This window comes from Gillisella vitis, from assembly GCF_001541345.2.
GTDB lineage: Bacteria > Pseudomonadota > Alphaproteobacteria > Rhizobiales > Rhizobiaceae > Allorhizobium > Allorhizobium vitis.
Genome location: NZ_LMVL02000001.1, coordinates 1,037,966 through 1,095,636, shown reverse-complemented (window position 1 = coordinate 1,095,636; position 57,671 = coordinate 1,037,966). Strand labels below are relative to the sequence as shown.

Annotated in this window: 52 protein-coding genes (2 of these 52 running past the window's edge); 16 read left to right on the top strand and 36 right to left on the bottom strand. The window is 58.3% G+C overall.

From position 1 onward, the window contains the following. From ASB66_RS04610 to ASB66_RS04580, 7 genes are all read right to left on the bottom strand, one after another. On the bottom strand, positions 1-526 hold the 5' portion of the coding sequence (locus tag ASB66_RS04610) for an ABC transporter ATP-binding protein (protein WP_060717129.1). Its footprint begins 584 nt before the window's first position; only the first 526 of its 1,110 coding nucleotides appear in the window; the start codon lies at positions 524-526; its stop codon lies beyond the left edge, outside the window. A gap of 62 nt (positions 527-588) precedes the next feature. Further along, positions 589-1,821 carry an ABC transporter substrate-binding protein gene (locus tag ASB66_RS04605; RefSeq protein ID WP_060717128.1) on the bottom strand — a complete coding sequence of 411 codons (1,233 nt, stop codon included), beginning with the start codon at positions 1,819-1,821 and terminating at the stop codon, positions 589-591. A gap of 64 nt (positions 1,822-1,885) precedes the next feature. Then, a complete protein-coding gene (locus ASB66_RS04600) occupies positions 1,886-2,653 on the bottom strand; it encodes an SDR family NAD(P)-dependent oxidoreductase (RefSeq protein ID WP_060717127.1) in 768 nt (255 codons plus the stop codon). 19 nt (positions 2,654-2,672) lie between these two features. Continuing rightward, positions 2,673-3,422, bottom strand: coding sequence for an SDR family NAD(P)-dependent oxidoreductase (locus tag ASB66_RS04595; RefSeq protein WP_060717126.1), 750 nt, complete (start codon positions 3,420-3,422; stop codon positions 2,673-2,675). After that, complete coding sequence (locus tag ASB66_RS04590) at positions 3,419-4,264, bottom strand: ABC transporter permease (protein WP_060717125.1); 846 nt, start codon at positions 4,262-4,264, stop codon at positions 3,419-3,421. The genes ASB66_RS04595 and ASB66_RS04590 overlap by 4 nt, the downstream gene beginning before the upstream one ends. A gap of 1 nt (position 4,265) precedes the next feature. Continuing rightward, a complete protein-coding gene (locus ASB66_RS04585; protein WP_060717124.1) occupies positions 4,266-5,171 on the bottom strand; it encodes an ABC transporter permease in 906 nt (301 codons plus the stop codon). Beyond that, the gene (locus ASB66_RS04580; protein WP_060717123.1) at positions 5,158-6,231 is read right to left on the bottom strand and encodes an ABC transporter ATP-binding protein; all 1,074 of its coding nucleotides are present in this window, start codon (positions 6,229-6,231) and stop codon (positions 5,158-5,160) included. The genes ASB66_RS04585 and ASB66_RS04580 overlap by 14 nt, the downstream gene beginning before the upstream one ends. A 531-nt stretch (positions 6,232-6,762) precedes the next feature. On the opposite strand from ASB66_RS04580, the gene ASB66_RS04575 reads away from it, so the two are divergent. Further along, positions 6,763-7,761, top strand: a complete 999-nt coding sequence (locus tag ASB66_RS04575) for a GntR family transcriptional regulator (protein ID WP_060717122.1) — start codon at positions 6,763-6,765, stop codon at positions 7,759-7,761. 32 nt (positions 7,762-7,793) lie between these two features. Here the strand turns inward: ASB66_RS04575 and ASB66_RS04570 are convergent, their stop codons facing one another. From ASB66_RS04570 to ASB66_RS04550, 5 genes are read right to left on the bottom strand one after another with little or no spacing between them, the layout of a single operon-like run. Further along, entirely contained in the window at positions 7,794-8,771 is a 978-nt protein-coding gene (locus ASB66_RS04570) for a 5-oxoprolinase subunit C family protein (RefSeq protein ID WP_060717121.1), read from the bottom strand. Further along, a complete protein-coding gene (locus ASB66_RS04565; RefSeq protein ID WP_060717120.1) occupies positions 8,761-9,636 on the bottom strand; it encodes a 5-oxoprolinase subunit B family protein in 876 nt (291 codons plus the stop codon). The genes ASB66_RS04570 and ASB66_RS04565 overlap by 11 nt, the downstream gene beginning before the upstream one ends. Further along, positions 9,636-11,027 (bottom strand): acetyl-CoA carboxylase biotin carboxylase subunit, encoded by a 1,392-nt coding sequence (locus tag ASB66_RS04560; RefSeq protein WP_114386259.1) that lies wholly within the window; start codon positions 11,025-11,027, stop codon positions 9,636-9,638. Before ASB66_RS04560 ends, ASB66_RS04565 begins: the two co-directional genes overlap by 1 nt. After that, the gene (locus ASB66_RS04555) at positions 11,024-11,266 is read right to left on the bottom strand and encodes an acetyl-CoA carboxylase (RefSeq protein ID WP_060717118.1); all 243 of its coding nucleotides are present in this window, start codon (positions 11,264-11,266) and stop codon (positions 11,024-11,026) included. Before ASB66_RS04555 ends, ASB66_RS04560 begins: the two co-directional genes overlap by 4 nt. A 12-nt stretch (positions 11,267-11,278) precedes the next feature. Further along, positions 11,279-12,055, bottom strand: a complete 777-nt coding sequence (locus ASB66_RS04550) for a 5-oxoprolinase subunit PxpA (RefSeq protein WP_060717117.1) — start codon at positions 12,053-12,055, stop codon at positions 11,279-11,281. 280 nt (positions 12,056-12,335) lie between these two features. Between ASB66_RS04550 and ASB66_RS04545 the strand changes: the two genes are divergently transcribed. Further along, the gene (locus ASB66_RS04545; protein WP_060717116.1) at positions 12,336-13,235 is read left to right on the top strand and encodes a LysR family transcriptional regulator; all 900 of its coding nucleotides are present in this window, start codon (positions 12,336-12,338) and stop codon (positions 13,233-13,235) included. Between the two features lie 30 nt (positions 13,236-13,265). On the opposite strand, the gene ASB66_RS04540 is transcribed toward ASB66_RS04545, so the two are convergent. Then, positions 13,266-14,723, bottom strand: a complete 1,458-nt coding sequence (locus ASB66_RS04540; protein WP_060717115.1) for an NAD-dependent succinate-semialdehyde dehydrogenase — start codon at positions 14,721-14,723, stop codon at positions 13,266-13,268. A 93-nt stretch (positions 14,724-14,816) separates the two neighbouring features. Further along, the gene (locus tag ASB66_RS04535) at positions 14,817-15,743 is read right to left on the bottom strand and encodes a 2-hydroxyacid dehydrogenase (protein ID WP_060717114.1); all 927 of its coding nucleotides are present in this window, start codon (positions 15,741-15,743) and stop codon (positions 14,817-14,819) included. Between the two features lie 236 nt (positions 15,744-15,979). Between ASB66_RS04535 and ASB66_RS04530 the strand changes: the two genes are divergently transcribed. Then, a complete protein-coding gene (locus ASB66_RS04530) occupies positions 15,980-16,903 on the top strand; it encodes a GNAT family N-acetyltransferase (RefSeq protein WP_060717113.1) in 924 nt (307 codons plus the stop codon). 272 nt (positions 16,904-17,175) lie between these two features. After that, positions 17,176-17,658 carry a hypothetical protein gene (locus ASB66_RS04525; protein ID WP_060717112.1) on the top strand — a complete coding sequence of 161 codons (483 nt, stop codon included), beginning with the start codon at positions 17,176-17,178 and terminating at the stop codon, positions 17,656-17,658. A 49-nt stretch (positions 17,659-17,707) separates the two neighbouring features. Here the strand turns inward: ASB66_RS04525 and ASB66_RS04520 are convergent, their stop codons facing one another. Then, entirely contained in the window at positions 17,708-18,721 is a 1,014-nt protein-coding gene (locus ASB66_RS04520) for a 1-aminocyclopropane-1-carboxylate deaminase (protein ID WP_060717111.1), read from the bottom strand. Between the two features lie 162 nt (positions 18,722-18,883). On the opposite strand from ASB66_RS04520, the gene ASB66_RS04515 reads away from it, so the two are divergent. Further along, entirely contained in the window at positions 18,884-19,348 is a 465-nt protein-coding gene (locus ASB66_RS04515; RefSeq protein WP_060717110.1) for an Lrp/AsnC family transcriptional regulator, read from the top strand. Here ASB66_RS04515 and ASB66_RS04510 read toward each other — a convergent pair whose 3' ends face one another. Next, positions 19,349-20,014, bottom strand: coding sequence for a GntR family transcriptional regulator (locus ASB66_RS04510; RefSeq protein ID WP_060717109.1), 666 nt, complete (start codon positions 20,012-20,014; stop codon positions 19,349-19,351). A gap of 400 nt (positions 20,015-20,414) precedes the next feature. Here ASB66_RS04510 and ASB66_RS04505 point away from each other — a divergent pair, with 400 nt between their 5' ends. The 5 genes from ASB66_RS04505 to ASB66_RS04485 are packed head-to-tail and all read left to right on the top strand — an operon-like array spanning position 20,415 to position 26,584. Further along, the gene (locus ASB66_RS04505) at positions 20,415-21,578 is read left to right on the top strand and encodes an NRAMP family divalent metal transporter (protein WP_234612916.1); all 1,164 of its coding nucleotides are present in this window, start codon (positions 20,415-20,417) and stop codon (positions 21,576-21,578) included. Positions 21,579-21,612: 34 nt separating this feature from the next. Next, entirely contained in the window at positions 21,613-22,377 is a 765-nt protein-coding gene (locus tag ASB66_RS04500) for a LamB/YcsF family protein (protein WP_060717108.1), read from the top strand. A gap of 10 nt (positions 22,378-22,387) precedes the next feature. After that, positions 22,388-23,194 (top strand): putative hydro-lyase, encoded by an 807-nt coding sequence (locus ASB66_RS04495; protein WP_060717107.1) that lies wholly within the window; start codon positions 22,388-22,390, stop codon positions 23,192-23,194. Between the two features lie 7 nt (positions 23,195-23,201). Then, positions 23,202-24,827, top strand: coding sequence for a 5-oxoprolinase subunit B/C family protein (locus ASB66_RS04490; protein ID WP_114386257.1), 1,626 nt, complete (start codon positions 23,202-23,204; stop codon positions 24,825-24,827). 20 nt (positions 24,828-24,847) lie between these two features. Further along, positions 24,848-26,584: an acetyl/propionyl/methylcrotonyl-CoA carboxylase subunit alpha gene (locus ASB66_RS04485; RefSeq protein ID WP_060717105.1), complete on the top strand. Its 1,737-nt coding sequence runs from the start codon at positions 24,848-24,850 to the stop codon at positions 26,582-26,584. 72 nt (positions 26,585-26,656) lie between these two features. Here the strand turns inward: ASB66_RS04485 and ASB66_RS04480 are convergent, their stop codons facing one another. Both ASB66_RS04480 and nspC read right to left on the bottom strand, forming a co-directional pair. Beyond that, complete coding sequence (locus tag ASB66_RS04480) at positions 26,657-27,898, bottom strand: saccharopine dehydrogenase family protein (protein WP_060717104.1); 1,242 nt, start codon at positions 27,896-27,898, stop codon at positions 26,657-26,659. Positions 27,899-27,936: 38 nt separating this feature from the next. After that, the gene (nspC, locus tag ASB66_RS04475; RefSeq protein WP_060717163.1) at positions 27,937-29,034 is read right to left on the bottom strand and encodes a carboxynorspermidine decarboxylase; all 1,098 of its coding nucleotides are present in this window, start codon (positions 29,032-29,034) and stop codon (positions 27,937-27,939) included. Positions 29,035-29,297: 263 nt separating this feature from the next. Here nspC and ASB66_RS04470 point away from each other — a divergent pair, with 263 nt between their 5' ends. Beyond that, on the top strand, positions 29,298-30,188 hold the full coding sequence (locus tag ASB66_RS04470) for a methylenetetrahydrofolate reductase (RefSeq protein WP_060717103.1): 891 nt from the start codon (positions 29,298-29,300) through the stop codon (positions 30,186-30,188). Positions 30,189-30,194: 6 nt separating this feature from the next. Here ASB66_RS04470 and ASB66_RS04465 read toward each other — a convergent pair whose 3' ends face one another. The 9 genes from ASB66_RS04465 to recX form a co-directional block, all read right to left on the bottom strand. Next, positions 30,195-30,992, bottom strand: coding sequence for an ABC transporter permease (locus ASB66_RS04465; protein ID WP_060717102.1), 798 nt, complete (start codon positions 30,990-30,992; stop codon positions 30,195-30,197). Next, positions 30,989-31,855, bottom strand: a complete 867-nt coding sequence (locus tag ASB66_RS04460; RefSeq protein WP_060717101.1) for an ABC transporter permease — start codon at positions 31,853-31,855, stop codon at positions 30,989-30,991. The genes ASB66_RS04465 and ASB66_RS04460 overlap by 4 nt, the downstream gene beginning before the upstream one ends. 309 nt (positions 31,856-32,164) lie before the next feature. After that, a complete protein-coding gene (locus ASB66_RS04455) occupies positions 32,165-33,343 on the bottom strand; it encodes an ABC transporter substrate-binding protein (protein WP_060717100.1) in 1,179 nt (392 codons plus the stop codon). Positions 33,344-33,409: 66 nt separating this feature from the next. Further along, positions 33,410-34,504 (bottom strand): ABC transporter ATP-binding protein, encoded by a 1,095-nt coding sequence (locus tag ASB66_RS04450; RefSeq protein WP_060717099.1) that lies wholly within the window; start codon positions 34,502-34,504, stop codon positions 33,410-33,412. A gap of 1 nt (position 34,505) precedes the next feature. Beyond that, positions 34,506-36,569, bottom strand: coding sequence for a hydantoinase/oxoprolinase family protein (locus ASB66_RS04445; protein WP_060717098.1), 2,064 nt, complete (start codon positions 36,567-36,569; stop codon positions 34,506-34,508). Beyond that, entirely contained in the window at positions 36,566-38,257 is a 1,692-nt protein-coding gene (locus ASB66_RS04440) for a hydantoinase B/oxoprolinase family protein (RefSeq protein ID WP_114386255.1), read from the bottom strand. The genes ASB66_RS04445 and ASB66_RS04440 overlap by 4 nt, the downstream gene beginning before the upstream one ends. A 424-nt stretch (positions 38,258-38,681) precedes the next feature. Then, positions 38,682-41,366, bottom strand: coding sequence for a winged helix-turn-helix domain-containing protein (locus tag ASB66_RS04435; RefSeq protein ID WP_114386253.1), 2,685 nt, complete (start codon positions 41,364-41,366; stop codon positions 38,682-38,684). Between the two features lie 141 nt (positions 41,367-41,507). After that, positions 41,508-42,116 carry a 4'-phosphopantetheinyl transferase family protein gene (locus ASB66_RS04430; RefSeq protein WP_158544203.1) on the bottom strand — a complete coding sequence of 203 codons (609 nt, stop codon included), beginning with the start codon at positions 42,114-42,116 and terminating at the stop codon, positions 41,508-41,510. Positions 42,117-42,305: 189 nt separating this feature from the next. Continuing rightward, positions 42,306-42,884: a recombination regulator RecX gene (gene recX, locus ASB66_RS04425; protein WP_060717162.1), complete on the bottom strand. Its 579-nt coding sequence runs from the start codon at positions 42,882-42,884 to the stop codon at positions 42,306-42,308. A gap of 137 nt (positions 42,885-43,021) precedes the next feature. Here recX and ASB66_RS04420 point away from each other — a divergent pair, with 137 nt between their 5' ends. Further along, on the top strand, positions 43,022-44,047 hold the full coding sequence (locus tag ASB66_RS04420; RefSeq protein ID WP_060717095.1) for an NADP-dependent oxidoreductase: 1,026 nt from the start codon (positions 43,022-43,024) through the stop codon (positions 44,045-44,047). Positions 44,048-44,059: 12 nt separating this feature from the next. Here ASB66_RS04420 and ASB66_RS04415 read toward each other — a convergent pair whose 3' ends face one another. The 8 genes from ASB66_RS04415 to chrA all read right to left on the bottom strand — a co-directional run bounded on the left by ASB66_RS04415 (position 44,060) and on the right by chrA (position 53,925). Further along, on the bottom strand, positions 44,060-44,542 hold the full coding sequence (locus tag ASB66_RS04415; RefSeq protein ID WP_060717094.1) for a GNAT family N-acetyltransferase: 483 nt from the start codon (positions 44,540-44,542) through the stop codon (positions 44,060-44,062). Between the two features lie 83 nt (positions 44,543-44,625). Continuing rightward, positions 44,626-45,234, bottom strand: coding sequence for a hypothetical protein (locus ASB66_RS04410; protein ID WP_060717161.1), 609 nt, complete (start codon positions 45,232-45,234; stop codon positions 44,626-44,628). A 304-nt stretch (positions 45,235-45,538) separates the two neighbouring features. Continuing rightward, a complete protein-coding gene (gene ileS / locus ASB66_RS04405; protein ID WP_060717093.1) occupies positions 45,539-48,523 on the bottom strand; it encodes an isoleucine--tRNA ligase in 2,985 nt (994 codons plus the stop codon). Between the two features lie 284 nt (positions 48,524-48,807). Next, a complete protein-coding gene (gene mctP, locus ASB66_RS04400; protein WP_060717092.1) occupies positions 48,808-50,283 on the bottom strand; it encodes a monocarboxylate uptake permease MctP in 1,476 nt (491 codons plus the stop codon). Continuing rightward, on the bottom strand, positions 50,273-50,470 hold the full coding sequence (locus ASB66_RS04395; RefSeq protein WP_060717091.1) for a DUF3311 domain-containing protein: 198 nt from the start codon (positions 50,468-50,470) through the stop codon (positions 50,273-50,275). Before ASB66_RS04395 ends, mctP begins: the two co-directional genes overlap by 11 nt. A gap of 154 nt (positions 50,471-50,624) precedes the next feature. Continuing rightward, the gene (locus ASB66_RS04390) at positions 50,625-51,605 is read right to left on the bottom strand and encodes a bifunctional riboflavin kinase/FAD synthetase (RefSeq protein ID WP_060717090.1); all 981 of its coding nucleotides are present in this window, start codon (positions 51,603-51,605) and stop codon (positions 50,625-50,627) included. A gap of 12 nt (positions 51,606-51,617) precedes the next feature. Next, positions 51,618-52,469 (bottom strand): TIGR01459 family HAD-type hydrolase, encoded by an 852-nt coding sequence (locus ASB66_RS04385; RefSeq protein WP_060717160.1) that lies wholly within the window; start codon positions 52,467-52,469, stop codon positions 51,618-51,620. Positions 52,470-52,575: 106 nt separating this feature from the next. Continuing rightward, positions 52,576-53,925, bottom strand: a complete 1,350-nt coding sequence (gene chrA, locus ASB66_RS04380; protein ID WP_060717089.1) for a chromate efflux transporter — start codon at positions 53,923-53,925, stop codon at positions 52,576-52,578. A 165-nt stretch (positions 53,926-54,090) separates the two neighbouring features. Here chrA and groES point away from each other — a divergent pair, with 165 nt between their 5' ends. The 4 genes from groES to ASB66_RS04360 all read left to right on the top strand — a co-directional run bounded on the left by groES (position 54,091) and on the right by ASB66_RS04360 (position 57,316). Beyond that, positions 54,091-54,387, top strand: a complete 297-nt coding sequence (groES, locus tag ASB66_RS04375) for a co-chaperone GroES (protein WP_060717088.1) — start codon at positions 54,091-54,093, stop codon at positions 54,385-54,387. A 69-nt stretch (positions 54,388-54,456) separates the two neighbouring features. Continuing rightward, complete coding sequence (groL, locus tag ASB66_RS04370) at positions 54,457-56,100, top strand: chaperonin GroEL (protein ID WP_060717087.1); 1,644 nt, start codon at positions 54,457-54,459, stop codon at positions 56,098-56,100. 556 nt (positions 56,101-56,656) lie between these two features. Further along, positions 56,657-56,845: a hypothetical protein gene (locus ASB66_RS04365; RefSeq protein WP_060717086.1), complete on the top strand. Its 189-nt coding sequence runs from the start codon at positions 56,657-56,659 to the stop codon at positions 56,843-56,845. Positions 56,846-56,911: 66 nt separating this feature from the next. After that, on the top strand, positions 56,912-57,316 hold the full coding sequence (locus ASB66_RS04360; protein WP_147274009.1) for a hypothetical protein: 405 nt from the start codon (positions 56,912-56,914) through the stop codon (positions 57,314-57,316). A 236-nt stretch (positions 57,317-57,552) separates the two neighbouring features. Here the strand turns inward: ASB66_RS04360 and ASB66_RS04355 are convergent, their stop codons facing one another. After that, positions 57,553-57,671: the final stretch of a L,D-transpeptidase gene (locus tag ASB66_RS04355; RefSeq protein WP_060717085.1), read on the bottom strand. 580 nt of this gene lie beyond the right edge of the window; the window shows 119 of its 699 coding nt (coding positions 581-699); its start codon lies beyond the right edge, outside the window; it ends in the stop codon at positions 57,553-57,555.

Below are 57,671 nucleotides of genomic sequence, written 5' to 3'. Positions count from 1 at the left end.
TCTGGATCGCCTTGCGCAAATTGGCATCCAGCGCGCCCAGCGGCTCATCCAACAGCAGAATATCCGGCTCGATCACCAGCCCACGCGCGAGCGCCACCCGCTGGCGCTGGCCGCCGGAAAGCTTTTCCGGCTTGCGCTCAGCGATATCTTCAAGACCAAGCGTGGCGATGATCCGCTCCACCTTGCGGTCGCGCTCAGCCTTGGCCATGCCTTTGACTTCAAGACCATACGCGACGTTGCGGCGCACACTCATATGAGGAAACAGCGCGTAATTCTGAAAGATCGTCGCTGTCGGGCGCATCTGCGGCGGCACATCGTTCATCCGCACGCCCTTGATCATCATATCGCCAGAGGAAATGCCCTCGAACCCGGCAATCATCCTCAGCGTCGTGGTCTTACCGCAGCCGGATGGGCCGAGAAAAGCGATGAACTCACCTTTCTTCACCGCCAGGCTGAAGGCGCTGACAGCCGTGGTGCCATTGTCATAGACCTTGCCCACATCGATCAGTTCCAGGTCGTAAATCATCGGCTTTCTCCGGTGCAGCATCAAAAGGGAAGACCGGAGCCAGCCGGTCTTCCCGCGTCACATCAGGCGTTCAGGAACTCGTCCCACTTCTGCACCAGATGGTCGTATTCATCCGGCCATTGATGCCAATACGCGACGTTCTTGGCGCGCTCTTCCAGCGAGCCGCCATCGCGCAGGTCGCCTTCCTTGATGCCGCGCTCCGGCGCGCCGGTCCAAGGCTTGCCCTCGTACCAGAAGGCATATTTTTCCGGTGCCATGACGCTTTTGATATTGGTGGAGGGCGAATAATACCCCTGCTCCGACACCGCGATGCCCGGCTCGCCGGACAACCAGTAATCGGCATAGGCAGTGACGGCTTCCTTGTTGGTGGTGCCTGCAATCATCGACGGACCGATGGCCCAGGCGCGGTAGCCTTCCTTCGGCACCGCATATTTGCAAGGCTTGCCCTGCGCCTTCACCGCCATGACCGCCGGTTGCCAGGCATCGCAAACCACCATTTCGCCCGAGGCCATCAGGTTGACCAGTTCGCCGAAATCGCCCCACAGCGCCCGGAACTGACCTTCCTTCTTCTTCGACACCAGGAAGGCTGCCGCCTCGTCAATTTCCTTGGCGCTCGGGTTGCCGGGGTTCTTGACGTTGAGCAGGCCAAGCGTGTTCATCGCCATGATTGCCTGACCGAAGGCGATCAGCGGATCGGTGTTGAGGCCGGACTTGCCCTTCCACTTCTTATCGAAAATCGCCGCCCAGCTATTGGCTTCCTCGGCGGAAACCACATCCGGGTTATAGCCGATGGAATCATAGTTATAGACGGCGGGCACCATGTTCAGCGTCGTCTGGCCTTCATCGGCCCAGATCTGCCCGACGATTTGCGCCTTGAGGTCCCATTTGTCGGATGGCTTGGTGAAGGTGTCGCGGATATTCGCCCAGTTTTTCAAGCCAGAGGCAGGCACCGGCTCGACATTGTTGGTCATCACGATAGACGGCAAGCGCTCGGCGATGATTTCCCAGCAGTCGTAATCCTTGGAGCCGGACAGGATCTTGGTCTGCGCATCCGGAAAGGTTGCCGCCGTGCCGGATGTGCCGCCAACGCCGGAGGCTTTCTTGAAGTCATTGAGAATGCGTTCCTGCACCGTCACCGAAAGGCCGATGGTGCGCAATTGCTGGCTGGCAAGGCTGGTGGCCTGGGCATAGGCAGCCCGCGACGACAGAAAGGGCGTGCCTGCCCCCATGGCCAAAGCCATCATGCCAGTGGAGCGTTTGAGAAGCGATCTACGATTGAGTTCCATTAAAGACATGGCAGTTCTCCAGTTTTGAGTTCCCGATCCGGCTTTGCCGGTTTTTGTTGTTGTTGATTGTTTTTTAGTAGCGCCCGACCAGCAGTCCTCCATCGACGACCAGCACCTGGCCGGTCATGTAGCGAGCCGCATTGGAGGCGAGGAAAGTGATGACATCGGCAATATCGTCGGGTGTTCCGAGCCGTCCCATCGGGATGATTTCGGCGGCCTTTTCGGCCCCCACCGGCCCGAGTGAATTTTCCTCCGACAGCAATTGCGCGGTGCGGATGTAGCCCGGCGCAATGCCGTTGACCCGCACCCCTTCGCGGGCAAGCTCGACGGCCAGACCGCGCACCAGCCCGACCACCCCGGATTTGGCAGCGGAATAATGCACATGCTCATCCCAGCCATAGGCAATGCCCATGATCGACGACAGCGCGACAATCGCACCGCTTTTGCGGGCGCGCATCCCAGGAGTGGCCGCACGCACCAAGCGGAAAATGCCCTTGAGATCGATATCGAAGGTCAGGTCCCATTTCTCGTCGGTCAGTTCTTTCAGCGGGACGCGATGCGCAATGCCGGCATTGGCGACCACCACATCGATCCGGCCTAGCCGTGCCTCGATATCGGCGACCAGCGCATCGGCTGCCGGTGTCGAGCGCACGTCATAATGATGAAACTCGGCCGAGCCACCGGCAGCGCGAATGGCCTGCGCCACCGCCTCGCCCTCGGCGTCCAGAATATCTGTGACGACAACATGGTCACCAAGAGCACCAAAGGCTTTGGCGGCGGCGGCTCCGATGCCAATCCCGGCTCCGGTGATGATGACGATCCGCTGGTTCTGGTTACTCATGGCTCTCTTCCTTCACGGTTCAAAGCATCACATCGCCGGAATTCGGCCCCAGTGTCTGGCCGACGAACAGGGCGGCATCCTTGGAGGCAAGGAAGGAGACCGCGGCGGCCACTTCCTCCGGTTCGCCAAACCGGCCAAGCGGCAATTGCGCGCGTTTGGCATTCCGCCAGTCTTCCGACAGACCCATAACCAGCGGCGTATTGATCGGGCCGGGGGCGACCGCATTGACGCGCACGCCACGGGCCGACACTTCGCGGGCCAAAGCCTTGGTCATGCCGATGATCGCCGCCTTGGCGCCGGAATAATGCACCAGTTCGACGCCGCCGATCTGGCCGAGCTGCGAGGCGATATTGACGATCACACCATCTCCCCGCTCCAGCATCGCTGGCAACACGGCGCGGGTCATCAGGAAATTACCGCGCACATGCACGGCAAACATCCGGTCGAAATCAGCGACTTCAAGATGTTCAAACAGCGATTGATGGGCGATACCGGCATTGTTGACCAACAGTGTAACCGGTCCATGGGCCGTGACCGCAGCAGCACAGATGGCCGCCGCTTCCGTCTCGTGGGAAACGTCACCAGCATAGGCAGAGGCCTTGCCGCCCGACGCCGTAATCTCATCGGCCACGGCTTTGGCACGGTCAATGGCGAGATCGTTGACCAGCACGCCGTAGCCGTCTTTGGCCAACCGAAGCGCGATGGCACGACCAATGCCGGAACCGGCACCGGTAACAATGGCGGAAGGGAAATCGGTCTTTTCCATCATGCTTCCTCCTGAACGGCGATGCGCCGGGCGCGGCGCACCGAAAGCCCCATCAGCACGGCGTAAGTGCCAAGCAGCGCGAAGGAAAACAGTGTGGTCAGCACGCCGAAGGCAAAGACATTCGGATGCACCTCCACCGAAAACGTCCCGTAGATCGCCAGCGGCAGGGTGAGATCACGGCCAGAGGCAAACAGCGTGCGGGAAAACTCGTCATAGGACAGCGTGAACGCAAACAGCATGGCCGACAGCACGCCCGGAAAGATCAGTGGAAAGGTGATCTTGCGAAAGGTCCGCATCGGGCTGACGCCAAGCGACCAGGCCGCCTCCTCGACGCTTGGGTCGAAGCGGTTGAAGATCGCCAGCATCACCAGGAAGGCAAAGGGGAAGGTATAGACCACATGCAGCACAAAGGCCGTACCCCACCAGTGGCGGTCAATGCCAAGTGTATTGGCCACCAGCGCCATGCCAAGCCCGACCAGCACACCCGGCACCATCATGCCCAACACGATCAGGTAGAAGACCAGGCCGGAGCCTTTGAACCGGCTGCGAAAGGCTTGGGCCGAAATCACCCCCAGCACGGTGGAGACGATCATCGTCATCACCGCCAGCCCCATGGACCGCACCAAGGCGTCATTGATCGGCAGTGGGGCAATGCGCGACGGCGGCGTCAGGCCGAACAGGTGCTTGTACCAATAGACCGACCATTCGATGATCGGAAATTGCGGGCCGCCTTCCGGTCCCGTCTGGAAGGACAGGATGGCGAGAACCACCAAAGGCCCGTAGAGAAACACCAGAAACAGCGTGGTATAGACGCCAAGCCCCAGTTTGACCGCTCCGGAATTCATCCTACAACTCCTTCCTGAGATCGACGACCCGCAGCAGCGCTGCGACAACCAGCCCCATCAGCAGGGTCAGCACCACGCCCGCCACCGCCGCGAAAGCCCATTTCAGTGATCCCACCTGGGTAACAATGATATTGCCGAGCAGATTGACCTTGCGCCCTGACAACGCCGCCGAGGTGGCGAATTCGCCGAGAACCATGACCGAGACAAAAATCGCCCCGACCACCACGCCCGGCATCGACATCGGCAGGATAATGGTGCGGAAAATCCGCCAGAAACCGGCCCCGAGATCCTGCGCCGCCTCAATGATCGCTGGCTCGATCCGCCCCAGCATGAAGGCGATGGGGCCGACCATGAACACACAATAGATCTGCGTCATGCCAATGATCACGGACAGTTCGGAAAACAGCAGGACTTCAATGGGATGGCTGACAATGCCAAGCTTCATCAGGATCATGTTGATCGCTCCTTCCTTGCCAAGCATTGGCCGCCAGGCGAGAACCCGGATCAGGAAGGAGGTCCAGAACGGAATGACACACAGCACCAGAAGCACGGTTTGCAGCGTCTTGTTTTTCACGAACAGCCCGACAAACAGCGCTGCGGGATAGCCGACAGCCAAGGTCGCAACCAGCACCAGCAGCCAGATCCTGACCGTGGTCCAGAGCGCGCCCAGATAAGTATCGCTGGAAAAGAAGGTGATCCAGCTTTGCAACGTCAGCACCGGCTTGATGGTGAAAGTGGTCTGCGTCCAGAAGGACACATAAACCATCATCAACATCGGCAGCACCAGGAACAACAGCATCCAAACAACACCCGGCAGCACCAGCCAGAAGGAGATGCGCGACGGCTTGGCAGCAGGTTCCGAGACTGCGACTATGGTTTCGCTAAAAGCTTGATTATGCGTAGACAAGGGCGTGCTCCTTGTTCCAGACCAGCGCGTAGCGGGTCTGCGGTTCGAGGATCGGGCGGGCGTCCTTGCTCAAATGGGTTTCCACTTCGAAGACAGAGCCATCATCCGCCGAGAAAAACGAATAGACCGCCGAGCCGGTATATTCCTCGGCCAGAAAGCTGGCTTCGATTGCCACCTCATCACTGCCGCGCTCGGCGATAACAGGACGGATGGAAATCCGATCATGGCGAATGGCGTAGGCAGGCGTCGACGCGGATTGCCTGAAGCCGCCGAGGGCCAGGCGGCCTGCCGGGGCAACGAAACTGTTGCCATCGACAGAACCGGAAAACAGATTGTAGCAATTCAGGAAACGCGCCACATCGGCGGAAACCGGACGGTTATAGATGGTGTCCGAACTGCCGGTCTGGGCAATCCGCCCGCGGTCCAGCACCAGAACCATGTCGCCCATGGCCAGCGCCTCGCTCTCGCTGCCGGTGACATGCAGGAAGGTGACGCCGCAGCGCTCGCGGATGTCGCGCAACTCATTGCGCATCCGGGCGCGCAGATTGGCGTCCAGCGCCCCGAGTGGCTCGTCCAGCAGCACCATTTTCGGCTCGGTGACGAGGGTGCGGGCCAAGGCGACACGCTGTTTCTGGCCACCGGAAATCTGGGTCACGGCGCGGGTTTCCAAGCCCTGCAAGCCGACAAGCGCGATGATGTCACGAACCCTGTCGGCCACTTCGCCAGCATTGGTCACCGGTGCTACCTCACGATTGGCAAGGCCGAAGGCAATGTTTTCCCGCACACTCAGATGCGGAAACAGCGCGAAATTCTGAAAGACAAAGCCAATGCCCCGCCGATGCGGCGCCACGTCCTGCATGGACTGTCCGGCAAAGCGGATCGAACCGCCCTCGCAGCGCTCGAACCCGGCGATCACCCTAAGCAGGGTTGTCTTTCCCGACCCGCTTGGGCCAAGCAGTGAGATGTAATGATCGTCGGGCAGCGAAAGGCTCAAGCCATCCAGGGCGCGCGTGTCCCCATAGGTCTTGACCAGATTGTGTAGCTCGAGCACGGATGTCACGTCGGTTCTCGCCAGTTGCGCCCAGCCAGCCGGACCCGAACACCCTCCCGGTAAACACAGGAAGAGCGCTTGCGCCCTTTAGCAAAGGCGCATCACAGGAATCGGCAATCGGGCATTTTTCTAATCGTTCCGCTTGTCCGCGCTTCTATTGGCACGATACAGGCGAAGCATGGCATGGATGATTTTTGTATTCAATATACTTTTTTATGATTTTCAAATTCAGTTGATTTTTAGGGTGAAACGCCAAGCTTTCGCAAACGCCACACCCCACACATCCTGGTTAGAGGGCGCAAGGACACCCTTCAAAACCGGCAATTTTTACCAGTCTTTCTGAGGATTTTTCGATTAAATGCCTACTACTGCGTCCGGAATACCCACGCCTTTGGCGAAACCGAATACGCTCATAAAATGACTATTGCACACGATATCCAAAAATTAGATGCTGCATGCGCATATTGCTTTTTATGCCTCTAGTCTCGAAAGCGGTTTTCGCCTTACAGAGAAGACAGACCAACGGGAACAGTCTGCGCCATGACGACACAAACCGGCCAACGCCGCTATGAAATTGCCGAGGCGGTGCTGCGGTCCAACATCGCCGAAGGCCTGTTGCCTCAAGGGCTTGTGCTGCTCGAAGGCCATATTGCCGAGATCCTGCAAACGTCCCGTGCGCCGGTACAGCGGGCTTTGCAGGCGCTTGAAGCGGACGGGCTGGTGCATCGGTTTCAAGGACGCGGCTATCTCGTCGGCCCGACAGGGTTTGGCATCGAGCCGCTGAGAACCGATATCCGCAGCATCGGACTGACCGTTGCCAAACATGCCGACGACGCCTTGCAGAACCGGGCCTCCTGGGAGCGTATCTACGACACCGTTGAGCGTGATGTGGCCGGATGCGTGGTGTTTGGCCGCTACCGGATCATCGAGACCGAACTTGCCAGCCATTTCAATGTCAGCCGCACGGTGGTGCGCGATGTGCTGGCGCGGCTGAGCGAACGGGGACTGGTGCGCAAGAACCAAAGCTCCCACTGGATCGCCGGTCCGTTGACCGCCCAGACCATCAAGGATCATTTCGGGCTGCGCGCCATGCTGGAGCCGCAGGCGCTGACGACGGCTGCCCCCCATATCGACAGTGAAGCGCTGCTTTGCCTGCTGGAACGGCTTCGGCAGCTGGAGAGAGATCATGTCGGGGATGGCCTCAGAGATGTGATGGAGATGCAGCAAGGCTTCATCGAGATCTGCATTCTCGCCACCCCCAATGAGAAGCTGCGGGAATTGATCCGCAACAATCTTCTGCCGGTGACGGCGGCGACCAGCCTGCTGGCCCGCCTCGGCCTGCCCGGCGACCTGACGACGATTACCGAATTTAGACTGATCGTCGAGTTGCTGGCCCGTGGGGCGACCACGGCGGCGGCGGCCATGCATGGCACCCATCTGGACGCCGCCCTGAACCGGACCATCGCCCAGATGAAAATCGTCGCGATCATTCCCGATCCCGGCGCCACGGCAGCCTATCTGACCCGCGTTCAGGAATGAGTGTGGCGCCGACCCTGTCATGACCTGCGCTCCTAGACCTTTGACAACGCGGCACTGATGTCGCGGATCATCGCCTGCCGCTCACGGCGCGCCGCCAGGGCCTGCTCCATATCCACCTTGACGAACCGGGTCGGCGTATGCGGCTGCAATTGGCCGATCAGATCCATATCGGCGGAGATCACCGTGCCGACCATGAAATAGCCGCCACCGGAAACTGCGTCGCGGTGCAGGACGATAGGCTCACTGCCGCCCGGCACCTGGATCGAGCCATAGGGATAGCAGCTATCGACAATATTGGATGGATCGGAACCCGCCCCGAACGGCGGCGTCCGCGGCACGAATTCAAGCTTGCGTCCGCCACGAAACCGGTAGCCCATCCGGTCGGCTTCCGGCGCTACCTTCCACTCGTCCTCGAAGAAATTGCCCTTTGCCTCTTCCGTCAGCCGATCCCAGTAGAGACCGGGCAGCACGCGCAGTTCGGCAGGCGCGCCCGGACGGCGGCGCAGCGCCTGCGGAATGGTCCGGCCTTCGGGCACAGGCTTCGCCTGCCCCACCGGCAATTCATCTCCAGCCGCAATCGCACGACCCTGGAAGCCGCCAAGCGCGCCGATGGCATAGGTGGAACGAGACCCAAGCGCCAGCGGCACGTCGATACCACCGGCAATGGCGATATAGATCCGCGCACCCGCTTTCAGGAAATCGAAACTCAGCACCTGACCTGCGCGCACCTTGAAGGCGGTCCAGCCGGGCTTTTCCTCGCCGTCAAGACGGATCGGCATCTCTGCTCCGGTAACGGCGACCATGGTGTCGGCGGTAAATTCCAGCTTCGGCCCGATAAACACCGCCTCCAGCCCCGCCGCCCCTTCGTCATTGCCGACAAGAAGGTTGGCGGCGTTCAGCGCCAGCCGATCCATGGCACCGCCCAGGGGAATGCCGAGGTGAAAATAACCGGGACGGCCCAGATCCTGAACCGTGGTGGCAAGCCCTTGATGCAAAACCTTAATGACCATGGAGAAGGCCCTCCAGCCTGGCGTTGTAGCCGCTGATGTCTTTCTGGAATTCCGAGAGATCAAAGCGCACCTCACGGATCGGCGGCACGAATATGCCCTTGTCCACCTCTTCCACCGCCTGATCGTAACCGTCTCTATCGACGGGCTTGAACTTAACGATATCGCCCGGCTTGAAGAACACCATGAAGTCGCGCAGGTAAGAGGTGGTTTGCGTCGGATCGTAGATCGGCATCGGCGTAATACCGAACATCTGGTAGCCGCCGGCACCGCGCACCGAATAGATACAGCCAAAACAGCCACCGTGGCCGACCGTCAGCCTCGGCGTATCGGTGCGGGGCCGCAGATATTTCGGCACTTCGATCTGCCGCTGCCGCTCGACCATCTGATACATGAAGGGCAGACCGGACACGAAGCCGACCATGGAGACAAACCAGGGCGAACCGGCATGGGCGGCAATGAAGTCCTCGACCCCAGAGTAATTGTTGATCTTGGCGGCATAATCGAGATCGGTGCCCTCAGGCTCCTGATGGCGTTCACGAAACCGCATCAGCGTCTCATGGGTCCAGGGATCATTATAGAAAACCGGGATTTCGACGATCCGCGTGGCGATCACCGGATCGCTTTTCGCCGCCGCCACCTCGATGGCCTGGATCTCCTTCAAAATATCATCGGGATGAATGATGTCAGGATCGAACTTGACCTGGAAGGAGGCATTGGCCGGGCAGATTTCGGTAATGCCCTTGATCCGGGCTTGCGAAATGCCGTTGGTCATCGACAGCGAGGTGAAAAACGCTTCCAGCGACATCGCCTCGCTGCATTCCACAAACAGATGCTCATCACCGCCGAATGTATATCGCATTGCCATCAGACAGTCTCCTTTGAAGCGGGTGCCTTGGAGGGAGCAGGAAAGGCCGTTTCCAACCACGGCTCCAGAAACCGGGTATGGACATCGGCGCTCCGCACGGAGGGATCAATCGCCAGCTTTTTGTGCAGCGGGATGGTGGTGGCAAGGCCGCCAATCTCGAAATGCTCCAGCGCCGCGCCAAGCTTTTCCAGGCAGGCCTCACGGGTCTCAGCCCAGACGATCAGCTTGCCAAGCAGGGAATCGTAGAAGGGCGGCACCTGATAGCCTTCATAGAGCATGGTATCAAAGCGGATGCCGTCGCCCTCGGGAATGAGCAGGGTTGAGACCGTGCCGGGACCGGGCAGAAAGCCACGCGCAGGGTTCTCGGCATTGATCCGGCATTCAATGGCGTGGCCGGAGAGCACCACATCTTCCTGGCGCAGCGACAAGGGCGCGCCACCGGCAATGCGGATCATTTCCTGCACCAGATCGATGCCGGTAATCATTTCCGTCACCGGATGCTCGACCTGGATGCGGGTATTGACCTCAATGAAATAAAAATCACCGCTCTGTTCGTCATAGAGATATTCAACCGTACCCGCGCCGCGATAGTGGACTGAGCGGGCCAGCGCCACGGCGCTGTCGCACAGGGCTTTTCGCACGTCATCAGGCAGGCGCACCGATGGGCCTTCTTCCCAGACCTTCTGGCGGCGGCGTTGCAGCGAACATTCCCGCTCGAAGCAGTGAATGGCATTTTCCCCATCGCCGAGGATCTGCACTTCAACATGGCGGGCGCGGGTAATGACCTTCTCGATGTACAGCCCGCCATCGCCAAACGCGGCCAGCGCTTCGGAGGATGCCTGCGGGAAATGCCGCTCGAAATCCTCCATGGTCTCGGCTATGCGAATGCCCCGGCCACCACCGCCAGCAGCGGCCTTGATCATCACGGGAAAGCCGATTGTCTCGACAATCGCGCGCCCTGCCTCAAGGTCATCCACCCGGCCATTCGAGCCCGGCACGGTCGGCACTCCGGCGTGCATCGCCACCTTGCGGGCCTCGACCTTGTCGCCCAACAGGCTGATCGCTTCATGGCTCGGACCGATGAAAATCAGCCCGGCATCGGTGACAGCCTTGGCGAAAGCGGCATTTTCGGAGAGGAAGCCATAGCCCGGATGCACGGAATCGACGCCGGTTTCCAGTGCCGCTTTCAGCACCGCCTCGATATTCAGATAGGATTTGGCAGCAGAGGGCGGGCCAATCTCCACCGCCTGATCGGCCAGCTTCACCGCCAGCATATCCCGGTCGGCGGCGGAATGAACCTGCACAGTGCGGATGCCGAGCGCCTTGGCCGCCTGGATGATCCGAACGGCAATCTCACCCCTGTTGGCCACCAGCAAGGACGAGATGCTCATGCCTGCACCTCAGCGATCACCTGACCGGCCATGATGGGCTCATTGTCTTCCGCCACGAAGACGAGACCGGTGCCAGCGGCATCCGCATGCACTTCATGAAACGTCTTCATCACTTCAATCAGGCCAATGACTTCGCCTTGCATCACCGCATCTCCATCATTTTTGAAGCTCGGGGCATCGGGAGAAGGCTTGCGATAGAAGGTTCCAGGAAGGGGCGATCTGATCTCGAGTGTGCTCATGGCCGTCTCCGATTATTTGAGAATGTCTGAAAGGGGCGAAATGCGGATGCCTTCAGCGACCAGCGCGTCGCGCATATGGCGGACGATATCGAAAGCGCCCAGCGTATCGGAATGGAAGCAGATGGTCTCGAACGGCACTTCGATGTCCTTGCCCGTCACCGCCGTGACCTTGCCCTCCAGACAGGCGCGCAGCACCTTGCGGGCAATGGCGGAGGGATCGGGACGCCCAACATCGCGGGTAAAGACGATGGAGCCGCTTTCGTCGTAATCCCGGTCGGCGTAGAATTCCCGCGCCACCGGCTGGCCTGCCTCGCGCGCGGCGATTTCGGTCGCAGAACCTGCCATGCACAGCACATAGGCATTGGGATTGGCGGTCCGCATATAGTGTATGAAAAGCTGCGCCAGTTCGGGATTAACAGCCATTTCCATATAAAGCGCGCCGTGCGGCTTCACATGTTGGAGGCTGGCACCGTGACGGCGGACGAATTCCTTCAGCGCGCCAACCTGATAAACGATATCATTGACCAATTCACGGGCCGTGCCATTGATCTTGCGGCGCCCAAAGCCCTGGAGATCGTCATAACCGGGATGAGCGCCGATACCGACACCGTGCTCCACCGCCAGCCGCACGGTCTCATCCATCAGGTTTGGATCACCAGCATGAAAGCCGGTGGCGATATTGGCGGAACTGATCAGCCCCATCAACGCCTGATCGGCGGTGTCGCCGATCCGCCAGCGGCCAAAGGCCTCGCCCAGATCACAATTGATATCGACAGTTTCAAGCGCCACAGGGAACCTCTATGCTTTATTTTTATGCAAAAAACTCATGTGCCATCATTTTCGTCAGAAAAAAACTAGGCAGAAAATCGTCATTTGAAAAATGGTATTTTCAGAAAGCCATTATCTGATTTACTGATGGGAGAAGCTTCGAAGGCCAGAGGAAAAGTTTGAATGATTTTCAGACCCTAGACCGCACAATTCAGGTGAATGCCTCAAAGATCACAATCAAAAGATGATTCATTCTGATTTTCAGATGGCACTATCAAAAATAACGATGGGAGTTTGTGACATGTCGCTCAGTCTTCGCCAGATCCGCTATTTCGTGGCGACCGCCGAATCCGGGCAGGTCTCGCAGGCCGCCATCAACCTCGCGATCTCGCAATCGGCGGTGACCACGGCAATCAAGGAGCTTGAAACCATTGTCGGCGCGCCGCTGTTCGAGCGCACGCCGCATGGCATGGACCTGACGGAAGCCGGGCGCCTGCTGCTATCCCAGGCCTATGACATCCTGCGGAAGGTTGATGACATCACCACGCTCAACCCCGTCACCGGCAAGGTGCAGGGCAAGCTCAGCGTCGCTGCCAGCTATACGGTGATCGGTTATTTTCTGCCGCTGCATATCGAGCGGCTGAAACGGCAGTTTCCGGGCGTCGATATTCAATTGTTCGAACTCAACCGGGAAAGCGTCGAGGAAGGCCTGCTCGCCAATCGCTATGACGTCGCCGTGCTGCTGACCTCAAACATTCTCAACCCGGAACTGACCACCGAAACGCTGCTGAATTCGCAGCGGCGGCTCTGGCTCCCTGCCCGCCATCCGCTGCTGTCCCGTCCCTCGGTTGGCCTAAAGGACGTGGCGGAGGAAAACTATATCATGCTGACGGTGGACGAAGCCTCGCATACCACGCTGAAATACTGGAGCCCGACGCCCTACCAGCCGAAGGTGACGCTGCGGACATCCTCGGTCGAAGCCGTGCGCTCGCTGGTCGCCAATGGCCAGGGCGTCGCCATTCTCTCAGATATGGTGCATCGGCCATGGTCACTGGAGGGCAGACGGATCGAGACTATCACGCTGATCGATCCGGTACCATCCATGGATGTCGGCCTTGCCTGGCGACGCAATGCGGAATTCAGCCCGGCCATGGAGGCGTTTCGCGCTTATTTCCGGCGGGCCTTTCATATTCCGGGGTAGGTTTCCCTGCCCCGGAACCATAAGCGACTATTAGGCCAGACCGCCGATATGGAAGGTCTTCATTTCCAGATATTCCTCGATACCGATCTGCGCGCCTTCGCGGCCAAGGCCGGATTGCTTGACGCCACCGAAGGGCGCCACTTCCGTGGAAATCGCTCCGGTATTCAGGCCAATCATCCCCGCCTCCAGCGCTTCGGCCACCCGCCAGGAGCGCTTCAAGCTTTCGGTGTAGAAATAGGCGGCCAGACCGAAGGGCGTGCCATTGGCAATTTCCAGAGCTTCTTCCTCGGTTTCGAACTTGAACAGCGGCGCGACGGGGCCGAAAGTCTCCTCGCTGGCCAGCAGCATCTCGGTAGTTGCACCGGTCAAGACCACCGGTGCCGTAAACTGCGCACCCTGCGGCAATCTGTGCGCATCGGTGGCGATCTTCGCGCCCTTTGAAACGGCATCCTCGACATGCTGGCGAATCTTGCCAATCGCCGCCTCGTTGATCATCGGTCCAATGGAAACGCCTTGCTCAGTTCCGGGGCCAACCTTCATGGCATTGACGCGAGCGGTCAGCTTGGCCGCGAAGGCATCGTAGACGCCTGATTGAACCAGGATGCGGTTGGCGCAAACGCAGGTCTGGCCGCCATTGCGGAATTTGCAGAGAATCGCACCTTCGACCGCCAGATCGAGATCGGCATCGTCAAACACGATGAACGGCGCATTGCCGCCCAGCTCCAGGCTGAGCTTCTTGATCGTATCAGCGGCACCGCGCATCAGCAGCGATCCGACCCGGGTCGAGCCGGTAAAGGAAATCTTGCGCACGACGTCATTGGCCATGATTTCATTGCCGATCTCGGTCGGCATGCCGGTGACGATATTGATGACGCCAGCAGGAATACCGGCGCGCTCGGCCAGCACGCCCAGCGCCAGCGCCGAATAGGGCGTGAAATCCGAGGGCTTGATGACCACGGTGCAGCCCGCCGCCAAGGCCGGAGCCACTTTGCGGGTAATCATCGCATTGGGGAAATTCCAGGGCGTAATGATGCCGCAGACACCAACCGGCTCCTTCAGAACGACGATGCGGCGGTCGGTGGTTGGCGACGGAATGGTATGGCCACCGATACGGCGGGCCTCTTCCGCAAACCACTTGACGAAGGAGGCGCCGTAGCGGATTTCGCCGCGCGCCTCATCCAGCGGCTTGCCCTGTTCCATCGTCAGGATCAGAGCCAGATCCTCGATATGCTCGATCATCAGACCGTACCAGGCTTCCAGCAGCCCAGCGCGCTCGGCATGGGTCTTTTTCTTCCAGAGTTTGAAGGCCTTTCCCGCAGCCTTGATGGCGGCGCTTGTGTCATCGGCGCCCATATCCGGCACCGTGCCGATCACCGATTGGGTGGCGGGATCGATGACATCGATCACCTTGGCGGAGGCCGCATCAACCCATTCGCCGCCAATCAGGCCCTGCTGACGCAGCAAGGTCTTGTCTTTGAGATTATGCATAGGAAGTCCTTGATAGAGTGAGACGAAAGGTCCGTCCTGCCGTTGAAACAAAACAACGGTCCTGCCGCAGGCACCGTTGGAGTTGGAAAATCTTTAATATCCGCGCTGGCGATCAACAAGTCCAATCATCTGTTCACCGGATCGATGACGACGGATATTGTCGATCACTGCCATGGCCGCCGTTTCTGGCTGGGTGACACTGGCAATATGGGGCGTGATGATCACATTCGGCTGCCGCCACAGCGGATGGTCCGATTGCAGCGGTTCCGGATCGGTAACATCGAGAAAAGCGCTGGCGAGATGGCCGCTATCGAGCGCTGCCAGCAATGCCGCCTGATCCAGTTGAGCACCGCGCCCGGCGTGAACGAGGGACGCGCCGCGCGGAAGGCGGGCAAACAGGTCGGCATTCAGGAAATGCCGGGTCTCTGATGTCAGCGGCAAAAGACAGACGAGAATATCCGTCTGCTTCAGCAGATCTGGCAGGGTCTCTATTCCGGCATGACAGGTGACATCATCGATTTCGCGCGGCGAACGGCTCCAACCCGACAGCTGAAAGCCGAAAGGCTTCAACCGCTCCAGCGCTGCCTGCCCCAGCAGGCCCAGGCCCAGCACCGTCACCCGTTGCGAAGGCGCCTGGGATGTAATCGGCAGGGGCTGCCACTCACCTTGCTGTTGCTGACCAATATAGGCTGGCAGCTTGCGGTGAACGGAAAGCACGGCAAGCGTGATATATTCTTGCATCATCCGCACGATTCCATCCTCGACCATTCGCACCAGCTTGACGGTATCGGGCAACCGGGCGGGATCGAACTGATCGACACCGGCGCCGATGCAAAACAGCACCTCCAGATTGGTATAACGCTCGATCTCATCCGGCATCGCCCAGGTCATCAGGTAGCGGATACCCTCAGGTTCGACCGGCGATGGCGCAACATGAAAATCCAAATCGGGCATCTCGCGTGCGAAGGCCTGCGCGAAGACCGCGCCACGCACCGGATCTGAGTTGAAAAGAAAGGCCATGATTATCCTAAAACTGGATAGTCCCATCCGGCGTCATTGACGAGGTCGGTGCGACAAAAATGAGCATTGGATGTGAACGTAACGCGCTTTTATCAGGCTAAGTGTCGCTCTTGGCGGTTTTTTCGATAAAACCTGCTGGAAATTCATGCGGTTTCAGTCGAATCTATTGCCTTGGACAGCTTTAGATAAGCATTGGCGGCCTCAGCTGCAAACCGACCCGATGCAAGGAAGACAATGTGACGGTGAAAACGTCGATCCAGGTGGAATCCTTTGAACTGACGTTGACCGACATTCACGACGTCGGCATCGACCGCTTGCATGGTCTTTCCGTCGCCGTCGGCTGGCCGCACCGGACCGAGGATTGGGCTTTTCTGCTGGCAAATGGCCAAGGCGTCGCGGCCATCGACCCGATCGACCGGGTGCTGGGCTCGGCCATGTGGTTTCCCATGGACGAACATTTCGCCACCATCGGCATGGTGATCACCTCCCCACGCCTGCAAACGCAGGGCACAGGCCGTTGGCTGATGGATCATATCCTGGGCAATATTTCCGTCGCACGGCTGGGGCTGAACTCCACCCGTGCGGCACGACGCCTCTATCGCAGCATCGGCTTTGCCGTCGAAGCGCCGGTCTTTCAGTGCCAGGGCGAGGCAAGGCTGCCGCCGGAGACAGCAAAGCCAGCCGATGGCGCAGAGCTGCGCGCGATAACATCAGAGGATTTGCCAGAGATCGCCACGCTGGATGAAATAGCCTTCGGTGCAAATCGCCAGCGATGGCTTGGCAACCTTCTGCCTCTGTCCGAAGGCGTGGTACTGCTGCGTGCTGGTAAAATCGTGGCTTTTGCCCTCTCCCGGCCCTTCGGGCGTGGCCATGTGGTCGGTCCGGTGGTTGCCGCCAGCGATGAAGATGCCATTGCCGTGACGCGACCTCATGTCGCACGTTATCAGGGGCGGTTTCTGCGGCTCGATACGCGGCATGGCTCCGGTGCCTTTGCGGAATTTCTGCAGGAATCCGGGCTTTCCCTGTTCGATACTGTCACCACCATGTCGCTGCGAGCCCCCTGGCCTGTCGGGCCAAAAGGGGAACCGGATGCCGATGACAAGGGCCACTCAGGGCCCCATGCCATCACTTATGGATTGGCGAGCCAAGCACTGGGTTGACTAACACACCCCGACAGTCGTAAAGCGGCGCTCCCCTATCGGTTCGCAGGTGATTGACCGCTGCTTCGCGGTCTCTCTCTTGGGCTGATGCAAGACTTTTTTAACATCCATGTCTTACAGCGCGATGCGTCGGCGACGACATCAGCGTCACGCTGTAACATATTCAATATACTGCATAATTTTCAACCCAATCGCTTGCGGTCGGGCCGATTATGCTGTAGCAGCGCCACCCCGGTATCTCACCGCCGGGCCATTCATGAGTTGCGAGTATTATGCCAAGATTGACCCCTTCCGCTCCGGTATTTCATCGGAAAATCGAAACCTTTTGCGAAGTGCGGCTCGCGCCTGCGCTTGCCAAATCCGATTATCAAAATTTGCGCAGCTATATGCTCGGGCTGATCGTTCGTCAGGCCACCCCGCCCTTGCATGGCGGACGTCCGAACTGGAAAGAAATCGGCGCGACCTGTCTGCTCAGCGAAGAGGGCCTCGCCACCGCGCGCCGCGAAGGCCGCCATGCTTTTGAAGCCATCATGCGCTGGGTCACACTGGCCCAGAAGGCCAAGGCTGCACCTGCACCGGCCCCGACCCCAGTCGCCCGTCCCGCCGCTGCCAAGACCATGATCCGCCCGGTTGGCATGCGCACCGTCTCGGCCAATAGCAACCGCCGCCCGGTGGAGAGGATGCCGGCTGCGACCACAGCGACCACCACGACCCGCGTCGCATTTGCCCCCAAGAAGGCTGGCGTTCGCGGCTGAAATGTTTACGGACCGGCCCTATGCGGGCCGGTCGTCTAACTGATATCTCTCAGCCGTTGCGGAACGCATACCCATAGCCGTTCAGGGCCGGTGCACCGCCAAGATGCGCGTAAAGCACTTTCGAGCCTTCCGGAAAATATCCCTTCTTCACCAGATCGATCATGCCCTGCATGGATTTCCCCTCATATACAGGGTCGGTGATCATTCCTTCCAGGCGGCCCACAAGACGAATGGCATCCTTGGTCTCTTCCGAAGGAACGCCGTAAACCGGATAGGCATAATCCTCGACCAGGACGATATCCTCCGGGCGCATGTCACGGCCAAGCTTGACCAGATCCGCTGTGCGCTGGGCAATCTCCAGCACCTGGGCGCGGGTTTGCTCCGGGGTGAAGGAGGCGTCAATGCCAATGACATGGTCGGCGCGGCCATCCTTGGCAAAGCCTACCGCCATGCCGGCATGGGTTGAACCGGTCACAGTGCAGACGACAATATAATCGAAAGCAAATCCCAAAGCCGCTTCCTGCGCCCGGACTTCCTCTGCAAAGCCGACATAGCCCAGCCCACCATATTTATGCACGGAGGCACCTGCCGGAATGGCATAGGGCTTGCCGCCCGCCGCCTTAACCTCGTCAATTGCCTCCTCCCAGCTGCGGCGGATGCCGATATCGAACCCGTCATCGACCAGCCGCACATCCGCACCCATGATGCGCGACAGCATAATATTGCCGACCCGGTCGTAAACCGCATCCTCATGCGGCACCCAGGCTTCCTGTACCAGCCGGCATTTGAAGCCGATCTTGGCAGCGACAGCCGCCACCATACGGGTATGGTTGGACTGGACGCCACCAATAGACACCAGCGTATCGGCACCGGAGGCAATGGCGTCAGGGATGATATATTCCAGCTTGCGCAGCTTGTTGCCGCCAAAAGCCAGACCCGAATTGCAATCTTCCCGCTTGGCATAAAGCTGCACCTTGCCGCCGAGATGATCGGTCAGCCGCTCCAGCTTCTCGATCGGTGTGGGGCCGAAGGTCAGCGGGTAACGTTCAAAAGCGTCGAGCATGGCATCCTCATTGAAAATGGTGGTTGATAATGGCCGGATGCTAGACTCTTGGGTGTGAAAGGTGCTTTCTAAGTTACGATGTAAAGCGCCTTATATTTCAATTTTTTCAAAATTTATGATGCATATTATGCTATTTAATCCCTAGAAATGAAAGATCCTTTCATGACTGAATCGCTGGATCGCATCGATCTGAAAATGATCCGCCTGTTGCAGAAAAACGGTCGCCTGACCAATGCCGAACTGGCAGAGCAGGTCTCGATCAGCCCGGCGACTTGCCACAGGCGCACCCAGAAACTGTTTGCGCAGGGCTATCTCACCGGCGTGCGGGCCATGGTGGCACCAGCCAAGGTCAACAGGGCGGCTCTGGTCATGGTCGGGGTGGTGCTGGACCGCTCAACAGCGGATAGTTTTGCCGAGTTTGAAGCGGCGGTCGCCAAGCTGACTTTCGTGCTGGATTGCCATCTGGTGGCCGGTGACTTCGACTATTTTCTGAAAATCAGAGTCGGCGATATGGCCGATTTCAACCGGATTCACGGCAGCCAGCTGATCGCCCTGCCCGGCGTGCGGCAAACCCGAACCTTCTTCGTAATGAAGGAAGTGGTCGATAACCGGGCGCTGGAATTCTGATTAGCCAGCATCCGCTGTGGCGCGGGCAAATGCTGCCAACACCGTGCGCTCCGAGCGGACCAGATAAGAATCGAGAGCGGCAGCCGCCTCTTTCGCCTTGTCGGCTTCCAGCAGGCCGAGGATTTCGCCATTCAGCTCCACGAAGGGCGCGTGCAGCAATTCCGGGTCGTCCAGCAGGCCAAAACTCAAGCGTAATTCCGCAGCGATTCGCGTATAAAAGTCACTGAGGCGGCTGCTGTCGGCGAGATCGACGATAGCGGCATGAAACTGCATATTGGCGCTACCGACCCCCAGCCAGTCACGGCTATTGCGACAGGCCCGCGCCGTTTCCACCGCCGACCGCATCCGCCGGACGGCGGGATGACCGGAAAACGCCTGTTCCAGCGCCTTGCATTCCACCAGCCGCCGTACCCTGTAGATATCGATGATCGAGGCCATGCTGGGCGTGGCGACAAACACACCGCGATTGGCCTCATGGCGCAGCAAGCCATCCTTGGTGAGCAGCCGGAAGGCTTCCCGCAACGAATTGCGCGACACGTCGAGCCGGGTGCTGAGTGCTGCCTCCGACAACCGCTGGCCCGGCTTCAACTCCCCGGCGATCAACTGATCGCGGATTTTTGTCACCAGCCGCTCCGCCAGCGAAAGGCTTTCATCCTCGTCTGCCATAGGTCCCTCTTGCACAACCGCGAACATGGTCTACGGCTGCCATCTTTCGCCGGGACTATTGCCGATGCCCCCCGGCAGAGCAAGGCAGCGCGGAAAACAGCGCAGACTTGCCCACACCATTGGCATGACCTGCCGATATCGGAGGCATTTCGCTCATGAAATAAACAGAATGATAGAACGATAAAATAAAATTGTTCAACAATATTGACGGAATTGTGAAACGTGACAGACTGACTGCATGGATCATCCGCAGAGGGGCGGATGACGATGACCATGGAGCCTCCCAATGGCGCAGAACCACGTCCCAGCGCGCGATCCGCAGAAGATCGCCGTGACAAATAACTCAGGTCCACAATCCCCCAAAACCCGACGCGCCGCGCTGACAGCGGCGGTTTTCCTGATGGCAACATCCGCGATCGGGCCGGGCTTTATTACCCAGACCGCCACCTTTACCGCGACCATGGGAGCAGCCTTCGCGTTCGGCATCCTGGCCTCGATCATCATCGACTTCGTCGTCCAGCTGAATATCTGGCGGATCGTCACGCTCACCCGGATGCGGGCTTCTGACATTGCCAATGCCGCCATTCCAGGCTCCGGCTATCTGCTTGCCGTTCTGGTCATTATCGGCGGGCTGTTCTTCAATATCGGCAATATCGGCGGCACCGGCCTTGGCCTCAACGCCATGCTGGGGCTTGACCCGAAATGGGGCGGTGCCATCAGCGCCCTGCTATCCATTGGCATTTTCCTATCAAAGCGCGCCGGGCTGGCAATCGACCGCTTCATCATCGTCGCTGGCCTGCTGATGATCGCTCTAACGCTGTTTGTCGCCTATGTATCCGGCCCGCCACTGCTTGAGGCGCTGCGCCAGACGATCCTGCCCGACACCATCAATTTTGCCACGATCACCACCATTGTCGGCGGCACGGTTGGCGGCTACATCACCTATTCCGGTGCGCATCGCCTGCTGGACAAGGGCACCGTCGGCATTGAAAATCTCGGTGCCGTCAACCGCGCCGCCCTGACCGGCATCGCGGTGACGGGCGTCATGCGTTATGTGCTGTTCCTGGCTGTCCTTGGCGTAGTCGCCAGCGGTGTGGTCATCGACATTTCCGGCAAAAGCGCCAATCCGGCCGCTCAAGCCTTCCAGAGCGCCGCCGGTAATATCGGTCTTCGCCTTTTCGGCGTCATCTTCTGGGCTGCCGCCATCACCAGCGTTATCGGCGCAGCCTATACATCGGTCTCGTTCCTGACCGCCTTCAAGCAGGATATGAGTGAGCGGGCGCGCAATCTCGCCACCGTGGCATTCATCGCCATTTCGCTGTTCTTCTACATCATCATCACCACCCCGCCCGCGCAAATGCTGGTCTTCGTTGGTGGCCTGAACGGGTTGATCCTGCCTATCGGCCTGTCGATTTTCATCTATGCCGCGTGGGCGCGCTCCGACCTGATGGGCGGCTATCGTTATCCGCGCTGGCTATTGATCCTCGGTGTCCTCACCTGCGCGCTGACATGGTACATGGCTTACAAATCGGTCGGGCCAATCTTCGCCCTGCTTGGCCTGTAACAGCTGGTCTTCGAGAAACAAGGAAGGAAACCACATGGCTGCCATCGATCTCAACAGCGACCTTGGGGAAAGCTACGGCGCATGGAGCATGGGCGACGATAGCGCCATGCTGGCCGTGGTTTCCAGCGCCAATATTGCCTGCGGCTTTCATGCGGGCGACCCGTCCGGCATCTGGAAAACCGTCAAGGCCGCCGCTGAAAATGGCGTATCGATCGGCGCCCATGTGTCCTACCCCGACCGCGTCGGCTTTGGCCGGCGCGACATGGACGTGACCAGTGAAGAGCTGATTGCCGACGTAATCTACCAGATCGGTGCGCTGAAAGGCATGGCGGCGGCGGCCAACACCCGCGTCACCTACGTCAAGCCGCATGGGGCGCTGTACAACCGGATCGCCAATGATGCCCGTCAGGGCCAAGCGGTGATTGATGCCATCAAAGCCATCGATCCATCGCTCGTGCTGATGGGGCTGGCTGGCGCACCCATCCTTGATCTGGCCCGCACGTCCGGCCTGAGCACCATGGCGGAAGCCTTTGCCGACCGCGCCTATACGCAGCAAGGCCAACTCGTCTCGCGCCGGGAAGCGGGCGCGGTGCTGCATGACGCGGAAAAGATCGCCAGCCGCATGGTGCAGCTTGCCCGCCAAGGCACGCTGGAAGCCATCGATGGCAGCGTGATCAAAGTCGAGGCGCAATCGATCTGCGTGCATGGCGATAGCCCTGGCGCAGTCGCCATTGCCCAGGAAATCCGCAGGCGCTTCGAGGCTGAGGGCATTGCCGTGCAGCCGTTTCTAACAGCATAGGGGAGAGACGATGATTGCCTTGAAGCATCTGGCACATTGGGATGTCGAACCGGCGCGCGACGCCCGCACCCGGTATCGCAGTGGAGACGTGGAGCCAACCTCGGGTGTGGCCCCCGGTTTCACCCAGGCCAATATGATCGTCCTGCCGCGCGACTGGGCCTTTGACTTCCTGCTCTATGCGCAGCGCAATCCCAAGGCCTGCCCGGTTCTTGATGTCTCCGACCCCGGCTCGCATCTGACGGAACTCGCCAAGGGCGCGGATCTGCGCACCGACCTGCCGCTCTACCGGATCTGGCGCGATGGCAAGCTGGCGGAAGAAACACCCGATGCCACCGCCGCCTGGGCCGAGCATCCCGATCTCGTCAGCTTCCTGATCGGATGCAGCTTCACCTTCGAGACGCCGATGGTGGAAGCGGGCATCGAGATCCGCCACATGACCGATAAAAGCAATGTGCCTATGTATCTGACCAATCAACCCTGCCGCCCGGCAGGCCGTCTACATGGCAATATGGTGGTATCAATGCGGCCAATTCCCGCATCGCGGGTTGCCGATGCCGCAATGATCTCCGGACGGTTTCCGGCAGTGCATGGTGCGCCGGTTCATGTCGGCGCGCCGGAACAGATCGGCATTGTCGATCTTGCCAAGCCGCAATTCGGTGATCCCGTCCGCATCGAGCAAGGCGAAGTGCCGGTGTTCTGGGCCTGTGGCGTCACGCCGCAAGCAGCCGTGATGGCGTCGGGCGTACCCTTTGCCATCACCCATGCGCCCGGCCATATGTTCATCACCGATATCCCCGATTCCGCCTATCACGCCTGAGGTTCCGATGCGCTTTCTCCCCGTCAGCCTGACGACGATGCTGGTCGAGCTTGCCGATCTCGATGAGACCCTGGCTCTGTTCGCCTCGCTCCAGGCAAGCCCCATACCCGGCATCGACGAAATGGTCCCTGCCGCCCGCACCTTGATGATCCGGTTTCGCCCACAGACCATCAGCACGGACTCCCTGGCGGCTGAGGTCAGCACCCGCGACCTTTCGGCCAAACTGGCACCATCCGATCATCTGGTCGAAATACCCGTAGACTATGACGGTGAAGATCTGGCCGACGTGGCGGAACTGACCGGGCTTGCCGTGGAAGAGGTTATCCGCCGCCATACGGAAAGCACGTTCACGGTGGCTTTCTGTGGCTTTGCTCCGGGCTTCGGCTATCTCGTCGGTGGCGACCCTGCCTTACATGTGCCGCGCCGCAAAAGCCCGCGCACCCGCATTCCCGCTGGTGCCGTGGCCCTGGCAGGGGCCTTCAGCGGCGTCTATCCGCAGGCTAGCCCCGGCGGCTGGCAAATCATCGGCGTGACGCCGGTGAAAATGTGGGATCTCAGCCGCGATCCGCCAGCGCTGTTTCAGCCCGGCTATCAGGTGCGCTTCACCGATATGGCGAAAGCGGTCCATCCCGTTGTTATTCCTGTAAGCACAGCATCCCCCGCTAATCAGTCTGACGAGCTTTCCGGAGTGGATGGCGCGGGGCACTTCACCGTGCTTGCCGCCCCCATGCCTGCGGTATTCCAGGACCTTGGCCGTCTCGGTCAGACCGGCCAGGGCGTATCCGCCTCCGGCGCTTTGGACCAAGGGGCATTGAAAGCTGCCAATCGCGTAGTGGGCAATCCATCTGGCTATCCTTGCCTGGAAATTACCCTCGGCGGATTTTCCTTTGAAAGCGATAGTCGCGCCGTCATTGCGCTGGCTGGCGCGCCTTGCGCGGTGACTATTCGGGATGCCTCGGGCCGGGTCACTCAGGCTGAAACCTATCAACCGATTTCGCTGGAACCCGGCGATACCGTCAGCCTTGGACAACCTCCACAGGGCATGCGCAGCTATCTTGCCGTGCGGGGTGGCTTTGCGGTCCAGCCAGTGCTGGGTAGCTATGCCACCGATACGCTGGCCGTCGTTGGCCCTGAACCGGTGACGACAGGCACGGTTTTAACACTAAAAAGCGGCGGCGAAGGTCTCACCGCCGTTTCTCTGCATGAATCTCCACCGCAGGATCTGCCAAGCGCAGGCGATATCGTCACGCTGGACGTCGTGCTTGGACCGCGCACCGACTGGTTCACCGAAAAAGGTCTGGCGACCCTGACGGACCAGCTTTGGCAGGTGACGCCGCAATCCAGCCGCGTCGGCATCCGGCTTGCGGGCGACGTGGGGCTGGAACGGATCGACAGCGCTGAACTGCCGAGCGAAGGCACCGCCACCGGGGCCATTCAGGTTCCCCATAGCGGTCAGCCGGTTCTGTTTCTCGCCGACCATCCGCTGACCGGTGGCTATCCTGTGATTGGCACGGTTGCCGAATATCATCTGGATCTTGCGGGACAGATCCCGATCAATGCCCGCATCCGCTTCCGGCCCATTGCACCTTTTGCAGACATCACCCCTATCGATGCCCCAGCCGCGAACGCATAACGATAAAAGAGGAGTCACCGATGAAGAAAGTGCTGATCGCCAACCGGGGCGAAATCGCCGTTCGCATCATCCGCGCCTGTCGCGATTACGGGCTGCAATCCGTCGCAGTCTATGCCGATCCGGATATCGACGCGCTATTCGTGCAGCTTGCCGATGAGGCCTATGGGTTGTCCGGTGCCAAACCGTCAGAGACTTATCTCGATATCGCCAAGCTGATCGACATTGCCAAACGATCCGGCGCGGACGCCGTCCATCCCGGCTACGGCTTTCTGTCCGAGCGCGCCGAATTCGCCCGTGCGGTGATCGATGCCGGTCTGACCTGGATCGGCCCTGATCCAAAGGTTATCGAAGCGCTGGGCGACAAGGTTGAGGCACGCCGGATTGCCACCAGCGTCGGCGCGCCACTGGTGGCGGGCAGCGATGGGCCGGTGGACACCGCCGAGGAGGTGATTGCCTTTGCTGAGCGCCACGGCCTGCCGGTTGCCATCAAGGCTGCCCATGGCGGCGGTGGACGCGGCTTGAAAGTCGCCTGGAAAATGGAAGAGATTTCGGAGCTTTACGCATCGGCTGTGCGCGAGGCGACCGTGGCCTTTGGCCGGGGCGAATGCTTTCTGGAACGCTTCCTCGACCGGCCCCGCCATATCGAAGCGCAGGTGATTGCCGATAAGCACGGCACCGTGCTGGTGCTCGGCACCCGCGATTGCTCCTTGCAGCGGCGAAACCAGAAACTGGTGGAAGAGGCTCCTGCTCCCTTCCTCACCGATCCTCAACGCCAATCCATCCATGATGCCGCCAAGGCGATCTGCGCAGCGGCGGGCTATAGCGGGGCGGGAACGGTGGAATTCCTGCTGGGCGTTGACGGCACGATTTCCTTCCTTGAGGTGAATACCCGGCTCCAGGTTGAGCATCCGGTGACGGAAGAAACCACTGGCATCGACCTCGTCATCGAACAGTTCCGCATTGCAGAAGGCCTGCCCTTGGCAATCACGGAAACACCGGTTCCACGCGGTCATTCGATTGAGTTTCGCATCAATGCTGAAGATCCGGGCCGTGGCTTTCTGCCAACACCGGGCACGATCACCCGGTTTGCGGCCCCATCCGGCCCCGGCGTGCGGCTCGATAGTGGCGTCGATACCGGCTCCACCATTCCCGGCGTCTACGATTCGCTGATGGCCAAGCTGATCGTTACCGGCGCTACCCGCGAGCAGGCCTTACAGAGGGCAAGACGCGCCCTGAAGGAATTCCAGATCGAAGGCGTGGCGACCGTGCTCCCCTTCCACCGTGCCGCGATGGAAACCGACGATTTCATCGGCACCGACGGCTTCAAGGTCCATACCCGCTGGATCGAGACCGACTTCGCCGCCATGCCCGAGGCGGCCATGCGACCGGAGCCATTGGCTGACACGTCGCTGATCCGCACCCATGTGGAAATCGATGGCAAGCGCCATGCCCTCGGCATTCCGGCCCAACTTCTCGCCGGCCTTGGCAGTCTGTCAGTCAATGCCGGACAGACTGCGGCAGGCGATGCGGGAAATACGCCGGAAAAAGGCGCGATCACCGCCCCGGTATCCGGCACGGTTCAATCATTCAAGGTGAAGGATGGCGATCTGGTTGCGGCAGGTGATCTTCTCGCCGTTATGGAGGCGATGAAGATGGAAACGCAGATCACGGCGACAACAGCCGGAAAAGTCAGCCTGATTGCCAGCGAAGGCGATTATCTCGCTGCGGGAAGCCTGCTCTTGAAGATTGTCGCGTAACGACGTTTAGTTTTCTCCACCCTCGGAAAAGTCCGAGGGTGGAGACAGGCAATCTAATGCCGTTTCAAAAAATCAGGCGAAATCCAGCGCGCGGTCGCCGTCTTCATCCTTGATGCGGGTCGGCAAGCCGATATGGTTGAGAATGTTGAGGAAAGGCCGTGGCGGCAGCTCCTCGACATTGGCCATTTTCTTCACGTCCCATTCGCCGGTTGCAACCAGCATGGCAGCCGCGACGGGCGGAACGCCAGCCGTGTAGGAAATGCCCTGAGAGCCCACTTCGTTATAGGCTTCCTTGTGGTCGGCGACATTGTAGATGAAAACGGTCTTTTCCTTGCCGTCCTTCACACCCTTCACATAGTCACCAATGCAGGTCTTGCCTTCATAGTCGGGCGCCAGCGATGACGGGTCAGGCAGGCAGGCCTTGACCACTTTCAGCGGCACGACTTCGGAGCCATCGGCCAGCTTGACCGGCTGCTCGGACAGAAGACCAATACTTTTCAGCACCGTAAAGACATTGATATAGTGGTCGCCAAAGCCCATCCAGAAGCGCACGTCGGCACCGTCCATGTTCTTGGCCAGTGAATGCACTTCATCATGACCGCAAAGATAGGCGCGGCGCGTGCCAACCACCGGCAGATCGTAATCCTTGCCGATTTCGAACATCTTGTTGACCTGCCATTCGCCCTTCTGCCACGAATAAACAACGCCCGTGAATTCGCGGAAGTTGATTTCGGGGTCGAAGTTGGTGGCGAAATACTTGCCGTGGCTGCCAGCGTTGATATCGACGATATCGACATCCGTGACCTTGTCGAGATATTCATCCTTGGCAAGGCGGGCATAGGCATTGACCACGCCGGGGTCGAAACCAGCGCCGAGAATGGCGGTAATGCCCTTCTCTTCACACTCAGCGGCCCGCTTCCATTCGTAATTGCCATACCATGGTGGCGTTTCACAGATCTTATTCGGCTCTTCGTGGATCGCCGTGTCGATATAGGCGACGCCGGTATCCATGCAGGCGCGCAGCACAGACATGTTGAGGAAGGCCGTGCCGACATTGATGACGATCTGCGAGCCGGTCTTTTCGATCAGCGCCTTGGTGGCGTCGATATCCAGCGCATCGAGCGCATGGCCTTCCAGCACGCCCGGCTGCTTCATGGCGTTCTTTTCATGCACGGAGGCGATGATGGCGTCGCATTTGCCCTTGGTGCGCGAGGCGATATGGATATCGCCCAGCACGTCGTTGTTCTGGGCGCATTTATGCGCAACGACCTGGGCGACGCCGCCAGCGCCGATAATGAGCACGTTCTTCTTCATGATGCGGACTAACTCCTTTTGTCCAATCGTCAGAAGCCTCAGGAGAGGCTTTGTTCAAAGTCCGCGTAGGAAAACTCGCGGACAGTCCTGATGCTGCCATCCAGTTCACGGATGGCGATGGACGGCATTTTCACGCCGTTAAACCAGTTCTTCTTGACCATCGTATAGCCTGCGGCATCCTGGATGGAAATCCGGTCGCCGACCTTCAAGGCTTCAGGGAAACGAAACTCGCCGAAGACATCGCCGGCAAGGCACGATTTGCCGCAGATCATATAACTGTGGTCGCCTGCATTCGGCTCCAGCTTGGCGGTTTCGCGGTAGATCAACAGGTCGAGCATATGAGCCTCGATGGAACTATCGACAATGGCGAGGTTCTTGCCATTGTAAAGCGTATCCAGAACCGAGACTTCCAGTGTTGTCGATTTGGTGATCGAGGCTTCGCCCGGCTCAAGATAGACCTGAACGCCATAGTGGCCGGAAAACCGCTTCAGCCGCTCGGCAAACTGCGCCAGCGGATAATCCTCGCCGGTAAAGTGTATGCCGCCGCCAAGGCTGACCCATTCGGCACGGTGCAGCAGTGAACCGAATTTCGCCTCGATATCCGAGAGCATCGTGTCAAACAGGGCGAAATCCTTGTTTTCACAATTGTTATGGATCATGAAGCCGCTGATGCGGTCCATGACCTTTTCCACCTTCGCCGCATCCCATTCCCCAAGCCGCGAAAACGGCCGGGCCGGATCGGCTAGGTCGAAGCTGGATGAGCTGACCTGCGGGTTCAGCCTCAAGCCGCGGGTAATGCCGGAGGCCTTGTCTCCATAGCGCTGCAGCTGGCCGACCGAATTGAAGATGATCTTGTCGGCGTGGGAAATCACCTCGTCGATTTCATTGTCGCCATAGGCAACGCTATAGGCATGGGTCTCGCCGCCGAATTTTTCGCGACCGAGCCGGACCTCGTAGAGCGAGGACGAGGTGGTGCCATCCATATACTCGCGCATCAGGTCGAAGACCGACCAGGTGGCAAAACATTTCAACGCCAACAAAGCCTTGGCACCGGAGGTCTCGCGCAGAAGCGCAATCTTCTCCATATTGGAAAGAAGCTTGCTCTTGTCGATGAGATAAAACGGGGTCTGAAGCACGATGGCCACGCCTTTCCATGAATTCGAAGGGGTCGTTTAAGAAATCTGGCCCTTGAAGGCAAGTCGCTCCGGCCTTTTCCCGGAAAAATGCTTCAACCTGATGACACGACATTACTTTTTCATGCCGAAAAGGGCCTATATCCTCCCGGATGAAGATATTACGAATATCTCAAATGCATCAGTGACTTGAGGTTGTCGCAAATTAGAGCGGATTTTCGCCATGGAGATGCTAAACACTGGCGGAAGCATTGCGGAGAAAGACCATGATGGACAAAGCGGTTCTGACGGATCATCGCGAATATCCTGCCGATCAGGGCAGTCTTCTGGAAGCATGGTCCATCGAGGTCACTCCGCGCACGGCGGCGAAAATCGACAGTTTCCAGGCGCTGCTGCCAGCTGGGACCCGAATCTATATCGCCCATGTCGATGGCACACCTTTCGAGGACATGGTTGCGACCGCCAGGCGCCTTCATAAAGAAGGTTTTCCGGTCATGCCGCATATTCCGGCACGCAGTATCGCCGATGGCACGCAACTGGAAGACCTGTTGAAGCAATACCGGGATGAAGCCGATGTGCGCCAGGCCCTTCTGCTGGCCGGCGGCATCGCAAAGCCACGCGGCACGCTTTCCAGTTCGATAGAGCTGATTGAAACCGGGTTGTTCGACAGGCTCGGTTTTACCCGCCTGCATATTGCCGGCCACCCCGAAGGCAACCGAGATATCGATGCCGATGGCTCCACCACGCAAATCGATGCGGCTCTGCGCTGGAAGTTCGACTTCTCCAGCCGGACGGATGCGCAGATGGCCATTGTCACCCAATTTGCCTTCGATGCCAGAGTGATCATCGACTGGGCCGAGCGAATCGACGCCCTCGGGATCGGATTACCGATCCATGTCGGCATTGCCGGACCTGCAAAGCTCCAGACACTGATCAAATATGCAATCTCCTGCGGCGTCGGCCCCTCCTTGAAGGTGCTGCAAAAACGCGCGCTCGACCTGCGTAAACTGCTGATGCCTTATGAGCCGACGGATATGGTTGGGCAGTTGCTCGCCTACAAGGCTGAAAATCCGCAGAGCAACATCAGCAAGCTGCATCTGTTTCCGCTTGGCGGCATCGAGCCTGCCGCCCGCTGGATTGGCCAATACGCTCCTTGACGACGATTATCCGGCTTTGGATCTGGAGCCTGCAAAAGCGGCAATGACAGCCACGCAAAACACCGAGATGATGAAAATCGCCCCGGACATCGCGTAGATCGTTGGCGACGCGCCGCCATTCATCTTGCCGAACAACACGACCGGAAGCGTATTCTGCCGCCCTGCCAGGTAGAAGGCGCGGGTAAACTCATTCAGCGACAACAGGAACGAAAAGATAAAAGCACTGATGAGGCCTGGGCGGATCAGTGGCAGGGTAATGTCGCGAAACTGCCGCCAACGGCTGGCGCCGAGATCAGCTGCCGCCATCAGGAAAACGGGCCGCACGGCGGAAAAGCCAGTGAGGATGACAATAAACGCAAAAGGCATGGCCCAAAGCAAGTGTCCGGCTGTCAGTGTCCAGGTCGAGGGTTTGATGCCGCTGCGGCTAAACACAGTGGACAGCGCCAGCCCCTGGATGACACCAGGCACGAACATCGGCAGGATCACAGCAAGAAACCATAGATCGCGGGTTCGTCGCAGCTCGAAATAGGCCAGCGCCGCCATAAGCGACAGCAGAGTAGCGCCCGTTGCCGTCAACATAGCAACGCTGGCCGATTGCCAGAGGGCCGCCATCAGTGCGCTTTCCGCTGGTAACGCCGTATACCATTTCAGCGTCAGATCAGCCAGACTAGGCAATCCGGGCTGGAGCGACGGATTGAAGGAAACGCCCAGCAGATAAAGTGGCGGCGCATAGATCGCCACCAGGCCGACGATCGTCATGGTCCAGATCAATATCTGATTTGTCCGTCCCTCTGCACTCATCATGCCGACCGATCCGCAAACAGTGCTGCCAGCCCGAACAGCCGGTTTCCAATCAGAACCAGACCGAACACCACGATCAGGACGATTGTGGAAATCGCAAAGGCCAGAGGATAATTCGCAACTCGCATCACATCGTTGATCATCACTGTGACAATGGAGGCCCCTGCACCGCCAAGCATTTGCACTTCAGTGGAAGACCCTGCGACCATCACGAACACAAACAGGAAGCCAGCAAACAGGCCGGACCGGGTAAGCGGCAGCAGAATGGTGACGAGTACACGCCAGAAACCAGCGCCGAGATCCTGCGCGGCGGCAAGCACGGTCGCATCCACCCGGCGCATGGCGAGCAGCAAAGGAAAGGTGGCAAATGGCAGATAGGAGGCGACCAACCCGACAATGACAGCGAAATCGCTGAACAGCAGCCAGTCGACCGGCGCGCTGGTCACACCGAAATGTTGTAGCCAGCTATTGATCACTCCCGTCCGCCCCAGCACCAGCCGCCAGGAAAACGAGCGGATCAGGTAGGAGGTGAAGAACGGAATCGTCATCAAAGCCAGGAGCACCACAGACAGCCTGCGGCCCGCCAGAAAATGCACGGCATAGGCCGCGGGATAAGCGAACACCAGACAGATCCCCGCCGTCAGAAAGGCCTTGGCAAGCGTGGAGACAATCACCGTCCAGCGTCCGGCCTGGAGAATGGCGGCGTAGCCCGCCAGGCTAAGATCCGGCTTGATCCAATAGGTCAAGGGGTCCCAGGACCAGAAGCTCCACACCAGCACCACCAGCAACGGCGCCAGCCCAAGCGCCAGCAGCGCCAGCAAAGGCGGCGCCATCAGCAGGACAGGCAATCGTCCGGTAGAGTTCATGCACGCTCCATGGGTAATTATGCTGCAAATTTAGAGCACTGCGACATTTTTTATGAGTTTTACAAAACGCATGGCGCAGTCAAATCATCAGAGGCCTGTCGCCGGGCGAAACACGGCGACAGGCTGACTTTAGGATTTATGCCCCATGGAAACCACAGATACGGTCTTACAGTCTGTTCAAGAATTGCTGCTGGCCTGGCGAAAATGGTGATTTCGAGAACCGGAACGGAGCGTACTTAATGTACGTGAGTACCGGAAGCGCAGAAATTGCCATTTGCAGACGGCCAGCGGCGATTATTGGATAGACTGTTAAGCATTGCGGAGTTTCTGCCACCATTCTTCATAGAGCTGGAAATTGTCCGGCCGGGTATTCTGCCAGAAGACCTTGCCGGCGAACTTGGCTTTAACGTGGTCTGCCCGTGCCTGCACTTCTTCCGGCTTGTATTCGTCGGGATGTGCCTTTGCATAAACCACATTGTTGTCGGTTGGGACGAGATAGCCGCGTGCCTTGCCAAGCTCGCAGCCATAGAGACCGCCCAAGAGGCCATTGACGAATTGATGCGCCGCGTCGGTCACACCGCGTTCACCAGCGCCTTTGAGCAGAACCGTATTATTGGCCCAGCCCTCATAGCCTTCGACGGGAGCGGCGTAATCCACTTTCAGTCCGCGCTTGCGGCCTTCATAGACAATCGGCTCCCAGCCGGTCATCGCATCGACTTCTTCATTGGCAACCAGTTGGACACCCTGCTCCCAGCCATTCCAGAAGGTGCGGAACTGTCCGTCCTTCTTGTGCTTGATCAGGAATTCCATCACCAGACCAAGTTCGGATTCGCTCAGATTGCCCGGGTCCTTGATCGGCTTGTTTTCGCTTTCCTTGAGGTAGATAGCAGCGAAGACCGCGCTGTTGATCCAGGCGTCCTCCATGGCGACCTTGCCCTTCATCTTCGGGTCGAAGATCACGCCATAACTATCGACCTTGCCGAGCTTATCGGAGCGATAGATGATCGAGTCGGCATTGACCACGGTCGGAATGCCGTATTGCTTGCCCTCGTGCTTGAGATAGGGAATGTCGCGCGCCCATTGCCAGATACTGTCGTAATTGGCGATCTTGCTGACATCCCACGGGATAATCGCGCCCTGACGAGCCAGTTCCTTTTCAGCGCCGCCCTGAAAACCGCCGATGTCGAACAGGTCATTGGCATTGCCAGCTGCCAGACGGGCAATGACAGGACCAAGGTCGTTGCCATTGTCGGTAAATTCCGGTTTCACACCATTTTGGGTGGCAAATTCCGCCCATTTCTCACCGATATCCAGCGTCGCCGTGCCCCAGAAAGCCACAGACTTCGCCTCTGCGGCAAAGGCAGAACGGCCAAGGCCCAAATGACCGGCCGCCAGCGCCAACCCGCCGGCACCGGCAAATTTCAAGAGGTCCCGCCGTTGCATATTGCTCCGGTTGACCGAAAATCCATTTTTCAAAGTCGTTGTCATTGTTGTTCCCTTGTTCTCACTGATGAGACCCCATTTTACGCACGTCTCATGCCACAGACGGCGGTTTTACACCGCAAGCGGCAATCCCTTGTCGGATGTCATGAGGGCGGCACCCGGCTTTATCGACAGGCCCACATCCTGCCCGACACTCAAAGACGGCGCATCCGCGTCACAGATCGCCGTCAAGGTCTGCCCGTCGCCAAACGCCAGCGTGACATCCCGATGCAAGCCGCGAAAAGTGGTCGCAACCACGCGCAGCACCAATTGACGGGGTGCCCCGCCAGCTGTCGTTCTGACCTCGGGCTCGATGACCAGCCGGTCGGACCGGATCACCACCAGGTTGGCGCTAACATTGCCATCCGGGACCGTAACCGGCACGGATTGTCCAGCAATGATCGCCACAGTGTCCGCTCCAGATCCTTCCAGCCGCTCAGGCCGCAGCAGATTATCCATGCCGATGAACCGGGCGACGAAGGCATTGGCCGGCGCATGAAAAAACTGGTCGGGCCGGCCAAGCTGTTCGATCCGGCCCTGATGCATGATGGCCATGCGGTCAGACAGGCTGAGCGCCTCGTCCTGATTGTGGGTGACGAGAATGAAGGTTGCACCGGTACGCTTGTGGAGGCGACCGAATTCATTGCGCATCTGCTGGCGAAGCCGCTCATCAAGGCCGGTCAAAGGCTCGTCCAGCAGCAATATTCCAGGCTCCATCACCAGAGCGCGCGCCAGAGCAACGCGTTGCCGCTGGCCACCGGACAGAAGATTGACATCACGCTCGCCAAATCCGGACAGTTCCACCAGATCCAGTGCCTCCCCGACCTTTGCCTCGAGTGCTGCGCCGGAAAGACCGCGCAACTTCAATCCATAACCAATATTGCGCGCCACGGACATATGCGGAAACAGACCCAGCCCCTGGAACACGGTATTGACCGGGCGCCGATTGGCGGGCACCGCAGCCATATCCTGACCGTCGAACAGGATTCTGCCCGCATTTGGCTGGTCAAATCCACCAATCAGCTTCAACAGCGAGCTTTTGCCACTTCCGGAAGACCCAAGCAGGGTGAAGAATTCTCCTGCCTTGATTTCCAGCGACAGGTCATCGACCGCCCGAACCGGACCATGACTGCGCGTCACAGCGTCTATGCTGATGGATATGGCCATCCTATGCGGCCTGCATGTCCGTTTCGTGAATGACGAGAATGCCAGTTTCGGTCAGACTGGCCGTTTGGCCCTCGAGCACCAGCGTCGTCGCCGTCGCTTCTTCGATCAGCAGCGGGCCGAATACAGGCTGACCGACAGGAAGCCGGGCCCGCTCGTAAACGGCACAGGTCTGCCAACCGGTGGATCGACCGAAATAAACCTTCCTTTCGCCGACCCTGGCCGCGTCAATCGTCATGTCTTGCCTTTTCAGTTTTGGCAGGGAAATGACCTGCCCTTTTAAAACGGCTTCGAGATGCAGCGTCGTCAGTTCGATCTCTGCTGCGGGCAGGCGAAAAGCATAGGCGCGTTCATGAACATCATGAAACCTTTGGCTGAAAGTTTCAATGGTGTCGCCCGCCTCGAACCGCGCAAAAACACCATGTTCCTGACCTTTATAGCGCGCTTCGATCTGGTGGTTGAATGCCACCTGCGCCTCGGCGCCTGCCGAAAAATAGGCGACGGCCTGACGCTCCAGCAATGTGAACCGGGTAGCGGCCTCCTCCAATGCCCGGTCGGCCAACAGGTGAAACCAGGTTTCGCGGAAGTCGGCACGGGGTTCGGCAGCCAGCATGCCCCAGGCGGAAAAAATCCCGGGATGCGGCGGCACGACCGTCGCCTTCACACGCAATTCGCGCCCGAGATGGCTCGCCAGCGCCGGACCGGCGCCACCACTAATCACCAGGTTAGCATCGCGCGGATCATGGCCGCGCTGAACCGTCACCAGTTTCAGGGCATTGATCATGCTGGCATGGGCAATGTCCATGATCGCGCCTGCGGCATCCTCGATTGACATATTCATTGGCCCGGCCACCGTTGCAATGGCGTTTGCCGCTTTCTCCTTATCCAGATGCAGCGTGCCATCGGCAAAGGTAGCGGGATCGAAAATGCCGAGCGTCAGCAATGCATCTGTTAGCGTCGGCTTTGTGCCGCCGCGCCCGTAGCAGGCCGGACCAGGGGCAGAACCGGCGCTTTCAGGGCCGACGCGCAGGCTGCCGCGCGCATCGATCCAGGCGATGGAGCCGCCGCCGGAGCCAATTTCGACGATATCAACGACCGGCACCTGCACAGGATAGCCGGGCTGGATACGGGTGTGTTCCAACCGGTACTCGTTATTCAGCGTCGGGCGTCCACCATGGATCAGCGAGCATTTGGCCGTCGTACCACCGACATCCAGCGACAGGATTTCGCTCTCGCCAAGCTCCACCCCAATGCGCGCAGCCCCAGCGACCCCACCTGCAGGACCGGATTCCACCAGCGTCAGCGGCTGTTGCACAGCCTGATCGAAGGAGGAAATGCCACCATTGGATTGCATAGCATAGTACGGACATGTCAGGTTGCGCTTGGCGAGCGCAAATTCCATCATTTCAAAATATTGCTGGATGGTCGGCTGCACATAGGCATTCAGCACGGTTGTATTGGTGCGCTCATATTCCCGCCACTGCTTCGAAACCTCGTGGCTGGCGCAGATCGAGGCGAATGGCAGAGCATCGGCCAGAATATCGGCGCAGACCTTCTCATGCTCGGGATTGGCATAGCTGTGCAGAAACAGGATGGCGACCGCATCGACATCCTCCGCCGTGCAGACGCGAATGATTTCACGCAGGTCGTTCAATTCGATCGGCAGCAGCACCGTGCCGGACGCATCGACCCGTTCCCGCACCTCGAAGCGAAGATGACGGGGCACGAAAGGTTCGGGACTATGGAAATGCAGATTGTAAAGGTCAGGCCTGTTGCCACGGCCGATTTCCAGCACATCGCGGAACCCGGCGGTGGTGATGAGTGCGGTCTTTGCCCCCTTGCGCTCGGTAATCGCGTTGATCACCGTGGTGCCGCCATGGGCAAAGAAGGTGATGTCGCGGACGCGTAAACCATCCTTGCGCTCGCTGACATCGATTGCATCGAGCACGCCGCCAGACTGGTTATCTGACGTCGTCAGGCTTTTCGCGGTAAAAATCTCGCCGCTGCCCTCATCGTAGCCGACGAGATCGGTAAAGGTTCCACCTACATCTGTTGCCAATCGGATCATTCTTCAATCCTCCCACGGTAACCATAGAGGCTGGTCGCTGCCTCCGCGCTGACAAAACCATTCTTCAAATCTGCCTCAATCAAAGCCGGATCGCGATCACCGGGATCGCCCCATCCGCCGCCGCCGCCGGTGACGATGCGCACGATATCGCCCGTCTTCAGCGTAATATCGGCAGAGCGGCCATAGCAGGCACTTTCTCCCGATGCAGATAGCACCTGAAGACTGTTGGCCGTACCATCATGGCCACCGTCCATACCCCATGGCAGGGTGCGGGTGCGGCCAAAGCTGCAATAGGCGGACGCCTTGTCGCCAAGGATCTCATATTCTCTGATGATCCCGAAACCGCCACGCATCCGCCCGGCCCCGGAGCCACCCTCGATATTCAGGCCATAGCGCCGCACCAGCAACGGAAACCGCGCCTCGATCACTTCGACGGAATAATTGTAGGTATCACCGTCCGTCAGCGAAATCAGCGCATTGGCCCCATCACGATTGACGCTGGCGCCCCAGCCGCCATGCTGTGGCTCAATATGAATGAAGGGTCGGCCACTGCGGTCGTTTCCAGAGATATAGGCGACACAGAGGCTGGAATAGGAACCGGCGGAAAACCGCTCCGGCACCAGCGCCGCCAAGGCCTTCCAGACCAGTTCCGATGCATGGACCGACCCTTCGTAATACCATCCGGTTGGTGAGGGTTTTTCGGCGGTAAACACGGTTCCCGATGGGGCGATCACAGTCAAAGGGCGGAACCAGCCCTCGTTTGATGGAGACTGAGGTGCCACAAGCGCCTTCAGGATCGTCCTGACTGCCGATTCCAGCGCGCCGCGTGCGCAGTTGATCGGTCCCGCCACGGCGGGCGGGCAACCGGTGAAATCGGCGGTGATTTCATCGCCGGCAATGGTCACCGCCACTTGCACGGCAATCGGATCGGCTGTGACGCCATCGCCATCGATAATGTCACTGGCTCGGTAAACACCGTCGGGAAGTGCGGCAATCGCCTGCCGGCTCTGCCGTTCGCTGACATTGAGGATATGGTCAAAAGCGGCGATCAAGGTCGGAGCGCCGTATTTGGCAGTGAATTCCTTCATCCGCCGGGCAGCAACCCGCACCGTGGCGATCTGTGCCGTCAGATCGCCGAGCGCGATCTCAGGCATCCGGACATTTTCCGAGATGATGTGCAGAATGTCAGAGGAAAGCATGTCGTTGCGAACGATCTTGACGCCCGGCAACCGCAGACCTTCCTGATAAACCGAGGTCGCAGCCGGCGAAAGACTACCCGGAACCGACCCGCCGACATCGAGATAATGAGCGACATTGATGGCAAAGGCGAGCAGCACGTCATCGACGAAAATCGGTTTGACGATCGCGAAATCGCAAGCATGCGTCCCCCCGGCGTAGGGATCGTTGGTCAGCAGAATATCGCCATCGGCCATATCCGCCCCGAAACGGTCGATCAGCGACTTCACCTGACGGCCGAACGTGCCGGTAAACAAGGTGATGCCGTTCATCTGGGCGATCAACTCACCCTTTGCCGTTAAGACACCGCAGGCAAAATCCAGCACTTCGTAGATCACCGGGCTCATGCTGGTACGGGCCATAACGATGCCCATTTCATCGACGGTGGCAATCAACTTGCCCTCGATGATTTCCTGGGTCACTGGATCGAATGGGTGCCTGCCCGCCATCATGCCGCTAACGTCTCCCGACTGAAACTCGTGAAGGAGACTTTAGGCTCACAACTCAGGCGCGACCAGCCTGCCAGAAGAGTAGGGTTGCAAGACCCAACCCCACCCGTTCGGGTAGGGTGCGCATTCAGGCCACACGCGACCAACATGTGCCCACGCCAATACTGAACACGATAATAGTATTAAGTCTTTACGATTCTGACGCATACTCATCTCGAAGGCAGCGCAAATACTTCAAATGAATTAAATATTCGAAAGTAAGCACAAAAAGTCGCCCTAAATGATTGATCGTATAGCAGGAAATTTCAAAGCGGAACGCCTGTTGCAACCCCGCTGATCCGGTCCGTTACATTGCAATACCAACCATGAATTTGGCCAGCGGCCTACCTTGTCACAGCACAGCAGACAGCCTTGACGGAAACCCCGGTTACAGTGCGATACCGGCGCGGCGAGCGGCCCCGACTGCGGCGGTGCGGGTAGTGACCTTCAGCTTTGCGAAAATATTGCGCAGATGAAACTTGATCGTGTTGTCGCTCAAGGCCAGTTTGCGGCCGATTTCCTTATTGCTAAAGCCTTGGCTGAGCAGCGCCATGACAGCAAGTTCCCTATCTGTCAGCGCGGATGACGAGAGACCGTGAAGCGGCACGTCTTCGCTGGTCTCCGGCGCCATCTTCCCTTCCGGCAACAGGGCTTGCAGCCGTTGACGCAGAACCGCCGACATTGGGCTTTCCTCGGCAATTTCCCTGATATCGCGCAGGAAATCGTCGCCTTCAATCCAGATCATGGCCCGAAAATCTTCCATCGGAAAGGTCAGCAGCAGATCTTCCAAGCGGGCCGCAACAACCTCGCGTTTTTCCTCGGCGATCAACAGACGCATGTCGAGAAGCGCCAATTCCACGCTGCGAAGATCGTGGATTTTCGTTGGTTGCTGGCTGATTAAAGTGGAAAGCGCTTGTCTGGCGCGCTCAAGATCGCCGCGAACCAGATGGATGCGTGCCCAAAGCAGAGCCGGCGTCAATCCACGCAAATGGATCGCCAGATTATTGTCCGGCTCCGAGGTGATGTCTTCCATACCGAAGCCATGGGCCTTTGCGTAGCGGATTGCCTGCTCGACATCACCACTTTCCAACAAGAGCAACACCCGCGCGCCATCGATCAGCCGGATCAACCGATGAAAACCGCGCCGCTTGGCCGCTGACCGTGTCCGGTCCGCCAACGCATGGGCCGCAGTCATGTCACCGTCCAGGCGGAAAATCATTTGCTGGGCGGTAAACCCAGCGGCCAGAAGGTCGAACCAGGCATCGTGGCGTTCCAGATGCGGCAAGGCCCAGCACAGACAAGGTCGGGCCGCCGCCAAATCACCACGCATGACCAGCAGTTCCGCCTTCAGCACCTGGCCCAAGGCATCGAGATCTGTGCCCTTGCCAATGCAGGCCTGCACTTCATCGATCAACTGCTGATAATATTCCTCCGCGCCGGAGCAATCGCCACTGAAAAATGCGGCTTGGCCGATATGGGTGTAAAGATGTACCGCACCGAAATCAGCCCCGCCGTCACGGAAGGTCTGAACCGCGAGATGGCCGTAATGCAGGGCGCGGTCCATATCGCTGCGGTCAAGGAAATTATAAGACAGCATATTCAACACCATGGCGCGGTGTACGAGTTCGGTGCTGGCAATGTCTGTCAGATCGGTTTCCAGCGCGGCCAAGTCTTCAGCGCAGGCGGGGCGGTCGAAATAAAGCCCCAGCAGGACACGGACCACCCGGAGATCCTTGGTAAACGTATCTGGAGCAGCAGTGTCGGCCCTCTCGGCAATGCCGAGATAATGATTGGCGGCATCAAGATGCCCGGCTTTGGCACTGACCACCGACAGGCCAAGCGTGGTCAGTGGAAAACAGGTGAGATCAATGGCCGAGACATTGGCCATGATGGAGTTGAAGACGCTGGCACCGCCTCGGCTGGTCGTATAGACCCGCCGCCAGCCGCCGCTTGTCTCGACAATTTCCGCGGCCAGATTGGCATTGCCACTCATCAGCGCATGGCGCACGGCGGCATCGAAATCACCGGTCGATTGGAACCAGCGCGCCGCTCGCTCCAGAACATCCTGAACTTGATAGCCACGTCGAGCGGCCTCTTCCTTCAGGAAGGCGTTGAAAACCGGGTGATAGCGAACCCAGCCACCACCGCCAGCCAGCAGGGCAACGGGCAGGGCATGGTCTCCCAGCTTGCCAAGCAAGTCCGCGCTATGGGCATCGCCGAAGACCGCCTCGACCAGATCGCGGTTGACGGTGGGGAAAGGGGCGGTCTTTAAAAGCAGTTCCTGCACATCTTGCGGCAGATTGGTAAACACCTGCTCCGACAAATAGCTGCCCATTTCGGCATTGCCGCCGTCGAAGGTTGTAAACAGCGCGCCGCCATCGACATTTTCGGCAATCAGCAAACGGATCATCTGCAATGCAACCGCCCAGCCCTCCGTCCTTTTATTGAGCCCAGCCACTTGTTCCCGGCTTAAGCTGGCATTCTGTCCTGCAAAAAATTCCTCGGCTTCCTGGTCGGAAAACCCGAGTTCGGCAATATTGACCTGGCGGAATTCACCTTTCAACCGCAGGGCCGACACTGGAAAGCGCGGTGACGTGCGCGAAATCAGCACCAGTTTCAGGTGGTTCAGCGTCTGGTCGCCCAACAGACGCGCAACGATTGCCTCGGTCGCATCGGTCTGGGCGAAATGATAGTCATCCAGAAACAGGATGACCGGCTCGGTGATCTTGCGCAACCGTGTGGATAACAAGGCCAGAAGCGAGGCGACGGTCATGCTGGAGTCGACACCCGTGCCTTCTTCCAGCCGCAGGGCATTGACGGCTTCCAGCAGCAGCAGCAGGAACTGTGTCTGGTCGCTATATTCCTGATCCAGCGCAAGCCAGGACAGGCTGTACCCTTCGGCGCGCAGAGTATCGAACCATTGCGCGGCCAGGGATGTCTTGCCATAGCCTGCAGGAGCTATGATGGTGGTCACCCGTTTCAATCCGCCCGCGGAAAGATGCGACAGGATAGCCCTGCGCTTGATCGCGCTCTGGGTACTGATCGGGGGCTGAAATCGCAAAGTGAAGTTCATGAAGAAAACGTGCTATGTCGCATCCGCTTTGGCAAGCCTGTTCTGATGTAATCGAAAGATTACAAACATATCAACCGGTAAAAAATTATATTAACCAAGCAAAACCCATGTAATTTTTAGGGTATTATTGCAAAAGCTAAATTAAAACACAGCCTCATCTTTCGCAAGGCTGATGCCGGTATGAACCAGACCCGGCGTCAGGCAAAAGCGTCCTTCGATCACGGTTCCCGCCGGAAATTCCACATGGAGGCGTGACAGCAATTCGGCGGTAAACAGACCATCCCGATCCGGATCGATCCGGATCAGCGCGTCTTCGAACCAGAACATTTTTCCAACTAAAGGATAAAGACATTTGAACAGGCTCTCCTTGGCGGAGAACACCAGGGTTGTATGAAGTTCCGGCAAAAAAGAGCTACCGGCCCCAAACCGGTCTTCCGGTCCGCAGATCCGCTCCCGGACATTGCCCATGACCTGCGCTGTCATGACCTGTTCTGTGTCCATGCCGAGGCTGCGAAATCGGGCCGCATCGGCAACGGCTGCCGCAGCAAACCCGTTTGTATGGGTTATCGAGCCGACCAGCCCTGGCGGCCAGACTGGCTCGCCACGCGGTCCAGCTGTAACGGGTGCCGCAGGCTGGCCGGTTTGCGCTGCAATCGCTTCCATAGCGCAGAACCGTCCACCCACATATTCCGCCTTGCGCTTGGCGACCGCCTTTCCCATGCTGTCAGGCAAAGGCACGCCAAGTTCCATTGCCGCTTCCGGCGTAAAATCGTCAGGGCGGAAGCGAACGGCGCGATGAGAGATGAAACCCTCGAAAAGCGGGGGCACAGGGCACGAAGAGTATATTTCCACTTGGTTATTGGCCTGCTGGCTCATGAAAAACCCTTGAATACGTCTTTAATTGAAAGAAATGCAAATCGACCCACCGGCAAGCCTCGCTTACAGCGGTTGTTGCAACAAATACTCTTCGGCCTCTTCGCGTGACATGGCAAGCACGCGTTGCACCAGATCGAAGCCAAAGCCATTGCGTGCCATGCCCGACATTTCCTTCATTCTCTGCCGTTCATCGCCATCGTTGCGGCGAAAGGGGCCATAGCCGCGCTTTCGGGCAAAGCGAATGGCGGCGGGCTGATCGTCCATATCCTCCAGCGCCGCCTGCACCACGTCCTTCTCGATACCCTTGCGCGCCAAAGTCTGGGCGATAGCACGTCTGGATTTGCCGCTGCGTGCTGCCGATTGCGACTTGATCTGCGCATAGGCATCATCGTTCAGCGCCAGCATCTGGTGGCCAAAGCGCACGGCTTCCGCCGCCAGCGCATCCACCGTCTCCGGCTCAATGCCCTCATATTTCTGTCGTGCCTTGCGGGAGACGGCATCGCGCAATTCCCGCTCGCTCATCATCCGGCGGCCAAGGCGATAGGCGGCAGAATTGCGCGCCCAGGCCAGCATCCGCGGTTTCGGCTGCAAAGGGTCCGGTTGCGCCTCGCTGTCGAACAGGAATTGTGCCTCGCCTGTCATGTCGCTCGTCGTCCCAATGCTGGCCATGCCTCTATTGTTCGTCTGATGATGGACGCTATATCACTTTGTCATGGAAGACGACAGGACCGCCGAGAGCGTGTCCTCAAGCCAATGTGAATTCTGAAATGAAAGACATCATGACACCTCAAAAGAACCTTCAAATTCAGCTTGCATCCCGTCCAACCGGCGCTCCCGCCACCGATAATTTTCGGCTGGAAACAGGCACGGTGAGTGAGCCTGGGGACGGCGAGGTCCTGCTGCAAATCCTCTACCTTTCTCTCGATCCCTATATGCGCGGACGCATGAGCGCTGCAAAATCCTATGCCAAGCCGGTAGAGATTGGCGCCGTGATGGAAGGTGGCACAGTCGCCCGCGTGATCAGCTCAAGGCATGGCGATTTTCATGAGGGCGATATCGTTCTCTCCCATTCCGGCTGGCAAAGCTATGCGATTGCCAAGGGTGAGGCGTTGCGCAAGATCGATCCGTCAGTGGTGCCAATCAGCACCGCGCTCGGCGTGCTGGGCATGCCGGGCTTCACCGCCTATGCGGGATTGTTGACCATCGGCAAGCCAAAGCCCGGCGAAACGGTCGTGGTGGCCGCTGCCAGCGGCGCGGTCGGCTCTGCGGTCGGCCAGATCGCCCGCCTCAAAGGTGCGCGCGCAGTCGGCATTGCTGGTGGTGCAGACAAATGCGCTTTTATCAAAAACGAACTCGGGTTCGACGCGGTCGTCGATCACCGCTCGCCTGATTTTGCCCAAGAACTGGCACAGGCCTGCCCTGATGGCATCGACGTTTATTTCGAAAATGTCGGTGGTGATGTCTGGAAAACGGTGTTTCCGCTGCTCAATAATTTTGCGCGTGTGCCGGTCTGCGGACTGATTGCTCAATATAACCAGTCGGTCGAGGATGCGCCCGGCCCGGACCGTCTGCCGATGACCATGCGCGATATTCTGACCAAGAGCCTGACCGTGCGTGGCTTTATCCAGCGCGAATTTTCCGATCAATTTCCGCAATTCCTGCGTGAGGCCGCAGGCTGGATTGCCGATGGATCGCTGCGCTACCGGGAAGATATTGTCGATGGGCTGGAAAACGCCCCTCAAGCCTTTATCGGTCTGTTGGAAGGCAAGAATTTCGGCAAATTGTTGGTGCGCGTTTCACAGTAAAGTATTACACGGTCATCTTCCGGCGGCAAAATCCACAAGCTTGTCGCCGGAGAGCCGGTAGCGAATCCATTCGGTTTGCGGCTCTGCGCCAATAGCGTCATAGACCCGGATGGCTGGCTCGTTCCAATCCAGCACGCTCCATTCGAACCGGCCGCAGCCGGTATCGACGGCAAGTTTTGCCAGATAGCGCAGCATGGCCCGCCCGGCACCGCCGCCGCGATGGGCCGGATCGATATAGAGATCTTCGAGATAGAGCCCCTTGCGGGCCTGCCAGGTCGAGTAATTATAAAACCAGATCGCGTGACCAACAGGCTTTGCCTGCTGTTCCAGAATTGCGGCAAAGGCCACTGCTCCTTCACCAAACAGCGATTCATGCAGGCTTTCGACGGTTGCCTTTACCTCATGCTCAGCTTTTTCGAAAATCGCCAGATCGGTGATGAATCGAAGGATAACCGGCACGTCATCGGGACGCGCCTCGCGGATGGAAAAATCCATGCAGAAACCTCAAAAGAAAAGCAGGCCGTTTCGGGCCTGCTTGATATGTCGCTGAAAACACAAAGTTTTGGAGACAACAGACCTTATTGGAAAGGCATCCACCAGGATTTGTTGGAATTGGACATTTCCGCTTCCTTCTGGCGACGTTTTTCCTTCTTGGCTTCCGGTTCACCCAGATCGTCCAGCTTGGCCTGATCGATTTCGCGGTAGGAGGCCGGCGGATCGGACAGAACCCGGCGCTGGTCGATATAGGCGCCCTTCTGGATCTTGCGAGCGTCGCGGAAGGCCTGCCATTTCTGGGTCTCGGTCATCGTGCCATTGGTGCCGTTGCCTTCGAGAAGCGGCGAGCGATAGCTCTGGTTGCCACGGTTGGCATCGGCTTCGGCCACAAGCCGTGTGCGGGTGTCCTCAGGGCTTTCGACCCAATCGGGATTATCCTTGCTGGCCAGGGATTCCTGCGGCTGTACTAGCTGTGCGGTTTCACCTTTGGGCGGCAGGACGAGGTCCGGGCGCGGGTTATACGCTGTATTTGTCGTCTTCTTCTTGCTGCCGATAGAAGCGGCCGAGCCGACATCGTCCACCAATTGTTCCATAGACGTCTTATCGGTGCCATAGGTTGGGGAGCTGGTGCAGCTGCTCAAGGCAGAGCAGGCAGCAAACATGCCAACAAGAACCATCCGTGCCTTAACCATCAATACCTTCCAGCCTTTTTCATGTCCCGGATCCAAAGCTCCGTCAGTCGCAACAAATATCTTTCCATCCAGCCTCATGCTGAACCGACGGATATCCGCACCGCTGTCGCGTATGGCTTCAGATCGGAACCTCCCGCGCACTTTATACAGCAAGCTCAAGAGAACATCAAATCGACCATACCAGCACCGCCCCGAATAGTTATCGAGCGGCATCTTTCCGCCTGATAGAAAATTCCGGCCAATTTCAGGCAGCTTCTACCGGATGATCCTAAAAAGCGCAAATCATCCGGTAAATATTCATCTGTCAGCCAAGTGTCAGTTCGCGCAAGGCTGCCGCATCCCGTGCCGAAACATCGGGATAGTCAGGGTCGGAACCAACATCGTCGGTGATCCGCCAGGAACGGGCGCATTTACGTCCCTCTGCCAGCTTCGGTTCTACTGAGACCGCACCCACATCCGACAACCGGAAGGCCTCGGACGGACCTTCGCCCTTGACCACCGAAATGGCCGAGGTGATGCAGATTTCGGCGAAATCCTGACCCTCAAGGGCTGCCAGCAGATCGGCATCGGCAATATGCACGACGGGAGCCGCTTCCAGCGAGGAGCCGATGCGCTTATCCTTGCGCTCCACTTCCAGCGCGCCGGTGACGACGCTGCGCACCTTGCGGATCTTTGCCCATTTGCCGTCCAGCGGCTGGTTCAGCCACTGCGCCGGGATCGGCGGGAACTGTTCCAGATGCACGGAGACCGCATCCGGGCTGCGCGACAGCCAGGCTTCTTCCGTGGTGAAGGGCAGCATCGGCGCCAGCCATAGCACCATGCAATCGAACAGCTTGCGGATTACGAAGAGTGACGCCCGGCGGCGCGGCGAAGACGGCGCGTCGCAGTAGAGCGCATCCTTGCGGATGTCGAAATAGAAGGCCGATAGCTCGACATTGGCAAAATCGGTCAATGCGCGGGTGATCTTCTTGAACTCGAAAGCATCATAGCTGTCGCGCACCAACTGATCCAGCTCGGCCAGCCGATGCAGCATCAGCTTTTCCAGCTCTGGCAGCGCCTCATAGGCAATCTCTTCGCCATGGTCATGAGCAAGCGTACCCAGCATCCAGCGAACCGTATTGCGGATCTTGCGATAGGCATCGATATTGGTCTGGAGGATGGTCTTACCAAGCCGCTGGTCTTCCCAGTAGTCGGTGTTCATCACCCAAAGACGCAGAATATCGGCGCCAGACTGGGCCATCACATCCTGCGGCACGACCGTATTGCCGAGCGATTTCGACATTTTGCGGCCCTGCTCGTCCATGGTGAAGCCATGGGTGACGACGGCCTTGTAGGGCGCGCGGCCACGGGTGGCGCAGCTTTCCAGCAGCGAGGAATGGAACCAGCCGCGATGCTGGTCCGAGCCCTCCAAATAGACATCCGCCGGCCATTTCAGATCAGGGCGATCTTCCAGCGTAAACGTGTGGGTGCAGCCCGAATCGAACCAGACATCGAGAATGTCACGAACCATGGTCCAGCGATCCGCGTCGGCCACGCCTTCGAGGAACCGCTCCCGCGCACCGTCGGCAAACCAGGCATCGGCACCTTCTTTTTCAAACGCTGCCAGAATGCGGGCATTGACGGCCTCATCCTGAAGGATCTCGCCTTTTTCATCGGCAAACACGCAGATCGGCACGCCCCAGGCGCGCTGACGCGACAGCACCCAGTCCGGGCGACCCTCGATCATCGCCCGCAAGCGATTCTGGCCTGCGGCAGGCACAAAACGGGTGTCGTCGATGGCGCCAAGAGCACGCGAGCGCAGCGTCGTGCCGTCACCCAACTCCTTGTCCATATAGACAAACCATTGCGGCGTGTTGCGGAAGATCACCGGCTTCTTGGAGCGCCAGGAATGCGGATAATCATGCTTGATCCGGCCACGGGCAAACAGGTTGTTGGCGGCGATCAAGGCCTTGATGACACGCTCGTTGGCATCACCCTTCTTGCCGTTGTCGTCCATCACGCGGGCCGCGCCGCCTTCAGCCGAGGGGCCAAAGCCGGGCGCGTCTTCGGTGTAGAAGCCAGCGTCATCGACGGTGAAGGGGATTTTGGACGAAATGCCACGGGCTTCGAGTGCGCGGGCAGCCGACATCCATGCATCAAAGTCTTCACGACCATGGCTGGGTGCAGTGTGGACGAAGCCTGTACCGGCGTCATCGGTGACGTGATCGCCGTCGATGAGGGGAACGTCGAAGTCGTAGCCGAGGGAAGCGAGCGGATGGGCGCAAGTAATGCCTGACAAGTCCGCAGCCGATAGGTTGCAGACTCGCTTATACTCTAACTTAGCTTTTTCGAAGCAAGCGACAGCCAATTTATTTGCAAAGATTAGCGTCTCGCCGGGCTGCGGACCGAAATCGTTAGCTGCGCCAGTCACTTCATAGAGGCCGTACTGTATCTTTGACGAAAAGCTAACCGCTCGGTTACCGGGGATAGTCCAAGGCGTTGTCGTCCAGATTACTACAGAAGCTTTTTTTAGAGCGTCTTTGATAGCTTCATTTTTATTCGCAAGATTATTTAAATCAGATCCAGGATCATCATGGTCAATCCATTCAGCAACTAATTTTAATGGTGGTTCCACCACCGGAAACTTCACCCAGATCGTATCACTTTCAACCTCGTGATACTCCACCTCGGCCTCGGCCAAGGCGGTGCGTTCCACCACCGACCACATGATCGGCTTGGAGCCACGGTAGAGTTGGCCGGATTTGGCGATTTTCAACAACTCGCCAGCAATCCGCGCCTCGGCGTGGAAATTCATCGTGGTGTAGGGATTTTCAAAATCGCCTTCGATGCCCAACCGCTTGAAGTCTTCCGACTGGACCTTGATCCAGCCAGCGGCGAAATCCCGGCATTCCCTGCGGAATTCGTTGATCGGAACCTCGTTCTTGTCCTTACCTTTTTCGCGGTATTTTTCCTCGATCTTCCATTCGATCGGCAGGCCGTGGCAATCCCAGCCGGGAACATAATTGGCATCATAGCCGCGCATCTGGAACGAGCGGGTGATGACGTCTTTCAAGATCTTGTTCAGCGCGTGGCCGATATGGATGCTGCCATTGGCATAGGGAGGGCCATCGTGCAGCACGAATTTTTCGCGGCCCGCGGCGGAAGCGCGCAGCTTCTTGTAAAGCCCCATCTGCTGCCAGCGCTCGACGATTTTCGGTTCTTTGTCCGGCAATCCGGCCCGCATCGGAAAATCCGTCTGCGGCAGCGCAAGCGTTGCGGAATAGTCTTTTTTATCAGCGGTATCGGTCATGATCTAGCCATTGAAGGAGGCGGCAAGCGTGCGCCTGAAAGTGGAGAAAGTCGGTGACGGGGCGTGGCAGAACACACGCCGAAAACCCGGACCCTCCGGCTGCTCCTAGAGCGCGCGGAAGGCCGGGCCAGTAATTCGCCCAATAATGCGGAAGGATATGGTCGACCGGACTGTTCTCATGATGGCGATTGTTTAAGCGGTTTCCCACCGAAAGAGAAGAGGGAAATAGAAAAGGCAAAACAACAAGGCGGCCAAGACCGCCTTGCCGAAATTGAAAACCCGGATCACGCCCGCGCCGGTACCTTGGCTGGGGTTATCAGGTTGACCACAACAGCCACGACAATATTGGCCAGCAGCGCCAGAATCCCGGTATAGATGGTGACGGGTGTTCCGTCGATGGTGAGCGTATGCAGCGGCTTCAAGCCATTCAGCCAGACCAGCCATGTGCCGCCGACAAAGCCGACCACCCAGCCAGCCAGCAGGCCCGGCACCCGGAACCAATTTGTAAACAGGCCAAAGATCAGCGCTGGCAAAGTCTGCAAGATCCAGATCCCACCCAAAAGCTGAAGATCCAGCGCAAATTGAGTCGGCAGGAAGACGATGACCAGCAGCGCCCCGACCTTGACCACCAGCGAGGTGATTTTTGCCACCTGTGCTTCACCGGCGTGCGACACATCCGGGTTGATATAGGCCTTCCAGAAATTGCGGGTAAAGAGATTGGCGGCCCCAATGCTCATCACCGCCGCTGGCACCAGGGCGCCGACGGCGATGGCGGCAAAGGCAAAGCCTGCGAACCAATCCGAAAACAGCGTCTGGAACAGCATCGGTACGATGTCATTCGGGGTGGCTGGCTTCAGGCCAGCCGCATGGCCCATATAGCCCAGCAGGGCCAGCAGGCCGAGCAGCAGCGTATAGGCAGGCAGCAGCACCGCATTCTTGCGGATGGTATTGGCGCCGTTGGAGGCGAAAATACCCGTGAGCGTGTGCGGATACATGAAGGCCGCCAGCGCCGAACCAAAGGCAAGCGTCGCATAGGCTACATATTGATTGCCGCCCAGCAACAGACCGCCGGAGCCTTTGGCCTGGAAGGCCGCATCGGCGCTGGCAAACACATTGGCATAGCCGCCAAGCTTCATCGGGATCGCGGCGACGGCGACAATCACCACGATATAGATCATGATGTCCTTGACGAAGGCAATCAGTGCCGGAGCGCGCAAGCCTGCCGAATAGGTGTAGAGCGCCAGAATGATGAAAGACACCATCAGCGGCACTTCGCCATGAAGGCCAAGAGCCTTCAGCACCGCAGCCATGCCGACCAACTGAAGGGCGATATAGGGCATGGTGGCGATCACACCTGTCAGCGCCACCACCAGTTCCAAAGCGCGAGAGCCGTATTGGCCATGCACGACATCGCCTGCGGTCACATAGCCATGCTCCTTGGCGCGCCGCCACAAGATCGGCATGACCAGAAACACGAAGGGATAGACAATGATCGTGTAGGGCAGAGCGAAGAAACCATAGGCACCAACCGCATAGACCAGCGCCGGAACGGCAATCACGGTATAGGCAGTATAGAAATCGCCACCCACCAGAAACCAGGTGATCCATGTGCCGAATTTGCGCCCGCCAAGTCCCCATTCATCGATATGGGCCATGGTCTCGGGTCTGCGCCAGCGCGACGCGACGAAGCCCATGACGGTGACCAGCGCGAAGAAGAAGATGAAGACGGCAAGCGCCGTCGGATTGATCTCAGTCGTCATGGCGCATGCTCCTGTAGGCAATGTAAATCAGGAGCGATGTCAGCGGCACCCACATCAACTGATACCAATAGAAAAATGGAAAGCCGAATAGCGAAGGCTCGCGAATATTATAAAATGGAACCCATAACAGGCCAATATACGGAATAACCAGCAGCCAGCAGGCCGCTGTCCAAATACGTTTTTGCATGAAACCTCTCCCGCAAAAGCAGAGACGCAACTGCATTGCGCGCCTCAACGTATCTTCGATCATTTCCGATTCACCGCCGGGCTGCAACCGGCAAATGCCTGGCATTCAGGCTGAAAAAAAACGGAAGCTTTGAGCCGTAGGATCGACAATGGCGTCAAAAGGCGATTTTTCGATCCAGTTCGCCAAGGGGCGTCACGCCTGCCAGCAATGCCCTTGCCTCTTCGGCATCCTGCTTGATCTGGGCAACAAGCGGATCGAGGCCCTCGAATTTCCACTCGTCGCGCAGATGACCGAAGAAGGATACCCCGCAGGTTTCCCCATAAAGATCGCCAGAGAAATCGAAGACGAAGGTTTCAAGAAGTGCCGCACCGTTGTCCGTTACCGTGGGGCGATAACCGAAACTGGAAACGCCATCGTGTATCGAACCATCGGCCCGGCGCAGGCGCACGGCATAGATGCCGGGGCGCAGGGTGGTTTTGGGAGAGAGCGCCATGTTGGCCGTGGGAAAGCCCAGCGTGCGGCCAAGCTGTTGGCCCTTGATAACCTCGGCCTCGACCGTGAAGCGATAGCCGAGCAGGCCAGCCACTTCGCTGACCGCACCCTCGGCCAACAAACCACGAATACGGGTGGAAGAGACAACCTCGGCATTTTCATCGCGGAAGGCATCGAGAAGTGTGACGCCGAAACCGTATTGCGCGCCCATTTCCATCAGGAAGGCCGGACCGCCTTCGCGCCCTTTGCCGAAATGAAAATCGAAGCCGGTCACCACTTCGGAAGCCCCCAGCCAGTCCACCAGCACGGTCTTGACGAAATCCTCGGCGGAACGCTGCGAGAATTCCCGGTCGAACGGATATTCGATCACCGACTGAAACCCCATCGCCTCCAGAAGGCGGGCCTTGAGCGGCGCCGGGGTCAGACGAAATACCGGGTCCTGTGGGTTGAACACCGCACGGGGATGCGGCTCAAAAGTCAGGACCAAGGCGGGAACGCCGCGTTGCTGCGCCAGCTCCAGCGCGCGGTCGAGCACGCTTTGATGGCCGCGATGCACGCCGTCGAAATTGCCGATGGCAACAACGCCGCCCTTCAGGCTGTCGGGCAGCGGTGTCTTCTTCTCATTGCGGTGAAAAACGGTCATTGCTATTTCCCGTCAGGCCAACCGGGGCATCCACCACTTGGGCGTTGCCGCCTCCCGCTCAAGGTAAGCGTTCAGCATTGTCTCGTCAGTCTTGCCGTCATTGGTATATTCCGCCGCATGGATGCCGCCACTCACATAGAGAAGATCAAGGCCGAAGCTGAGCGCGCCCCTCACGTCGGTCGGCATGCCGTCGCCGATGGCGATGATGCGGCTGCGGTCAATTTCAGCGCCGCGTATCTCCTGCGCTTTCGCCAGGGCCGCCTCGTAAATCGGATTGTGCGGCTTGCCAGCATAGCGGGTTTCACCACCCATTTCAGCGTATATTGCGGCCAACGCGCCAGCGCAGGGAACCAGCCGATGGCCACGCTCTACGATCAGGTCGGGGTTGGCAACAATCATCGGAAGTCCGCGCTGGTTCAAGCCTTCGAGCATCCCGCGATAGTCTTCCGGCTGCTCCTCTTCGTCATTGAACAGCCCTGTGCAAATAATGGCGTCGGCCTCGTCCGCCGGAACCAGTTCAACATCAAGCCCCTGAAACAGCGACAGATCCTGGCTTTGACCGATCAGAAAAGCGCGGCGCGGGGCTTTTTCAATCAGTTTTCGCGTCACATCACCGGAAGAGACGATAGCGTCATAGGCCGTTTCCGGGACACCGATTTGATCCAGCATTATCTTCACACGGTCGGACGGCCGTGAAGCATTGGTAATCAGCACGACGGAAACGCCATCGGCCCGGGCTTGCGACAGGGCCTCTCCTGCCGCTGGGAAAGCATCGATTCCATTATGCAAAACGCCCCAGACATCCGAGAGGATGACGTCGTAACCCTGGGTGATTTCATTGAGCGTATCGATGCGTTTTGCCATGGAATCCGTTGCCTGCTGAAAGAACTGGCCTGACATGGCAAAGCTGCGCCGCAATTGCAAGAGATTTGCCGGAACATCAGGGTTTTCGGCTCCGTACTGATGCCGATCACACGGTTTCAAGATTCCATACCAATCCAGCAACAGCCGCCAGACCCATCACGGTTACCATGCCGATCTTTAACCGCATCAACAGAAGCGCCGAGCCTGCGAACAAAAGCAGTGATGGGATGTCGAGCGAAGCAAGTTGCGGCCACCAGAGGCCTGGAGCGCGCTCGCCTGGCCATAAGGTGCTGAAGGGAATTCGATCCACTTTCGCAAACAGCACATGCAGCCCGAACCAGACGGCGAGATTGCAGATTACCCCGACCACGGCGGCGGTAATGGCCGAAAGCGCCCCATCCGCCAGCCTGTTGCCGCGCAAACGCTCGATCAGCGGCGCACCGGCAAAAATGAAGACAAAGCTTGGCACGAAGGTCGCCCAGGCCGTCAGCAATGCCCCTGTCATGCCTGATATCAACGGCATAACGCTATCGGCATCACGAAACGCCGCCAGGAAACCGACGAAGGACAGGACCAGAACCAAGGGTCCCGGCGTGGTTTCGGCCAGCGCCAGCCCATCGACCATCTCTCCGGGGCGCAGCCATTGATAATGTTCCACAGCCACCTGCGCCACATAAGCCAAAACGGCATAGGCCCCGCCGAAGGTGACAAGCGCCATGCGGGCGAAAAACAGGAAGATCTCGGTGAGCCGCGCGCTGCCATCAAACAGCGCCAGCAAGGCCAGCGGCGCCAGCCACAGACCTGCCCAGCCGAGAAGGGACAGCGCCATATGCCACCAATTCAGCGGTATTTTCACTGCCCCAGGCTCGGATGTTGGGACGGGCTGCCCATAGGCGCGGATCAGCCCGGCCAGGGCCGCCAGCAGGACGACCACAGGAAAGGGTAATGCCAGACAAAACAGCGCAAAAAAGGCGACTGCTGCGACAAGCCGGTGAAAGGTTGATTTCAGCGCCCGACCGCCAATGCGGAGCAGCGCTTGCAGGACGATCGCCAGCACCGCAGCCTTTAACCCGAAAAACAGACCCGAAACCCAGGCAATATCGTGGTAGAGCGCATAGGCAGCGGAAAGACCGATCATCACCGCCAGGCCGGGCAAGACGAAAAGCAACCCGGCAATCAGCCCACCACGAATTCCGCCGTTCAACCAGCCGATATAGGTGGCGAGCTGTTGCGCCTCTGGCCCCGGCAAAAGCATGCAGTAATTCAGCGCATGCAGGAAACGCGCTTCGGAAAGCCAACGTTTTTCATCGACGACGATACGATGCATCAGGGCGATCTGCGCGGCGGGACCACCAAAGCTCAAGAGGCCAACAGACCAGAATACGGCACAGATTGTCCCCAATGGCACAACCGGAACATGCTCTTGCCCTTTTGCCATGTCAGAGAGTCCCGTCATGTGCCCGTCGTCCCTTTAAGGCATATATTTTTTGAACGGCGTCCTTGACTCAGTCAGAGGCCGTGCTTATCTCAGGCTCGCTAGCACTCAAACAGACAGAGTGCTAACAATATCCATGCGGGGCCGTTTCGGCCCGCGAATGTCATTTGATCGAGGGATTAGACAATGGCAAGCACCAATTTCCGCCCGCTGCACGACCGCGTTGTTGTTAAGCGCGTTGAGTCCGAAGAAAAGACCAAGGGCGGCATTATCATTCCTGACACCGCCAAGGAAAAGCCGGCTGAAGGCGAAATCATCGCTGTCGGCCCAGGCGTTCGCGACGACAAGGGTGCGCTCGTTGCCCTGGACGTCAAGGTTGGCGACCGCGTTCTGTTCGGCAAGTGGTCCGGCACCGAAGTCAAGCTCGATGGCGTTGACCTGCTGATCATGAAGGAAGCCGACATCATGGGCGTAATCGGCTGATTTAGCCTGATCACCCCTTCTTCCTTTTAGACAATTCACCAATGGGTTAGACACCCGGGAGTTTGAAAAATGGCTGCTAAAGAAATCAAGTTTGGCCGCACTGCGCGCGAAAAGATGCTGCACGGCGTTGATATCCTCGCTGACGCTGTAAAGGTCACGCTCGGCCCCAAGGGTCGTAACGTTATCATCGACAAGTCCTTCGGCGCTCCGCGCATCACCAAGGACGGTGTATCGGTTGCCAAGGAAATCGAACTGGAAGACAAGTTCGAAAACATGGGCGCCCAGATGGTTCGGGAAGTTGCTTCCAAGACCAATGACATCGCAGGCGACGGCACCACGACCGCTACCGTTCTGGCCCAGGCTATCGTGCGCGAAGGCAACAAGGCTGTTGCTGCCGGCATGAACCCAATGGACCTGAAGCGCGGCATCGATCTGGCTGTTGCTGAAGTTGTGAAGGACCTTCAGGCCAAGGCCAAGAAGATCTCCACCTCTGAAGAAGTTGCTCAGGTCGGCACGATCTCTGCAAACGGCGACGCACAGGTCGGCAAGGACATTGCCGAAGCCATGCAGAAGGTTGGCAACGAAGGTGTTATCACCGTCGAAGAAGCCAAGACCGCTGAAACCGAACTTGAAGTCGTTGAAGGCATGCAGTTCGACCGCGGCTACCTGTCGCCTTACTTCGTCACCAACCCTGAAAAGATGGTTGCTGACCTGGAAGACGCTTACATCCTGCTGCACGAAAAGAAGCTCTCCAACTTGCAGGCTATGCTGCCCGTTCTGGAAGCTGTTGTGCAGACCGGCAAGCCGCTCGTCATCATCGCTGAAGACGTTGAAGGCGAAGCTCTTGCTACGCTGGTTGTCAACAAGCTGCGTGGCGGCCTGAAGATTGCTGCTGTCAAGGCTCCTGGCTTCGGCGATCGCCGCAAGGCTATGCTGGAAGACATCGCGATCCTGTCTGGCGGCACCGTGATTTCCGAAGACCTCGGCATCAAGCTCGAAACTGTCACCCTCGACATGCTCGGCCGCGCCAAGAAGGTTTCCATCACCAAGGAAAACACCACCATCGTTGATGGCGCTGGTCAGAAGTCCGACATCGAAGGCCGCGTTGCCCAGATCAAGGCTCAGATCGAAGAAACCTCTTCCGATTACGACCGCGAAAAGCTGCAGGAACGTCTGGCCAAGCTGGCTGGCGGCGTTGCCGTGATCCGCGTTGGCGGCTCGACGGAAATCGAAGTCAAGGAACGCAAGGACCGCATCGACGACGCTCTGAACGCAACGCGCGCTGCTGTTCAGGAAGGCATCGTTCCTGGCGGTGGTACAGCTCTGCTGCGCTCCTCCACCAAGATCACCGTTAAGGGTGTGAACGACGACCAGGAAGCTGGCATCAACATCGTTCGCCGCGCTCTGCAGTCTCTGGTTCGCCAGATTGCAACAAACGCTGGTGACGAAGCTTCGATCATCGTTGGCAAGATCCTCGACAAGGACAACGACAACTTCGGCTACAATGCCCAGACCGGCGAGTTTGGTGACATGATTGCCATGGGTATCGTTGACCCGGTCAAGGTTGTTCGCACAGCCCTGCAGAACGCAGCTTCGGTTGCTTCCCTGCTGATCACCACCGAAGCCATGATTGCTGAACTTCCTAAGAAGGATTCGGCTGGCGGCGGCATGCCTGACATGGGCGGCATGGGCGGCATGGGTGGCATGATGTAATAAGGCGAAAGCCTTATTACTGAAGACCCCATATAGCTTCGCCCATGCTCTTTAAGTCGTTCATCGCTTCAAGCCCGCTGGCATTTTAGTTTGTTCATCGCGTCAAGCGCGCTGAACGGGCAGCATGGGCGGCATGATGTAATAACGCGGAAGCCTTATTACTCGAACGCTTGATACAGTTCAGACTTTCTGAAAGGGCGGCTTTTACAGCCGCCCTTTTGCTATTGAGACGGACGCTGCGCCCGCGTTTCCGTAAAAATATTTCTTTGAATATTGCTCCACCTGTCATTGAGCAAGCAAGCAATCCCAGTGCAACTTGAAAGCCTTATCGGCTGGAGCCAAGAGTAGCGCTCCCGCCACTTCGACTGAGGATACTGCCAGGGATATTGGATTTATTATTCCTCTTCGGCTTTCCCATAAAATAGAAAATCCATTTTCTTTAAAGGAATGCTTAAATTTAACTTTTTTTTATAAATTTTCATGGGTATATGAATCACATTCATTATTTATAACGCGTGGCACACTGAAGGCCGCTGCAATGTTTTGAAGGTGCGGCATGGCTGCATTAAAAAAACACGGGCTTCAGAAGAAAAAGAATAAGCGTGAGAACCGTAGAAAGTTTGATGTAGCCGTTGGTTCTTGGCTACAAAAACGCATCCCGCTTTTACGGTATCGCCCCAAAAAAGAAGTCCAGGCAGAAGCAGTCATCGTCAATTTGAGAGGGCAGGGCAAGTATTCGCGATGAGCCGAATTCCGGCCTTATCGATATTTGGATCGTGCCGGTTGAACAATACGTCTGATGGGGAATGTCTTGTTTAAAATTGCAGGATTTGTGCAAACGGCAGACGCCGAAAAGATTACCGATAACAGCGGGATCAGCCGCCGGACATTGCCCTACGGCCTTATCGAGGAATGGTCGGGCGACCTTAACAATGGCCTGGTCAAAATTGGCGAAAAAACTGCGATATTTCATGGATTGAGCAGCCAGGAATGTGGCCTTCTGACGATCACGCGCTGCTATGACTATAAGGATAGGATGTCTATTCTCGAAATATTCGAAAAGGCAGCCAGCGCAGTGTCCTCTTTTTACTATTCCACCGTGATCGTCAGAAGCCTCTCGACCAAGCAGCCGGTCTTTTGCATGGGAAAGTCCTGTGCGCTCGGCAGCCAGAATGGCTCGATTGCTGGCGTATTCATTTTCCCGGCTTTGTCCTGAAGCAGGCTTATAAGAAGTGTCATTGAAGATGACTCTCCTTATTCCACTGCTGAATATCCCAAGCCTTTGACGCATTTAAGATATTCGAAATTTTTCATCACAAGGATGCTTCAGAAGCTTCGATGCGTTCTTATGAAATGACTGAATTCATCAGAAGCAAAAATCGAGCGCCATCTTCAACGGCACTCGGTAGAGAAACCCTTCGTCATGACGAAAGTTAGGGACATAATCCTATATCAGCCGCCGAAGATCGTCCTCAGCAGGTCGATACCACGGTCATCGAAACTCACTTCGCCCTGCTTATTGCCAGGACCGACCACGATAACCTTGCTGCCGATGTCGGCGCGGGCATAGA

What these genes read in the sequence shown, in the direction of transcription:
- ASB66_RS04605 (WP_060717128.1), bottom strand. Translation starts at nt 1,821, where the DNA reads ATGTCTTTAATGGAACTCAATCGTAGATCGCTTCTCAAACGCTCCACT.
- ASB66_RS04600 (WP_060717127.1), bottom strand. Translation starts at nt 2,653, where the DNA reads ATGAGTAACCAGAACCAGCGGATCGTCATCATCACCGGAGCCGGGATT.
- ASB66_RS04595 (WP_060717126.1), bottom strand. Translation starts at nt 3,422, where the DNA reads ATGATGGAAAAGACCGATTTCCCTTCCGCCATTGTTACCGGTGCCGGT.
- ASB66_RS04590 (WP_060717125.1), bottom strand. Translation starts at nt 4,264, where the DNA reads ATGAATTCCGGAGCGGTCAAACTGGGGCTTGGCGTCTATACCACGCTG.
- ASB66_RS04575 (WP_060717122.1), top strand. Translation starts at nt 6,763, where the DNA reads ATGACGACACAAACCGGCCAACGCCGCTATGAAATTGCCGAGGCGGTG.
- ASB66_RS04570 (WP_060717121.1), bottom strand. Translation starts at nt 8,771, where the DNA reads ATGGTCATTAAGGTTTTGCATCAAGGGCTTGCCACCACGGTTCAGGAT.
- ASB66_RS04565 (WP_060717120.1), bottom strand. Translation starts at nt 9,636, where the DNA reads ATGGCAATGCGATATACATTCGGCGGTGATGAGCATCTGTTTGTGGAA.
- ASB66_RS04560 (WP_114386259.1), bottom strand. Translation starts at nt 11,027, where the DNA reads ATGAGCATCTCGTCCTTGCTGGTGGCCAACAGGGGTGAGATTGCCGTT.
- ASB66_RS04555 (WP_060717118.1), bottom strand. Translation starts at nt 11,266, where the DNA reads ATGAGCACACTCGAGATCAGATCGCCCCTTCCTGGAACCTTCTATCGC.
- ASB66_RS04545 (WP_060717116.1), top strand. Translation starts at nt 12,336, where the DNA reads ATGTCGCTCAGTCTTCGCCAGATCCGCTATTTCGTGGCGACCGCCGAA.
- ASB66_RS04540 (WP_060717115.1), bottom strand. Translation starts at nt 14,723, where the DNA reads ATGCATAATCTCAAAGACAAGACCTTGCTGCGTCAGCAGGGCCTGATT.
- ASB66_RS04535 (WP_060717114.1), bottom strand. Translation starts at nt 15,743, where the DNA reads ATGGCCTTTCTTTTCAACTCAGATCCGGTGCGTGGCGCGGTCTTCGCG.
- ASB66_RS04525 (WP_060717112.1), top strand. Translation starts at nt 17,176, where the DNA reads ATGCCAAGATTGACCCCTTCCGCTCCGGTATTTCATCGGAAAATCGAA.
- ASB66_RS04520 (WP_060717111.1), bottom strand. Translation starts at nt 18,721, where the DNA reads ATGCTCGACGCTTTTGAACGTTACCCGCTGACCTTCGGCCCCACACCG.
- ASB66_RS04515 (WP_060717110.1), top strand. Translation starts at nt 18,884, where the DNA reads ATGACTGAATCGCTGGATCGCATCGATCTGAAAATGATCCGCCTGTTG.
- ASB66_RS04510 (WP_060717109.1), bottom strand. Translation starts at nt 20,014, where the DNA reads ATGGCAGACGAGGATGAAAGCCTTTCGCTGGCGGAGCGGCTGGTGACA.
- ASB66_RS04505 (WP_234612916.1), top strand. Translation starts at nt 20,415, where the DNA reads ATGGCAACATCCGCGATCGGGCCGGGCTTTATTACCCAGACCGCCACC.
- ASB66_RS04500 (WP_060717108.1), top strand. Translation starts at nt 21,613, where the DNA reads ATGGCTGCCATCGATCTCAACAGCGACCTTGGGGAAAGCTACGGCGCA.
- ASB66_RS04495 (WP_060717107.1), top strand. Translation starts at nt 22,388, where the DNA reads ATGATTGCCTTGAAGCATCTGGCACATTGGGATGTCGAACCGGCGCGC.
- ASB66_RS04490 (WP_114386257.1), top strand. Translation starts at nt 23,202, where the DNA reads ATGCGCTTTCTCCCCGTCAGCCTGACGACGATGCTGGTCGAGCTTGCC.
- ASB66_RS04485 (WP_060717105.1), top strand. Translation starts at nt 24,848, where the DNA reads ATGAAGAAAGTGCTGATCGCCAACCGGGGCGAAATCGCCGTTCGCATC.
- ASB66_RS04480 (WP_060717104.1), bottom strand. Translation starts at nt 27,898, where the DNA reads ATGAAGAAGAACGTGCTCATTATCGGCGCTGGCGGCGTCGCCCAGGTC.
- ASB66_RS04470 (WP_060717103.1), top strand. Translation starts at nt 29,298, where the DNA reads ATGATGGACAAAGCGGTTCTGACGGATCATCGCGAATATCCTGCCGAT.
- ASB66_RS04465 (WP_060717102.1), bottom strand. Translation starts at nt 30,992, where the DNA reads ATGATGAGTGCAGAGGGACGGACAAATCAGATATTGATCTGGACCATG.
- ASB66_RS04460 (WP_060717101.1), bottom strand. Translation starts at nt 31,855, where the DNA reads ATGAACTCTACCGGACGATTGCCTGTCCTGCTGATGGCGCCGCCTTTG.
- ASB66_RS04455 (WP_060717100.1), bottom strand. Translation starts at nt 33,343, where the DNA reads ATGACAACGACTTTGAAAAATGGATTTTCGGTCAACCGGAGCAATATG.
- ASB66_RS04450 (WP_060717099.1), bottom strand. Translation starts at nt 34,504, where the DNA reads ATGGCCATATCCATCAGCATAGACGCTGTGACGCGCAGTCATGGTCCG.
- ASB66_RS04445 (WP_060717098.1), bottom strand. Translation starts at nt 36,569, where the DNA reads ATGATCCGATTGGCAACAGATGTAGGTGGAACCTTTACCGATCTCGTC.
- ASB66_RS04440 (WP_114386255.1), bottom strand. Translation starts at nt 38,257, where the DNA reads ATGATGGCGGGCAGGCACCCATTCGATCCAGTGACCCAGGAAATCATC.
- ASB66_RS04435 (WP_114386253.1), bottom strand. Translation starts at nt 41,366, where the DNA reads ATGAACTTCACTTTGCGATTTCAGCCCCCGATCAGTACCCAGAGCGCG.
- ASB66_RS04430 (WP_158544203.1), bottom strand. Translation starts at nt 42,116, where the DNA reads ATGGAACTTGGCGTGCCTTTGCCTGACAGCATGGGAAAGGCGGTCGCC.
- recX (WP_060717162.1), bottom strand. Translation starts at nt 42,884, where the DNA reads ATGACAGGCGAGGCACAATTCCTGTTCGACAGCGAGGCGCAACCGGAC.
- ASB66_RS04420 (WP_060717095.1), top strand. Translation starts at nt 43,022, where the DNA reads ATGACACCTCAAAAGAACCTTCAAATTCAGCTTGCATCCCGTCCAACC.
- ASB66_RS04415 (WP_060717094.1), bottom strand. Translation starts at nt 44,542, where the DNA reads ATGGATTTTTCCATCCGCGAGGCGCGTCCCGATGACGTGCCGGTTATC.
- ASB66_RS04410 (WP_060717161.1), bottom strand. Translation starts at nt 45,234, where the DNA reads ATGGTTAAGGCACGGATGGTTCTTGTTGGCATGTTTGCTGCCTGCTCT.
- ileS (WP_060717093.1), bottom strand. Translation starts at nt 48,523, where the DNA reads ATGACCGATACCGCTGATAAAAAAGACTATTCCGCAACGCTTGCGCTG.
- mctP (WP_060717092.1), bottom strand. Translation starts at nt 50,283, where the DNA reads ATGACGACTGAGATCAATCCGACGGCGCTTGCCGTCTTCATCTTCTTC.
- ASB66_RS04395 (WP_060717091.1), bottom strand. Translation starts at nt 50,470, where the DNA reads ATGCAAAAACGTATTTGGACAGCGGCCTGCTGGCTGCTGGTTATTCCG.
- ASB66_RS04390 (WP_060717090.1), bottom strand. Translation starts at nt 51,605, where the DNA reads ATGACCGTTTTTCACCGCAATGAGAAGAAGACACCGCTGCCCGACAGC.
- ASB66_RS04385 (WP_060717160.1), bottom strand. Translation starts at nt 52,469, where the DNA reads ATGGCAAAACGCATCGATACGCTCAATGAAATCACCCAGGGTTACGAC.
- chrA (WP_060717089.1), bottom strand. Translation starts at nt 53,925, where the DNA reads ATGACGGGACTCTCTGACATGGCAAAAGGGCAAGAGCATGTTCCGGTT.
- groES (WP_060717088.1), top strand. Translation starts at nt 54,091, where the DNA reads ATGGCAAGCACCAATTTCCGCCCGCTGCACGACCGCGTTGTTGTTAAG.
- groL (WP_060717087.1), top strand. Translation starts at nt 54,457, where the DNA reads ATGGCTGCTAAAGAAATCAAGTTTGGCCGCACTGCGCGCGAAAAGATG.
- ASB66_RS04365 (WP_060717086.1), top strand. Translation starts at nt 56,657, where the DNA reads ATGGCTGCATTAAAAAAACACGGGCTTCAGAAGAAAAAGAATAAGCGT.